At 38.5% G+C, this 49365-nt stretch carries 39 protein-coding genes and 1 other RNA gene (1 of these 40 cut by a window edge); 25 read left to right on the top strand and 15 right to left on the bottom strand.

What is annotated here, in order from left to right; translation table 11 throughout:
• Positions 1–1446 precede the first annotated feature (1446 nt).
• The 4 genes from H4O18_RS16085 (at position 1447) to H4O18_RS16070 (ending at position 8129) form a co-directional block, all read left to right on the top strand.
• Positions 1447–3693, top strand: a complete 2247-nt coding sequence (locus H4O18_RS16085; protein ID WP_187586411.1) for a ligand-binding sensor domain-containing protein — start codon at positions 1447–1449, stop codon at positions 3691–3693.
• A gap of 147 nt (positions 3694–3840) precedes the next feature.
• A complete protein-coding gene (locus H4O18_RS16080; protein WP_222942439.1) occupies positions 3841–5127 on the top strand; it encodes a DUF3748 domain-containing protein in 1287 nt (428 codons plus the stop codon).
• A gap of 10 nt (positions 5128–5137) precedes the next feature.
• On the top strand, positions 5138–7267 hold the full coding sequence (locus H4O18_RS16075) for a ligand-binding sensor domain-containing protein (protein ID WP_187586409.1): 2130 nt from the start codon (positions 5138–5140) through the stop codon (positions 7265–7267).
• Positions 7268–7313: 46 nt separating this feature from the next.
• Entirely contained in the window at positions 7314–8129 is an 816-nt protein-coding gene (locus H4O18_RS16070) for a glycerophosphodiester phosphodiesterase (RefSeq protein WP_187586407.1), read from the top strand.
• 790 nt (positions 8130–8919) lie between these two features.
• Here the strand turns inward: H4O18_RS16070 and H4O18_RS16065 are convergent.
• Together H4O18_RS16065 and H4O18_RS16060 are read right to left on the bottom strand one after the other, a co-directional pair.
• Entirely contained in the window at positions 8920–9915 is a 996-nt protein-coding gene (locus H4O18_RS16065) for a hypothetical protein (RefSeq protein ID WP_187586405.1), read from the bottom strand.
• 455 nt (positions 9916–10370) lie between these two features.
• Positions 10371–10829 carry a nuclear transport factor 2 family protein gene (locus tag H4O18_RS16060; RefSeq protein WP_187586403.1) on the bottom strand — a complete coding sequence of 153 codons (459 nt, stop codon included), beginning with the start codon at positions 10827–10829 and terminating at the stop codon, positions 10371–10373.
• A 109-nt stretch (positions 10830–10938) separates the two neighbouring features.
• On the opposite strand from H4O18_RS16060, the gene panB reads away from it, so the two are divergent.
• The 3 genes from panB (at position 10939) to H4O18_RS16045 (ending at position 13121) form a co-directional block, all read left to right on the top strand.
• On the top strand, positions 10939–11757 hold the full coding sequence (panB, locus tag H4O18_RS16055; protein ID WP_187586401.1) for a 3-methyl-2-oxobutanoate hydroxymethyltransferase: 819 nt from the start codon (positions 10939–10941) through the stop codon (positions 11755–11757).
• Between the two features lie 83 nt (positions 11758–11840).
• On the top strand, positions 11841–12539 hold the full coding sequence (locus H4O18_RS16050) for a pseudouridine synthase (protein ID WP_187586399.1): 699 nt from the start codon (positions 11841–11843) through the stop codon (positions 12537–12539).
• 57 nt (positions 12540–12596) lie between these two features.
• Positions 12597–13121, top strand: coding sequence for a DUF4252 domain-containing protein (locus tag H4O18_RS16045; protein WP_187586397.1), 525 nt, complete (start codon positions 12597–12599; stop codon positions 13119–13121).
• A 5-nt stretch (positions 13122–13126) separates the two neighbouring features.
• On the opposite strand, the gene H4O18_RS16040 is transcribed toward H4O18_RS16045, so the two are convergent.
• Positions 13127–13987, bottom strand: coding sequence for a DMT family transporter (locus H4O18_RS16040; protein ID WP_246474338.1), 861 nt, complete (start codon positions 13985–13987; stop codon positions 13127–13129).
• Positions 13988–13996: 9 nt separating this feature from the next.
• Positions 13997–15541, bottom strand: coding sequence for a hypothetical protein (locus H4O18_RS16035; RefSeq protein ID WP_187586395.1), 1545 nt, complete (start codon positions 15539–15541; stop codon positions 13997–13999).
• A gap of 147 nt (positions 15542–15688) precedes the next feature.
• Here H4O18_RS16035 and H4O18_RS16030 point away from each other — a divergent pair, with 147 nt between their 5' ends.
• Together H4O18_RS16030 and leuB are read left to right on the top strand one after the other, a co-directional pair.
• Positions 15689–16861, top strand: a complete 1173-nt coding sequence (locus H4O18_RS16030; RefSeq protein ID WP_187586393.1) for a 2-isopropylmalate synthase — start codon at positions 15689–15691, stop codon at positions 16859–16861.
• A gap of 1 nt (position 16862) precedes the next feature.
• On the top strand, positions 16863–17981 hold the full coding sequence (leuB, locus tag H4O18_RS16025) for a 3-isopropylmalate dehydrogenase (RefSeq protein ID WP_187586391.1): 1119 nt from the start codon (positions 16863–16865) through the stop codon (positions 17979–17981).
• 227 nt (positions 17982–18208) lie between these two features.
• On the opposite strand, the gene H4O18_RS16020 is transcribed toward leuB, so the two are convergent.
• The gene (locus tag H4O18_RS16020) at positions 18209–19432 is read right to left on the bottom strand and encodes a TlpA disulfide reductase family protein (protein ID WP_187586389.1); all 1224 of its coding nucleotides are present in this window, start codon (positions 19430–19432) and stop codon (positions 18209–18211) included.
• 217 nt (positions 19433–19649) lie between these two features.
• On the opposite strand from H4O18_RS16020, the gene pheT reads away from it, so the two are divergent.
• Positions 19650–22076, top strand: a complete 2427-nt coding sequence (gene pheT / locus H4O18_RS16015; RefSeq protein ID WP_187586387.1) for a phenylalanine--tRNA ligase subunit beta — start codon at positions 19650–19652, stop codon at positions 22074–22076.
• Here the strand turns inward: pheT and H4O18_RS16010 are convergent.
• A complete protein-coding gene (locus tag H4O18_RS16010; RefSeq protein ID WP_187586385.1) occupies positions 22068–22634 on the bottom strand; it encodes a fasciclin domain-containing protein in 567 nt (188 codons plus the stop codon). The two genes, pheT and H4O18_RS16010, sit on opposite strands and share 9 nt — an antisense overlap.
• A gap of 249 nt (positions 22635–22883) precedes the next feature.
• Between H4O18_RS16010 and H4O18_RS16005 the strand changes: the two genes are divergently transcribed.
• Positions 22884–23603 carry a hypothetical protein gene (locus H4O18_RS16005; RefSeq protein ID WP_187586383.1) on the top strand — a complete coding sequence of 240 codons (720 nt, stop codon included), beginning with the start codon at positions 22884–22886 and terminating at the stop codon, positions 23601–23603.
• Positions 23604–23631: 28 nt separating this feature from the next.
• Here H4O18_RS16005 and H4O18_RS16000 read toward each other — a convergent pair whose 3' ends face one another.
• Complete coding sequence (locus H4O18_RS16000; protein WP_187586381.1) at positions 23632–24759, bottom strand: hypothetical protein; 1128 nt, start codon at positions 24757–24759, stop codon at positions 23632–23634.
• A gap of 25 nt (positions 24760–24784) precedes the next feature.
• Complete coding sequence (locus H4O18_RS15995) at positions 24785–26413, bottom strand: ABC-F family ATP-binding cassette domain-containing protein (RefSeq protein WP_187586379.1); 1629 nt, start codon at positions 26411–26413, stop codon at positions 24785–24787.
• Between the two features lie 173 nt (positions 26414–26586).
• Between H4O18_RS15995 and H4O18_RS15990 the strand changes: the two genes are divergently transcribed.
• Entirely contained in the window at positions 26587–27975 is a 1389-nt protein-coding gene (locus H4O18_RS15990; protein ID WP_187586377.1) for a transaldolase, read from the top strand.
• 132 nt (positions 27976–28107) lie between these two features.
• On the opposite strand, the gene fsa is transcribed toward H4O18_RS15990, so the two are convergent.
• From fsa to ffs, 3 genes are all read right to left on the bottom strand, one after another.
• On the bottom strand, positions 28108–28761 hold the full coding sequence (fsa, locus tag H4O18_RS15985; protein ID WP_187586375.1) for a fructose-6-phosphate aldolase: 654 nt from the start codon (positions 28759–28761) through the stop codon (positions 28108–28110).
• Between the two features lie 72 nt (positions 28762–28833).
• Complete coding sequence (locus H4O18_RS15980) at positions 28834–29643, bottom strand: SDR family oxidoreductase (RefSeq protein ID WP_187586373.1); 810 nt, start codon at positions 29641–29643, stop codon at positions 28834–28836.
• A gap of 119 nt (positions 29644–29762) precedes the next feature.
• Positions 29763–29861, bottom strand: an RNA gene (ffs, locus tag H4O18_RS15975) — signal recognition particle sRNA small type.
• Positions 29862–30065: 204 nt separating this feature from the next.
• On the opposite strand from ffs, the gene H4O18_RS15970 reads away from it, so the two are divergent.
• From H4O18_RS15970 to H4O18_RS15935, 8 genes are all read left to right on the top strand, one after another.
• Positions 30066–31106 (top strand): glutaminyl-peptide cyclotransferase, encoded by a 1041-nt coding sequence (locus H4O18_RS15970; protein ID WP_187586371.1) that lies wholly within the window; start codon positions 30066–30068, stop codon positions 31104–31106.
• A gap of 2 nt (positions 31107–31108) precedes the next feature.
• Positions 31109–31507 carry an acyl-CoA thioesterase gene (locus tag H4O18_RS15965; protein WP_187586369.1) on the top strand — a complete coding sequence of 133 codons (399 nt, stop codon included), beginning with the start codon at positions 31109–31111 and terminating at the stop codon, positions 31505–31507.
• Between the two features lie 17 nt (positions 31508–31524).
• The gene (locus H4O18_RS15960; protein WP_187586367.1) at positions 31525–33048 is read left to right on the top strand and encodes a hypothetical protein; all 1524 of its coding nucleotides are present in this window, start codon (positions 31525–31527) and stop codon (positions 33046–33048) included.
• A 147-nt stretch (positions 33049–33195) separates the two neighbouring features.
• On the top strand, positions 33196–33927 hold the full coding sequence (locus tag H4O18_RS15955; protein ID WP_187586365.1) for a LytR/AlgR family response regulator transcription factor: 732 nt from the start codon (positions 33196–33198) through the stop codon (positions 33925–33927).
• 134 nt (positions 33928–34061) lie between these two features.
• Entirely contained in the window at positions 34062–34670 is a 609-nt protein-coding gene (locus H4O18_RS15950; protein ID WP_187586363.1) for a hypothetical protein, read from the top strand.
• A gap of 107 nt (positions 34671–34777) precedes the next feature.
• A complete protein-coding gene (locus H4O18_RS15945) occupies positions 34778–36850 on the top strand; it encodes a tetratricopeptide repeat-containing sensor histidine kinase (protein ID WP_187586361.1) in 2073 nt (690 codons plus the stop codon).
• Positions 36851–36872: 22 nt separating this feature from the next.
• Positions 36873–37541 (top strand): response regulator, encoded by a 669-nt coding sequence (locus tag H4O18_RS15940; RefSeq protein WP_187586359.1) that lies wholly within the window; start codon positions 36873–36875, stop codon positions 37539–37541.
• A 253-nt stretch (positions 37542–37794) separates the two neighbouring features.
• Entirely contained in the window at positions 37795–38466 is a 672-nt protein-coding gene (locus tag H4O18_RS15935; protein WP_187586357.1) for a hypothetical protein, read from the top strand.
• Positions 38467–38566: 100 nt separating this feature from the next.
• Here the strand turns inward: H4O18_RS15935 and glyA are convergent, their stop codons facing one another.
• Entirely contained in the window at positions 38567–39841 is a 1275-nt protein-coding gene (glyA, locus tag H4O18_RS15930; protein WP_187586355.1) for a serine hydroxymethyltransferase, read from the bottom strand.
• Positions 39842–39952: 111 nt separating this feature from the next.
• On the opposite strand from glyA, the gene fahA reads away from it, so the two are divergent.
• Positions 39953–41242 carry a fumarylacetoacetase gene (gene fahA / locus H4O18_RS15925; RefSeq protein WP_187586353.1) on the top strand — a complete coding sequence of 430 codons (1290 nt, stop codon included), beginning with the start codon at positions 39953–39955 and terminating at the stop codon, positions 41240–41242.
• Between the two features lie 114 nt (positions 41243–41356).
• Positions 41357–42544, top strand: a complete 1188-nt coding sequence (locus H4O18_RS15920) for a hypothetical protein (protein ID WP_187586351.1) — start codon at positions 41357–41359, stop codon at positions 42542–42544.
• A 77-nt stretch (positions 42545–42621) separates the two neighbouring features.
• Here H4O18_RS15920 and ytxJ read toward each other — a convergent pair whose 3' ends face one another.
• The gene (ytxJ, locus tag H4O18_RS15915; RefSeq protein ID WP_187586349.1) at positions 42622–43017 is read right to left on the bottom strand and encodes a bacillithiol system redox-active protein YtxJ; all 396 of its coding nucleotides are present in this window, start codon (positions 43015–43017) and stop codon (positions 42622–42624) included.
• Between the two features lie 164 nt (positions 43018–43181).
• Here ytxJ and clpB point away from each other — a divergent pair, with 164 nt between their 5' ends.
• Together clpB and H4O18_RS15905 are read left to right on the top strand one after the other, a co-directional pair.
• Positions 43182–45782 (top strand): ATP-dependent chaperone ClpB, encoded by a 2601-nt coding sequence (gene clpB, locus H4O18_RS15910; protein WP_187586347.1) that lies wholly within the window; start codon positions 43182–43184, stop codon positions 45780–45782.
• 115 nt (positions 45783–45897) lie between these two features.
• Entirely contained in the window at positions 45898–46494 is a 597-nt protein-coding gene (locus H4O18_RS15905) for a TetR/AcrR family transcriptional regulator (protein WP_187586346.1), read from the top strand.
• Between the two features lie 7 nt (positions 46495–46501).
• Here the strand turns inward: H4O18_RS15905 and H4O18_RS15900 are convergent, their stop codons facing one another.
• Positions 46502–48112 carry a PorP/SprF family type IX secretion system membrane protein gene (locus H4O18_RS15900; RefSeq protein WP_187586344.1) on the bottom strand — a complete coding sequence of 537 codons (1611 nt, stop codon included), beginning with the start codon at positions 48110–48112 and terminating at the stop codon, positions 46502–46504.
• A 96-nt stretch (positions 48113–48208) separates the two neighbouring features.
• Here H4O18_RS15900 and H4O18_RS15895 point away from each other — a divergent pair, with 96 nt between their 5' ends.
• On the top strand, positions 48209–48739 hold the full coding sequence (locus H4O18_RS15895) for a SixA phosphatase family protein (RefSeq protein WP_187586342.1): 531 nt from the start codon (positions 48209–48211) through the stop codon (positions 48737–48739).
• Here the strand turns inward: H4O18_RS15895 and H4O18_RS15890 are convergent.
• Positions 48736–49365, bottom strand: partial view of a DUF6503 family protein gene (locus tag H4O18_RS15890; protein WP_187586340.1) — the 3' portion only. 117 nt of this gene lie beyond the right edge of the window; only the last 630 of its 747 coding nucleotides appear in the window; the start codon falls outside the window, past its right edge; its stop codon occupies positions 48736–48738. The genes H4O18_RS15895 and H4O18_RS15890 overlap by 4 nt on opposite strands.

Below are 49365 nucleotides of genomic sequence, written 5' to 3'. Positions count from 1 at the left end.
AGAGCCTAGAATCTAGATGCTAGACTCATTGGAAAAAACAAAATCCCCTCTTGAGAGAGCCTGTCCCGCTTTTTAGCGGGAGGTTAGGGGTATGTTTCAACCCATACTCTATCAATTGTCTTACACCTAGGATCTGGGCTTTCAAAACCCTCCGTCTTCGCTTATGGCGAAGCCACCTCCCTTCGTCACAAGGGAGGAGCCCTTGCTGCTGTCATTGTGAGTTTAACTGCCGATAGAAAGACATGTCCAGCCGTCATGCACGCGCAGCATGGCAATCTGCTTCTTAAAGTGTACAATGCTTCTGTTTGAAGTAAAGCAGTATGGAGAATCTAGAGCCTAGAATCTAGATGCTAGACTCATTGGAAAAAACAAAATCCCCTCTTGAGAGAGCCTGTCCCGCTTTTTAGCGGGAGGTTAGGGGTATGTTTCAACCCATACTCTATCAATTGTCTTACACCAAGGATCTGGGCTTTCAAAACCCTCCGTCTTCGCTTATGGCGAAGCCACCTCCCTTCGTCACAAGGGAGGAGCCCTTGCTGTTGTCATTGTGAGTTTACCTGCCGATAGGGAGGCCTGCCCGGCCGTCAGACGGGCGCAGCGCGGCAATCTGCTTCTTACAGTGTACAATGCTTATGTTTGAAGTAAAGCAGTATTGAGAATCTAGAGCCTAGAATCTAGATGCTAGACTCATTGGCAAAAAACAAAATCCCCTCTTGAGAGAGCCTGTCCCTCTTTTTAGCGGGAGGTTAGGGGTGTGTTTCAACCCATACTCTATCTATAGTCCCCTCCCAAGGCCTAGTCTTTCAATCCCTTCCGTCTCCTCCGCTACTGGCGGAGAATCCACCTTTTCCTCCCGCGGAAAACGCGGGACAGGCTTAACCAAGGGAAGGAGCCCTTAATTTCGTCATTTTAAGGGCATCACGACAACTATCGGAAGAGACCTCATAATTTATAGAGAAAATTAATAATGCTTCATTCTACTTTCCACATTAACTCATTAGTACATTGGTTCATTTCCAAATTATCAAATTGACTCATTTTCAAATTAACCTCTCTTTTCTCTTTCCTCTTTTCTCTTTTCTCTTTTCTCTTTTCTCTAGAATATGTCTTTTTCATTTTCACTCTTTGCTATTGGCTCATGGCTCTTGGCTCTTGGCTCTTAAAAGATGTTTACTTCCGGGACACCAACTTCATCAATAAACAATTTCATCCCCATTTGAATAATCGGCCACCAAAAAAATTTCAATTATTCTAACACTTTATTTCAAAAATTAATTAGAAATGAATATTAAAGGCAATATATGATGTAAATCATGTAAAATATAGGAAGTTCTATCCCTTCAAATAAGGTTTATTTGTAGAGGGCTGTAGTACCTCATTGAAGGAATACCTATTAATGTTAATATTTAGAGACTGCCTATCTATTGCAACCATAATAATAATTACATGACAAAAAGTTTTCGAAATTTAATATGGGCCGTACTCTTGGTAACCATATCTTGTTCAGATGCCCCTAAAGGTGAAACAAAAACAGCATCCTTGCCCGTTTATAAGGATGTTCCATACCTGCAGGATTATAGCATAAAATACAACAAGCAAGGGGACAAACTTATGTTGTCTCAGGTATTTATGGACCGGAACGAGGTTATACAAGTGGCTTCATCCGAGGGCATATTGCGTACCCACGACGGCCAATTCCTATATCCTGGAGTCCTTTTACAGGATAAGACCTACCGTCCGCTTACCGATAAAAATATTACGGCGATTACCATATATAAAGATCAATTTGTATACCTGGATGATAAGGCCGTACTCAGCAATGCCTGGGCCGGCAGTCTATACTTAAAACACGATTTGCCAAAAGCCAATGTTTTTGCTGCAGGAAACGATTTCGAATTTTTGATCAGTGACGGTCCAATGCTTCAATATGTTTCCAAAAACAAGAAGAACTGGACGGGAGTGCTTGACAAGGACAAGGTAAAAGCCATTAAATTCAATAAGAAAAACAGTACGTTCTGGATATTGGGAGAAAAATCCATTGCCTCCTTCAACCCAAAGGGTCAGACCCTGAAAACGGTTTTCCAAAACGGTAATTTTACCTCCTTTGCCCTATTGCATAATAAATTGATACTTACCACCTTGGATGGCTATTTAGAAGTGGATGCCACAACTGGAAAACAAATCGGGGAAAAGAAAACCAAATTGCCTTGGACAGAAATCACCTATGTCGATGTAATTGATGGCCACCTTTGGTTCGGATCCACCAAAGGGGCATTTATGCTCAAGAAAGACGGAAAATTTGATTACTACTATGGAAAACGCTGGTTGCCTAGCAACAATGTAATACACATATCCAAAGGTACAGATGGTTCTATCCTAATATTGACCGATGCCGGCCTGGGACAAATAGTATATGAGGAAATGACCTTGTTCGACAAGGCCCAATACTATGAAAAACAAGTGCGCAACAGACATATCCGACTTGGTTTTAATGCAACCTTGGTGGATATGGACAATGGCAATTTTGATACAGGGCGACTTTCAGATTCCGATAACGACGGACTTTGGACTACCATGTACCTAGCGGGTGAGGTATTCCGTTATGCAGTGACCAAATCGGAAGATGCCCTTCAGAACTGTAGGGAAGCTATGGATGCCATGGAGAGATTGTTCAGCATTAACCCGGTACCGGGCTTTCCTTCCAGATCCTTTGAAAGAAGTGGTTATAAAGAGCGCTTGCATGACCCGGAAAGATGGCAACATTCCGATGACCCAGAATGGGATTGGAAATCTACCACCAGTAGTGATGAGGCCATTGGGCACATTTTTGCCTATGGTGCCATGGCCGAACTTATGGACAACGATCTTAAAGATCGCGCCATTGTTTTAATAGACACCCTTATGAGCCATATTGTAAGAAATGATCTGTATATGGTTGATTTTGATGGGAAACCTACCACATGGGGCCGATGGAATCCAGAATATGTAAATGCCCGACCAAAGATGGTAGGCGATAGAAAAATAAATGCTTCCAATATTATAGGAATGTTGCAAACGGCCTATCATTTTACCGGCAAGGAAAAATACAAGGAAAAAGCCTTCGATCTAATGGATAATCACGGCTATTTGGACAACCTGATGTGGCCTATGAAAGATGTGGCCAAAGCTCCGGATGATGCAGATGATTGGAGCAAGATGTTGTCCGAATCCTGGAACCATTCCGATGATGAAATGTACTTTATAGGGTACTGGGGCCTTTACAAATATGCCTTTAACGACACCCTGAAAACAAAATTTAAAGACGCTATAATTGATCATTGGGAAATAGAAAGGCCAGAAAAAGAAGGGGCATGGAATATTATGACGGCCCTTACCGGAACTCAGGAATTCGATTTGGAAGAGGCCGCCTGGTACCTTAGGGAACACCCCATGGATATGGTTTCCTGGAACATTATGAACAGCCATAGAAAAGATGTCACCTTCTTGGAACCTAATTTTAGGGAGCAGACCCTTAGTGAAGTGCTGCCTCCGGACGAAAGACCGGTTCAACGCCATAATGCCAATATGTTTAGATTGGACAGAAACTACGCAAAGGACGGTTCCGAAGAGTTTTCTGCCGGGGATATCTGGCTGTTACCCTATTGGATGGGACGATATTTGGGGGTTATCAGTGCTCCTGAAAAAAATAACTAAAGAATAGAATTTAAAATATTAACAACCTAAGTAAGTAGTATGGATTTTACAAAAAAGCCTATGAAGTTTAAATTTGAAAATAGACCTATGCTCCTATTATTCGTGACTCCCATACTATTTAGTGCTTGTGGACAAAATAATTTTAAAATGGAAAAGCAAAGAACCCAAGACCTAACTTATAACCATGATCTGGACAGCAATGATAACTTTTCTCCAGATGATGAATGGCTGGTCTATGATACACGAACTGAAAAAGGTGGCATTGGCGGCAATGGAAAAATAGAAAAGATACATCTTAAAACCGGCGAAAAAGTGGTTTTATATGAACTGGAACAAAACCAGGCCTATGGCCCGGGAGTTGGCGCGGTAAGTTATAGCCATGCCAATAATGAGGTAGTATTTATACATGGGCTAATGAATTGCTCCGAAGAGAAACCTTACGAGCAATGGCGTAGATCTGGAGTAATTATAAAGGATGACAAACCCGGAGAGCCCATTTTTATGGATGCCAGGGACATCTCCCCTCCGTTTACGGTAGGAGCTCTCAGAGGAGGAACCCACCGTCATGAATATAGCGGCGACGGTCAATGGATAGGCTTTACCTACAATGATGCCATTATGAAGAAATTGGAAGACTCTACCGGTGTAACACATAATCTAAGAACCATAGGGGTATCCAAAAATCATCAACCGGTAACTGTTGCCGAATCCCCCGACGGTGAAAATTTTTCCGGGGAATGGTTCAGTGCCCTCGTGGTAAAAGTAGTGCCAGACCCAAATCCGGGGTCCGATGAAATTAGCAAAGCGGCCGGAGATAGTTGGGTGGGACATTCCGGTTACCTGAAATCCGATGGCGGTACCCAAAGGGCAAGGGCCTTTATTGGGACAACCACCAACAAAGAAGGAGAGCAGGTAGATGAAGTTTATATCGTGGACATCCCGGAAGATATCACCATTCCTGGAGACGGTGCTTTGGAAGGAACGGAAACCACCATGCCAGCCCCTCCAAAAGGAACTCAGCAACGCAGGCTTACCTATACGACCAATAACAAGTATCCAGGGTGCGAAGGTATTGTCCGTTCCTCTTATGGAGGAAGTATGCTAGCTTATTTGGCCCAGGATGACCATAACATAAAACAAATATTCACCATCTCCCCTTGGGGAGGCGAACCCGTACAACGGACCTTTCATGACTCGGATGTACAAGGAGGGGTACGCTGGCACCCTAAAGAGCATCGCTTAATCTATGTTTGGCAAAATTCTTTGATGGGGTTAAATATCGAAGGCGGAAAAAATACTGTCTTAACGAAACCAACGCAAAATCCACCTAAAAACCCGGTTTGGTCGCACGATGGGCGTAAAATAGCCTATAACCGTATGGTTTCCAACAATGGAGAAACACCAACCATGCAGATTTTTGTCTTGGAACTATAACTTAACGAACATGAGATCAAAACTATTTCTAGTACTCTTTATAATTCATTTTTCCTTTGGTACTTATGCACAGGAAACCAAGTTTTATCAGGACATAGCCGTTATACATGGGAATGCTGAAGGGCTTCCCCAGGGAAACATCGATCTCATACAAATAATCAATAATACGCCAATTGCAACAACCTCCTCGGGACAATTTGAATGGAAGGATTCCAAATGGTCCTCCAAAAACATAGCTTCAAAATCTGTTGCCTCTCCTAGTTTTAAGGGGCTACCTGAAAATTCCGGTAAGGTCCTGAGCTGGGCAACTTATGGCAATACCACCTATGTGGGTTGTGAAAATGGACTATATCTAAAAACTGGAAAAAACAAATGGCAACAGGAACTCCCCTATGACGAGAATTATAGTTGGGCCCTGAAAGAGGTTGCCGCCTTGACGGTAGACTCCAATAACCGTCTGTGGTTTGGTTCCAAGGAAGGTATTGGTCGCTTGGATAAGGGCAACTGGAAACTGTATACCGGTAAAGAAGGAGTTCCCTACAATCATTTTACCTCTGCGGCTTCCGGCCAAAATGGGCAAGTCTGGTTTGGTACCAAAAATGGAGCCTTCAGGATAGAAAACGACAATTTTTTCTACCGATCCAGCCGTAGATGGTTACCGGATAACCATGTAAACGATATTGCCGTGGATTTGGAAGACACGGCTTGGATCGCCACCAAGAACGGCCTTGCCCAAATTATTTCAAAGGAAATGACCTATGCCGAAAAAGCGACCCATTTTACAAAACAGGTAGAGGAAAGACACAACAGGATGGGCTTTATTTGTCAGAACCATCTTTCGGAACAATTCAATATCAATACCAGCCAATTGGCCATCTCGGACAATGACGGACAGTACACTGCCATGTACGGCGCGGCCCAAGCATTTAGATACGCACTCACTAAAGATCCAGAGGCCCGCGAATTGGCCAATAGAAGTTTTTATGCCTTAAAATGGTTGGTAGACATCACCTATGAACCCGGATTTCCTGCCAGGGTCATCATACCTGTAGATTGGCATGAACCTGTTAATGAGCAATACAATAGGGAATACAATCGCCGAAATCAGGCAAAAGACCCCTTTTGGAAAGATATTTTTCCCCGTTTCCCCCTCAGTGATGACGGTAACTATAGATGGAAATGCGATACAAGCTCTGATGAGTTGGCGGGGCATTATTTTTATTATGGTATATACCACGATTTAATTGCGGAGACCAAAGAAGAGAAAGAGGCCGTTAAACAAGTGGTCGCCGATGTAACCGACCACCTTATTCGGCACGGTTTCAAATTGGTGGATTACGACAAAAAACCAACCCGTTGGGGGAGTTTTGATCCTGACTATTTTAATTCTATTTGGGGCTGGGATCAACGCGGACTAAATGCCATGATGATGCTTTCCTTTTTAAATGTCGCCTCCCATGTCACCGGAGACCCTATTTATGAAGAAGTGGCCGAAAAGCTGCGCGAAGAGGAAAATTATGATATCTACGCCATGCATGCCAAAGAATTTTTTCCACCTGAAAATGCTGTTCCTTGGGACAACAACCTGGGCCTAATGAGTCTATATGGCCTGATAAATTACGAACAGAATCCGGAAAGGTTACTTATGTACCGTATTGCCCTGGAAAATGCCTGGTTACATATAAGCAAACAGAAAAACGCCTTTTGGGACGGACTCTACGGTGCTATGGCCGGTTTTTTTAACCAAAAAGTGGATGAAGGTTTTTTTAAGCCCGAAGAGTTGTTTATTGAAAATCCATTATTTGCCAAAGCTACCATTGACAGGTATTACAAAAGTAGTTTGGATACCAAATACATGACGGAAACTTTACAGCGAATTCCCTTGGATCTAATAGGCTATGATATGGACAACACCCACCGATTGGATGTTTTACTGGATCCTACACCGGGACAGGCATCAGGTATGGGCTGGGGCAATGACACCTATGCCCTTCCAATAGATGAAAGGGGTCATGTAAGATTGGATAGGGATGCCTTTGTTCTTCACGATAACGAAGGTAATGGTTACGCGGAGCACGAAGGTACATTTTATCTCCTGCCCTATTACTTGGCCACATACCATAAGCTAATTGCACCTTAGCCTGCAATAAAGGAGTTGTACCGAATTACTTATTATGATATAGCAAATGCATAGGTATTTTAAAATAGTATTGTCCATCGTCCTTATAGCCTCTTTAAAGAGCTTTGCACAATACGGACTGCCAAAACCAAAAAATGGCAACACCTATGTTATAGCCCATAGAGGAGAACATAACGGGATTCCGGAAAATTCACTGGCGGCGTATCAAAAAGCCATAGATCTGGGATGTGATTTCGTTGAAATTGCTGTTAGGACCACCAAGGATGGTGAATTTGTAAGTGTCCACAATGCTACCATAGATGCCTATGTGATAGGGACATCTGGAAAGGTAAGCGATCTTACCTTGTCCCAATTACGCGCTCTGGATATAGGAATAAAATTGGACGAAAAATGGCGTAACACCAAAATACCCACCTTTGAGGAAATCTTGGCGCTATGCCAAGGAAAAATCGGTATATATCTAGACCTAAAGGAGGCAGACCCCAAGGCTTTGATATCAATAATAAAAAACTATGGCATGCAGGAAGCCATAGTTTGGTATATCTCCGCAAAGGACCATAAATCACTAACAGATATTGGAACTAATTGTCCAGAATGCTTAATAATGCCAGATCCGGGTAATAAAAGAAATATCCAAAGGGTACTTAACGCTTATGCACCTAAAATTATGGCATCCGATATGGGCCATATATCCAAATCCTTTGTGAAAAAACTACATGCAAATAATGTCAAGGTATTTGTGGACGATGACGGGGATAACGAACAGCAGTGGCAAATGCTTCTTGATCTTGGCGTCGATGGCATACAGACCGATTCACCGGAAAAGTTGATCAAATTTATATCAGCTACCAAAAGCCAATAACTACAATTAAACGTAGGATCAATCTCAAAAGTTGTATTTGAATTATTAAAAGATAGAATAAGCTATCCTAGAGTTCTTGTTTTGTTCCGTTAACCCTTATTTTCAATAAATCATTGTCGGTTACTGAATACCGTTGAACATTGTCTTCAAAGTGCCTTGTTAGGTCGATCTTCTTCCGTTGTGGAGATGGCATGGCCGTAAAGAATTATTGAAGCCTTGGAAATAATTTAGGCCATGGCATCGGTCCATGAAATCCCAAGATTTTATGGACCACCTAGCGAAGAAGGGTCTTTTCTCCTGCCTGCCGGCAGGCAGGTTTGTTTCGTTTTATTCATTGCCTGTTTATTTAGGAATAAGGTATTTATTAACCTCCTGCGTCGGTTTCATTGGACAGCAGAGAAATCGAAGATTCACGAAAACCGTTTAAAAACAATAAAAAACACTTAAGTAAAATGAAAGAAGGCGGTTATATCAACCTTCTGGGTCGGTTTCATTGGACAACAAAGAAACCGAAGGTTCATGACTACCTTGAAATAACTAGTAGAAATCAATGAACTAAATCGAAGATTCACGAAATCCGATAAAAAGCAATAAAAACCACTTGAGTAAGTTGAAAGAATAAGGTATTAATAAATTCTTCATTTACGATTGACAATAATTTTTGCATGAACACAACAATCGATCACGATGCGATCGTCGCCTTCTATCCTTCTGGCTATGCTCTTATTATTACAGTTTGCTTTCATTTTGCAAATGGCAATTTCTTTAAAATTACCCATGTAACTTTGGATCAATCCTTAATTACGGCCTTCGCCTTATCTTTTATCTTACCTATCAATGATTTTTTGGCCTTTATGCCTTCATCCGTACCTACATTATCCTGTTGCGGAGTAGTTGCGGTGTTAACCTCAGTAGTACTGTTTTCCGCTACAGCGGTTGTTGGCATGGGCGCAGTGTTGTTATTCTCCTTTGATGCAGAACTGTTTACGGACATCTTTGTTTTAACCGTGGCAATAATTTCACCATTGAGCCATTCCTTAACAAAAGCGGTAAAAACATCATTTACCTCCTTCCCTGCCCTGTAGCAAGCTTTCCATTGTAGACTTTTCTTTTCATAGGCCGGATTTACAAATTTTCGAATTTTATAATTATCCGGCTCAGTAAGTTTGGCGCTGAAATCCACTGTACCTGCCAATGCCAAGTATTCCTGCAATCTTCTTTTGACCAAAACTTCCGGATTCGCAGGAAAGGACTGTTCCCATAAATCCTTATTTGGAAATTGTTTCTTGGATTCCTCCATTATACCGTTGATACTGGCTTGGGTCTCGTCCCTTAGTTTTTTCTGCTCTGCAACGTAGGCCTTGTCATTAGGGTAATTCTCAATATTTGAATTTATGACCTTAAGATCCTTTTTCAAGGAGGTCAAACCAACACCATTCGAGTTGGTCAAAGGCATGGCATCTTCCCTAAGCTCATTATATGACGCCATAAATTCCTCACTGTTGATATAAGTTTTGATATAGACACATAACTCTTCCGCCGCCCCGGTTTTATCCCCGGAAATTATTGAAGGCAATAATTTGGCATAAGGTACTTTAAAGGAATTATTGCCAACTCCATTATTCATAGGACCTGAATCAAATCTCCCAACAAAATTGCCAAGAATACTATATTGTGCATATTTGGCATCCATTCCCAATTTCGCGACTATATCGTTTACTAAATTAATAGCAGATATAGACAATAATCCCAACACGGTAATTAGTAATACAATTTTTGTTTTCATTGTTTTTCATATTGGTTAAACACCTAATTTTCAATACTTATTTTTGGCAGCTATATAAGTTCCTTAATCTGACCACTGGATTTGCTACCTTATTCTATTTTCCGAAACTGACCTTTAAGTATGTTAAAAGTCCATATAAATTCCACTTCCCACAATCCCCTAAAAACAGGATTTTTTTATCACATTATATATATTTAAGGACGACATTTAATACGGGAGATTTCTGCCTGCATATCTTCCTGAACGAAAAGGGTATTTTCAAAAACTTGGGAAGAAGCCATTGACAATAATCAAAGCGAATATGGAAATTGGTCCAAGGAGTTGGGGCCAAGAAATATCTTCAAATTTTACAGGAAGGTATTTTAATTTTGACTTGGTATGGGTAAATAGGAATCCATAACCCATGGTTTATGAAATATTTAGGTTGAATAAATTTCAGTTCCCCATAGCAAGCTTTAATTGCAACCTACTTTCCTTCTGGTATCGATCAAATAAATAATTTTCCAGCTACCCTGTTGGTTGAAGAGTTGAAAGGAATTTACGCCGCAATGGCTTAAGCCATCATTCACCCAAAATTCGTAGGTCGTCCATGCATTCGCCATGGAGCCATCAATTTGAATATTATAATTCAGGATTCTTTCTTCAAATTTTGTCGTGGACGGAATGGACACTATCGATTTTAGAAAGTGCCCGAAATTTTCAGTTTTCACTTCCTCGGTACCCTCGGCATTTTTTCCAATGGTCTGCATCACAATATTCTTGGAAACCGTTTCCTTTATGGCCATTGAATCCTGTTCATGAAAGGCCTTAAAAAAAGCATCAATGGTGTTTTTCACCAACTCCTCTCCTCCATTCTGAGCATGCATAGCAGAGGCGAACATAAAGAACAAAATGATTGACCAAATTTTATTCATTTGAAATGCATTTAGAAGTCAATTAAAAATAATCAAAAAAAACAAAAGGTTGAAACAACTTTAATTTTTGGAACAAATCATTACTTTTATCCCACCAAAACCGAAATAAATGTCCACTGCCAAAAAAGAATACAAAAGAGTTACTGTAAAATCTCTCGTTGATATGAAAAAGAACGGAGAGAAAATATCCATGTTAACGGCTTATGATTATTCTATGGCCAAAATTGTCGACGCTGCCAACGTAGATGTAATATTAGTGGGCGATTCTGCCAGTAATGTGATGGCCGGACATGAAACTACCTTGCCTATTACCTTAGATCAAATGATTTACCACGCCTCTTCTGTAATTCGTGCAGTAAATCGTGCCCTGGTAGTTGTTGACATACCCTTTGGAAGTTATCAGAGTGATCCCAAAGAGGCCTTGCGGTCTGCCATACGGATCATGAAAGAAAGTGGCGCCCATGCTGTAAAAGTTGAAGGTGGACAGGAAATCAAGGAATCGGTCAAAAGAATTTTGAATGCAGGTATCCCGGTAATGGGCCATTTGGGCCTAACACCACAATCCATTTACAAATTTGGTACCTATACGGTCAGGGCAAAAGAGGAAGATGAAGCCAGTAAACTAATCGCAGATGCCAAACTTTTGGAGAAAATGGGCTGTTTTAGTATTGTCCTTGAAAAAATTCCCGCCAAGTTGGCCAAGGAAGTTGCAGAAAGCGTCTCTATTCCTATTATAGGTATTGGAGCAGGAAATGGTGTAGACGGTCAAGTGTTGGTGATACACGACCTATTGGGAATTACACAAGAATTTAATCCGAGATTCCTAAGGAGATACCTTAACTTATACGAAGAAATGGGCAATGCCATTTCAAAATATGTCGATGACGTAAAAACCAGGGATTTCCCAAGTGACGAGGAGCAATATTAAACGGGTTTAATAGTATCCCCTATAATTTATGCCATTTCTTTTAGCGATTTTGGCCTTTGAACTAGAAAATTAATTCAACCTAAGTGTCCACAAAAATAATTTCTACCCCAGAGAATCTTCAGGTCATATATGAAGACAATCACCTTATAGCCGTTAACAAAAGGGCAGGCGATATAGTACAAGGGGATAAAACAGTGGACACTCCACTGAGCGAGGTTGTAAAACAATATATTAAAACAAAGCACAACAAACCCGGTAACGTATATTTGGGGGTAGCCCACCGCTTGGATAGACCAACCACAGGTATCGTAGTCTTTGCCAAAACCTCAAAAGCCTTACCCAGACTAAACAAATTGTTTGCTGAAAAGGATGCCCAAAAAACCTACTGGGCCGTGGTCAATAAATTGCCCGAAAAGGAAAATGATACCTTGGTCCATTGGTTAAAGCGAAATACAAAACAAAACAAATCCTACGGCCATAAAAATGAAGTTCCTGATAGCAAAAAGGCCATTTTGGACTATAAGGTCATTAAGAGCCTGGATCGTTATTTTTTATTGGAAATTGATTTGAAAACGGGTAGGCACCATCAAATAAGAGCACAACTGGCAGCCATAGGGTGCGCCATTAAGGGTGATTTAAAATATGGATCGGACCGAAGCAATAAAGATGGAAGTATCCACTTGCACGCAAGAAGACTTTCCTTTGTTCACCCCGTAAAAAAAGAAATGCTACAACTTATCGCCCCTCCTCCAGAGGACAGTGTATGGAATGCATGTACGTAATTTTTTCACTACATTTACAAGTGGCACATTCCTAATGCCAACATAAAATTTATATCCATGGGCAAGACAACACTATTTATTCTGAGTATGATGTTATTGGTTTCTTGTGGAAGTTACAATTCCATAGATACCTTTTACGACGCCCATAAAAATGACAGCCAGGTTACCGCCATCCGTGTACCCCATTTTATGATATCGCTTTTAAGCAATATTTCCCCGGAAATAAATACATTGATAGGAGATACCAAAGATTTGAGGTATATGCAGTTTCCCGTAGAGACTCCTGCAAAGGCCGATTTCCTGAACAAACAAATGAACGATATTACTGGAAATTCCTTTATCGAGATTTTTCGTAAAAATGATGATTTAAAACGTTCCGTGGTTTCCGTAAGGGAGCGCAAAAATTCTGTCAAGGAAATTTTAATATTCAACAACAATAATAAAACCGGATCATTCCTGTATTTTAATGGTGATTTTGACCCAGTTAAAGTACGGGCAATGGCAAAAAACAATGAGTTTGAAAAACTTACCGAAAGCTTGGTAAAGGAATATAATCCAAATACTCCCTCTATAAATAACTAGTATATTTATTTGTAAGACCGCACGCTCTCTATCACCACAGAACTTAAAATTAGTATACCGCCCATAACCGTAGTCCAGCTAGGAATTTCCGATAGAAAAACTATACCGATCAATATCCCATATATAGGTTGTATACTACTTAAAATACTCACCGTAGTAATGCTAAAGTGTTTAAAACAATTTAGGAACAAGGTGTGCCCAATGGCTGTGGTGAACAAGGCCAAGGTTAACAGTGCCGGCCATTGATCACTTATGGCTTCAATATTATACATAAAAAATACAGGGGCCAAAATAAATCCCACTATGCCCGTTTGATAGGTCATCATCATGGAACCATTGTAATGTGCCGCTCTGGACTTTAATATAATATTCCTAAGAGCGTATGCCACAGCCGAAAAAACACCAAGGCCCACGGCAATAATATGGGAATTGCCCGAATCAAAATCCGGTGCCAACAAATAAATTCCGCCCAATACCAATAGCCCCAAAACAAAATGAATTCTTTGGAAAGACGTTTTTAATATCAACGGTTCCAATAAGGCCGTTATTATAGGATAGGTAAACATGGATAGCATACCTATGGCGACATTGGAAAACTGCAGGGCATAAAAATAGGTCAACCAGTGAACCCCCATCAAAATTCCACCTAAAAAAAGTACCGGCCTATCCCTTTTCTCGATATGGAACGATATTTTTTTCCATTTACAGTAGAGCATCAAAAACAAAAATGCCAATCCTGCCCTACTGGCTATGGTCACCGGTACCGGTAATTGAACATATCTTCCCAGAGCTCCGGAAGTACTAATAAATAACATGGCCAGATTAATCTCTAGCAGATGGTTTATGTGTAAGCTTTTACTTTTCAAGAATAAATTTTATCGGGTAACGGACAAGGCCTTTTCTTTTATAATCTGTGCTACAGGTTTATTTTGCAAATGACTTTCCAGCCAAGAGATTATATCCAGGTATAAAAAGGCACGTTTTTCATAGGGATGGTTTTCGTATTTCCTTAATTCATCATACAACTTCTGAAATTCATTGGGCAGCTCGTGTGGAAAGATATCGCCCAAACGTCTTAAAAATTTGATCATTTCCTTTTGTACGGCATGTAAATCGTTCATTTTTAACAAGAACTTATAGGTACTTTTCAATTGCACTTCCAAGTGATAGTCCATACCGGCTTCATAATGGGCTATTAGGCTTAAAACACGGGCAAAGCACATTAGGTCTTCACGCATTTTAAGGTTCTTATTATTAATGATTCGCTTTAAATATTGGATACAGGTCTTGTTGTCCCCGATTCCAAAATATAGACATGCAATCTTATAGTACAATACCATTACGTGATGCTGGTCTATCCTATCCTTATGTTTATTTATACCGTATTCTACAATTTTGACCAAATAAAGGCCCTTTTCAAAATTACCTTCCAAAAAATGAAGGTTCAGTTTGTTTAAATTGATATATAAAAATGCCAAGGACGCTATATTGTCATTGTCAGGAAATTCCTTACTCTCGACAATTTTTTCCAATTTCTCCAAAGTTTCCTTGAATTGGGAGCTATATTTTACATAAAATAAAGATTCCAACAAATAATGGTTACCCTTTAAAAAGAATACAGGGTTGAGATAGATCATTTCCTTATTTTCATAAAAAAGATCTACCCATTTACTGGAATATTTATAACAGGATAAAAAATCCTGGGTTAGAAAGCTGTACCAGAGATGTGCTTTGTAAAGCCAAAGTTTTTCCCTAAAGCCCAGGTCTTCTATTTTATATTTTGGAAGGTGTTTTTCAAAATATTTCTGCACTCTTTTAAAATCCTCATCACTCCGTACATAGCCTATTTTAAGCATTTGTCCATACAACTGCAGTGCTAGGTTGGATAATTTACTGGTAATTACGTTTTGGGCCGAAAGATGCTTGGCCTGTACGGCCAGTTCATCTGCCCTATCCGGGATACTACGGGTAATATACTGGGTCTCGATCAACTTTTCAAATTCCACAATTTCATAGGCCACGTTCTTCTCCTCATTCTCAATGGCGGTAGCCTTGGCCTTATCCAATATTTTAAGGCTTTGCTTATACAGCCCCTTTTGGTACAGAATGGTAGCAAAATCCAATTGTTCCCGTATCTGTACCCTAATATTTTGATTCACGGGGTTTAACCTTAGACTCACCAAAATTTGTTTGTACAAGTGGGCCTTAAGGTTAGACAGCTGTGCCTTCTTAACAATACCATTTTCCAGTATTAATTTTTCATCATATACTTTAATTTTGTCCATTAAATTAAAAAGAGCAAGAAATTTGGCATCGGTATTCACCCCCAAGCGCCCAACATACAATTTAAATTGTCGCTTCTCTGACTTGGATAATGATTTAACCAGAACGAATAATGCATCTTTATGCGCATTTGTCATCGTAATAAAAAAGGTTTATATAATTGATATTCAGTGATTTATATACTACAAAAAGTTATTTAACGTTGTAAATGCCATTTTGCGATTTGGACTAGGAAACTTACTAGTACTATATTCGTATAGCGCACATAAAATTACGTAAATATAATGAGCAAAGAAAAGGTACATATTTTTGACACAACACTTAGAGATGGAGAGCAAGTACCCGGATGTAAATTGGATACTGACCAAAAATTAATTATCGCCGAAAGATTGGATGTTTTGGGTGTGGATATTATAGAAGCTGGTTTTCCAATTTCTAGTCCCGGGGATTTTAATTCTGTACAAGAGATTTCAAAAATTGTAAAAAATGCAACGGTATGTGGTCTTACACGTGCTGTTAAAAGAGATATTGAAGTTGCAGCAGAGGCTTTAAAATATGCCAAAAGACCAAGAATACATACAGGTATCGGTACTTCGGAATCCCATATAAAGTTCAAGTTCAATTCCAATAAGGATGCCATCATAGAACGTGCAGTTGAGGCTGTTAGTTATGCCAAATCCTTTGTTGAGGATGTGGAGTTTTACGCTGAGGATGCCGGTAGAACGGATAACGAATTTTTGGCGAGAGTATGTGAGGCCGTTATAAAGGCCGGTGCAACGGTATTGAATATTCCGGACACAACAGGCTATTGTCTGCCTGATGAATACGGGGCCAAAATAAAATACCTGAAGGAAAACGTAACTGGTATACACAAAGCTATTTTATCCTGTCATTGTCATAATGACCTTGGATTGGCAACCGCTAACTCCATAGCTGGTGTAATAAATGGTGCCAGACAAATTGAATGTACTATCAATGGTATTGGAGAACGGGCCGGGAACACTGCCCTAGAGGAAGTGGTAATGATCTTAAGACAACATCCTACCCTGAACCTGGATACCAATATAAATAGTAAATTGTTATATGATACCAGTCAGATGGTCTCCCAAAAAATGGGCGTATATGTGCAACCCAATAAAGCTATTGTGGGCGCCAATGCTTTTGCCCATAGCTCGGGAATACATCAAGACGGGGTAATAAAAAATAGGGAAACTTATGAAATTATAGACCCGGCAGATGTAGGTGTCAACGAATCCTCCATTGTTCTTACCGCCAGAAGTGGTAGGGCGGCATTGGCTTATAGGGCTAAAAATGTTGGATACGAACTAACTAAGATTCAACTTGATGTAGTTTATCAGGAATTTTTGAAATTTGCGGATAAACAAAAAGAAATTTTTGACGAGGACATCCACGATATTATTGTTGCCAGTGGTATTAAAATAAAAAGCATAGCTTAAAATGAATCTAAAGATTGCTCTTTTAGGGGGAGATGGAATTGGTCCCGAGGTTTTGGCTCAGTCTGTAAAGTGTTTACAGGCCGTTGAAGAGACCTTCAACCATCATTTTACCTATACTGAAGGGTTAATTGGTGCTGTTGCGATGGATAAATATGGCTCCCCTTTACCTAAGGAGACCATTGACCTATGCAGGGCTTCGGATGCTATTCTTTTTGGCACCATAGGTACTTTAAAATATGATGACAACCCCAGTGCGAGAGTACGTCCCGAACAGGGGTTGCTTCAACTGAGACGGGAGTTGAACCTTTTCACGAATATTAGACCTGTGAAGGTTTTTCCAACATTGGTCAATAAATCCCCCTTAAAGAAGCATGTTATTTTTGGAACGGATTTCGTAATCTATCGTGAACTTACAGGAGGTATCTATTTCGGTGAAAAAAAACTGAGTGCAGACGGTACTGTTGCTTCCGACTTATGTGAGTACTCGGAAAAAGAGATCAGCAGAATTACCCATTTGGCGTTTAAGGCCGCCAAGAGTAGACGAAAAAAACTGACCTTGGTAGACAAAGCCAATGTATTGGAGACCTCTAGGCTTTGGCGTAAAGTGGTCACCAGAATTTCCGAAAGCTATCCGGAAGTACAGTTGGATTTTCTCTTTGTGGATAATGCCGCGATGCAAATGATGCTGAACCCCAACGAATTTGATGTTATTCTGACCGACAATATGTTCGGGGATATACTTTCTGACCAAGGAAGTGCCATTTGTGGGTCCAAGGGATTACTGCCTTCGGCCTCAATAGGTAATGAACATGCCATGTTTGAACCTTTTCACGGTTCTTACCCCCAGGCAGCAGGAAAAAATATTGCCAATCCAGTAGCCTCCATTCTTTCTACCGCCATGATGCTGAGCCATTTTGGCTTATATGAAGAGTCTAGGGCAGTTGTTGTAGCAGTGGACAAGTCTATGAGAAAACATGTGGTTACCAAGGATTTAAGTGCTACCACCAAATACGGTACTAGCCAGGTAGGCGATTTTATAGCTGGCAATATTATAGATTCTGATGACAATCTAAATTATAATTACGAAAACATAGGATTGGGAAAATCAACTATCATTTAATTTCCCTCAAGGGCAGTCGTCATTTCACCTCACCCAAGTACTTTCCAAAATAGTAGTTCTGATTACTTTACTTCGTCTGTGCTAAGCACTGGAATGAGAAATAGGGCACTCTGACCCAAAGGGCCATGGATGTTGGGATAGAAACCATATCCGCTTCAGGTTCCAACACCCCTTATTAGTTTTCATTATGTAATTTCAGAGGTGTCCTCGGTAATTTGGTTTGCACTTTAAACCTCGAGAAGCTGTGTTATAAAGCTGTGGAAATCCTTCTTAAAACTCTCGTAATTGCTCCCGGTTGCAGGACCGTTGAAACCAGTATATATTTTTCGCACATCACCATTTTTGTCAATAATTACTGTTGTAGGAAAGGAAAGTACATGATTTAACATAGGTAATTTCATTTGCGCCATCTTCTTGTCAATTGTTCCATATTGTGCCAATAGTATGGGGTATTTTATTCCAATTCTATCCTCAAGTCTGTCAATGGATTTAAATGCAGCCTCTTTGGTTTTTGCATACTCAAATGCAAGTGCAATAACAGCCACTTGATTATTTGAATGTTCTTTTAAATATTCTGCCAAAAATTTGGTTTCGTCCAAGCAATTAGGGCACCAGGTTCCCATAATTTGAACGATTACCACTTTATCCTTAAAATTGGCATCATCAAGGGAGACCATATTGCCTTCAGAATCCGGAAAGGAAAATTTTAGTTTGTCAAATCCCTTTTTCATGTAGGTCAATGACTCGGTATTGGGCAGCTCGTAATTTTCATTTCTTCTCGCTACAAAAGTTTCCTTGGCATGTTTTCCGGAGTAAAAAACTCCAACCATGGAACTGTCCGTTGCCCTGGCCTGAAATAAATAGGCACGCGCCCCATCAAAAGTGGAAAATTTTACAGAATCCCCGCTATGGATGCCCTCCAAATACCGATAATCCCCCGTCATGGTCCTGAAGGTACCGGAAACCCTATCATCTACCTGCTTAAAAATTCCTTTGGCCATATAGCTTTCCTCATCGACAGGTCTAAACTCCACCTCCCAGTCACCAGAAATATTGGTGCTGGGTATACTTAGCCTTTTAAAACGTTCCCTAATCCCATGAACAGCTTTAAACGGCAAAACTCTCTCTTCATTTTCTTTGACAAATTTTCCGTTTATTTCTTCAGCCGTATATTTTCCGGCCAAATATCCCTCAAAAACCGGCATTTTAATAATCACGGAATCTCCCATCACTTTTATTTCATCTATTATTATAGTCTCATCCGCATTGTACAATTCAATATTATATTTATCATTCCCTAGTTTTATAAGCTTAAAATTGAATGGCAGCCGTTGGTTGTCACCTACCTCCAGTTCGGCCAACCAAAACCCCTCCGCTAAACCAACAGGTTCCTCCTCCTTGCAGCTATGGCAAGCTATAAATAGAAAAAATATAAAGAATATTCGCTTCATGATCATCCATTGTAAAAATTATACTTCGGGGAAAATCTAAATTGGGGGTCCTTTAACTAAATTCTCATATTGGAATTGAGAACTAAAAGAAGGTTTTATGAAATAACTTAGCTTAAGTAACAAAAAATTTTGGATAATAAAAAATAAAACATTCAATCAAATACGTATTGAATGTCTTATTGCATTGTTTTATATTTGGGGTCTTTAAAAATACTCAATGAAAATATCTTACAACTGGCTGAAACAGTTTTTAAAAATTGACTGGGATTCACATAAGACAGCTGAATTATTAACTGACTTAGGTTTGGAGGTTGAGGGTATTACACCTTTTGAATCGGTCAAAGGCGGATTGAAGGGAATCGTTGTTGGAGAAGTCTTGACCTGCATTAAACATCCCAATGCGGATAAATTAAAATTGACCACTGTAAATACAGGTGGGGAAGCTCCGTTACAAATTGTTTGTGGAGCGCCCAATGTGGATGTTGGCCAAAAAGTAGCCGTAGCCACTATAGGAACAACCCTCTACACGGCCGAAGGAGAGGCTTGGGTAATAAAAAAAGGTAAAATTCGCGGCGAGGAAAGCCATGGTATGATCTGTGCCGAAGATGAGCTGGGACTAGGAGAAAGCCATGACGGAATTATGATTTTGCCCGACACTTTAAAAGTGGGGTCACTCTGTTCCGAAGTATTTGAAATTGAAGTGGATGAAGTATTCGAAATAGGGCTTACACCCAACAGGGCCGATGCCATGAGCCACTTTGGGGTTGCCAGGGATTTAAAGGCCGGATTTAAACAAAAAGACATCCTTAAGGAATTGATCACACCTCCGGTTACCAATTTTAATATTGTAAACCGATCTTTAAAAATAGATGTCGAAGTTGTTAAGAGCGAATTGGCACCAAGATATTGCGGTATCACCATTAGCAATCTTATTGTACAGCCATCTCCAGATTGGTTAAAAAATAGATTGAAATCTATTGGGATCACTCCTAAAAACAATGTAGTGGACGCCACCAATTATGTGTTGCACGAATTGGGTCAGCCTCTACATGCATTTGACGCGGCAAAGATAAAAGGACACAAAATAGTTGTAAAAACACTTCCCAAGGGAACTAAATTCACCACTTTGGATGGGGTTCAGCGCATCTTGAGCGAGGAGGATTTAATGATTTGTGATACCGAAAAACCTCTTTGTATCGCCGGGGTTCTTGGTGGTGAAAATTCCGGGGTTACAGAAAGTACAAGTAGTGTATTTTTGGAAAGTGCATTTTTCAATCCTGTATCCGTTAGAAAAACTGCCAAAAGACACGGTATAAATACAGATGCCTCCTTCCGTTTTGAAAGAGGTATAGACATAGACAATGTGGAATATTGCCTAAAACGCGCAGCATTGCTGATCCACGAGATAGCCGGTGGCGATATTACTTCGGACATTGTAGATATCTATCCCAAAAAGAAGGATGACTACCATGTATTTTTAACTTTCGATAAAATACACAAACTAATAGGCCAGGAAATACCCAAGGACACCATAAAATCCATTTTGGCATCGTTGGACATTAAGGTAAAAAACGTAACAGAATCCGGTCTTGGATTATCCATCCCGTTTTACCGGGTGGACGTACAAAGGGAGGTTGATGTTATTGAGGAAATTTTACGTGTTTTTGGATACAACAATGTAGAGTTCAAAGAGAAACTGAACGCTTCCATTGCTCCTACTTCCAAGTTTGAGGATTACAAGATCCAAAATATAATTGGTAATTTCTTGGCTTCAAAAGGATTCAATGAAATATTGGCCAATAGCCTTTCCTCCCCTGCCTATAACGAATTATCGGCGGATATTAAGGAAGAACACACTATTACCATGTTGAACCCTCTAAGTACCGATTTATCGGTGATGAGGCAATCTATGTTGTTTTCCGGTTTGGAAGCCATTGCGCATAATAGCAATAGGCAGATGCACAACCTTAAAATTTTTGAATTTGGGAAGACCTATCACCAATATCAGACCAACAGAGAGGAAAAAAAGCATCTAAGTATGCTTGTCACCGGAAACAGATTGGAAGATACCTGGACCTCCCCACCTAAAAAAACCGATTTCTTTTATCTAAAAGCCATAGTAGAAAATCTCCTTAATAGATTGGGCCTTACCGAGCTTAATTCCCAACCGACCTCCAGTGATATTTTATCGGAGGGGATTTCCTTGAAAATAGCGAAAAGGGAAGTTGTAGTACTCGGAGTGGTAAAAAAATCTGTATTAAAGGCGTTCGACATCAAAGAAGAGGTACTATATGCCGATTTTGATTGGGATTATATTTTAGAGGCAATTGTCTCCAACCAAATCATCTATAAGGAGATTCCAAAATACCCTGAGGTGAAAAGAGACTATGCACTTTTAGTGGACGAGAGTGTAACTTTTAAGCAAATACATGATATCGCTCAGCAGACCGAGAGGAAATATTTGACCAATGTAAACCTATTTGATGTTTATAACGGCAAAAATTTACCCGAAGGCAAAAAGTCATATGCCGTAAGTTATACCTTGCAGGATGAAAACGGTACCTTGACCGACAAACAGATAGATAAGATAATGAATAAGCTATTGCAGCGTTATGAAAGCGAATTAGGAGCCGAATTACGGTAAATTCGCAGTTGCAAGTGAATTGGGCAGAATTACACTGTCTATCTCGTGGATAACCCCGTTACATTGAGTGGAATCGGCACTGGTAATTTTAGCTTTATTGCCTGACTTGTCCGTAAGCACAATATCCAATCCGTCCATGGATGCGAAAATTTTATCGCCCTGTACTGTAGTAAAACTTGCTTTTCCATTCCCGTTGCACAAGGCCTTCAAAATTTTGGAAGCGGTTATATTACCGGCAACGATGTGATAGGTTAAAAGTGATAGTAGTTCCTTTTTGTTTTCCGGTAATAATAATTCTTTCAGGCTTACCTTGGAAAGTTTCTTAAAAGCCATGTCGGAAGGGGCAAAAACTGTAAACGGGCCATCCTCATTCAATATTTTCTCCAAATTAGCGGCCTTAACAACTTCCAATAATGTATAATGGTGACCAGAATCAGCAGTACTCTCTACGATGGAATTCTCAGTCTTTAAAAAGCTATTCTCTTTGAAGGAAGTTTGCCCATAACTTATGGAGGTGACAAAAATTATTAGAGCGCAAAGAGACACATAGCTTTTCATTTGTTCTGGGACTTGGGATTATAAAAAATCGATGAAAGGTTAATTTCGCCGACAATATACAACATTAGGTCAATAATTTTAAAAAAAGTTATTAACCAAATTTGAATTGATCCAATATTAACATATTGGTTGCGAATCCAATAAATTTATGAACTTATCATCGCCGATATCCAATTTTTAACGATCGGAATTTAAAATGAAATCCGTAATTCCTTAACTTTATGACAATTGCTATAAAAAAGATGTGAAATGTTTTTGAAAAGAACCAATATTCAGGAAAAGCTTATTCTGGCAAAACGAAGGGACGCATCTGCCGATCAACTACTAAATGAAGTTTATCTCCTACTAAACAAAGACGAAGATGCACTACAAAGAATTGACCTGAACATTCAAAGTAAGGAGGCTGTAGTGAACAATGACTTTAATATTGATTTACTGGAAACGGCTGGAATTTATCATATTCGACATATAAAAAAGATAGCCATAGACTATAGGCTTCGTTTTCTGGATTCCCATTATTTTAAAGGTGAAATTCCTTCTGAAGCAACTAACAAGATCAAAAGACTGGAAGAGGATCATGAATTGGAAATAAAGGGATTTAAGATTCTTGCTCCCTCAAAACTTTTTAAGTTGAAGGACAGGGACGATCCAATTTTATTCGCCCCAATAGGCAACGACTATTACTATTTGATTCATAAATGGGGGCGGGACCTACACCCATTGAGAAAATTATTGATGTGGCCTTTTAAGAGTATTGTAAATCTTATTGCCGTTGTAATGGCTATTAGTTATTTGGTAACGCTGCTGGTCCCTAACGGATTGTTCTCAAAGGAGAGCTCCAGCTTTCAATTTTGGGTAATTTTCTTTTTTATGTTTAAGTGCATAGCCTCCATTGTTATATTTTATGGCTTTGCCTTGGGCAAAAATTTCAATCCCTCCATTTGGAACTCCAAATACCTAAAAACATAAGGGAAAATTATTTCTTATCCTTTGGATTTCAATTGGGGAATAATTCCATGGGTATACCATCCAGATCAACATTATCCAAAAATTTTGGATCCGGTATTGGTTTAATCCTCATTAGCCCCCCTTTGCCACTATTCCCTTTTTTCTTATACCCGATCAGGATCAAATTGTTTTTGGAATCATAGGAAACCATAGTAGTGTCTTCTATTTCATATTTTAGGTTTCGCTCCTCCAGGGTGAGAAAATTTTCATAAATATAGAGAATCGAGATATTTTCTGTAAAATCATAAACCGCGGCAATGTGGGGATAAGCACTTTTTGAACCGGATTCCATGGGGTAATACAAAGTCTGTTCCCCGAAAAATTCCGAATTGGCATATCCAAACCTGGGTTCTTTTCCCAATAAATAATTGGTAGTAATACCCAAAATCAGGGTTTTCCCGTCAAAAAGGCTGTGCAAATTAGGATAACTTACCAGAATATTGCCCATTCCATCCTTTGAAATTTTTAAAACATCCGTTCCCAAGTTAACCTCATGGGCAATAGCCCCATTGTCGATATTTATTACGATCAATGCATACTTATCGGTAATATCGGTATCCCTGGCCAGTACAAATACCTGATTACCGGAAACTATTATTTGTTTTGTTTCCTTAGCCAATTCCACCTCCGTATAAGAATTTGGGCTTATTGATAAATCCAAAATCCTTAAATAATAGCTGTCATTTTTAGTACTGGAAGGCTTTACGTAAGTTACAAAAGCCTTATCTTTTGAAAAAGCCATGGACTTTACAAGAAAATCGCAATTTAAATCCTCTGTGAACACAGTGGTGTTGACATCCGTATTATCACCAAAATCATGGATTTTAATTGTCGCACTACAGTCTTCCCGCGAGTTATAAAAACCTATTTTAGAGCCATTCCGATAACTAAGTTCCGGTAATGGCACTACCTCAAAATCACTTTTGGAGGAATTAACGGTCATACCATCCGAATCGGCATTTAAATAAGCACTTTGTAAAACACCGTCTTTTTTCAACAAAACGGTATAGTCGGCTGTTAAGTTAAGAGATTCGATATCCTTGTCTCCTACTCCTTCCTCAGAACAGCCCATAACGAGACATGCAATAAACATGCATGTTATTAGGTAGGTTTTCATAAAGTAAGAATTTGGGCCGATAAAATTACACCGGGACGGCGTACATTTTATTCCGCTGCTCCTTTATAGTCTTATCGGACATATAATCATCAAACGTTAAATATCGATCAATATTACCTTTAGGTGTCAATTCTATAACCCTATTTGCCACAGTTTCAGCAAATTCATGATCATGGGTCGTAAAGAGAACAGTCCCTTTAAAATTCTTTAAGGAATTATTAAAGGTGGTTATACTCTCCAAATCCAAGTGGTTGGTGGGCTCATCCAACATAATAACATTGGCCCTCATCAACATCATTCTACTCAACATACAACGTACTTTTTCCCCTCCGGACAAAACCGTACATTTTTTCAAGGCTTCCTCACCGCTAAACAACATTTTCCCCAAGAATCCCCTAATACTTACTTCTTCCCTTTCTTCTTCTGTTTTTGCCCATTGTCTTAACCAATCCACGAGGTTGATGTTTTCCGTAAAGAATGATGCATTGTCTGCTGGCAAGTATGATTGATTGGTAGTTACACCCCACTGATAAGAACCGCTATCGGCCTTTCTGTTGTCATTTATTATTTCATAAAATGCCGTAGTGGCCCTTGAATCACGAGAAATTATTGCCACTTTATCTCCCTTCGCCAAATTAATATTGACATCCTGAAATAAAACCTCACCCTCTTCTGTTGAGGCCGATAGTTTTTCAACATTCAGAATCTGATCGCCGGCTTCCCTTTCGCGCTCAAAAATAATAGCAGGATATCGCCTGCTTGAAGGTTTTATATCCTCAATTTTCAATTTCGACAACATTTTCTTTCTGGAAGTGGCCTGTTTGCTCTTTGCAACGTTGGCACTGAACCGTTGAATAAACTCTTGTAGTTCTTTGGCCTTTTCCTCGGATTTTTTATTTTGCTGTGCCCGCTGTCTGGCCGCTAACTGACTACTTTCATACCAAAAAGTGTAATTTCCGGAGTAAAGGTTCATCTTTCCGAAATCTATATCCCCAATATGGGTACAGACTGAATCTAAAAAGTGCCTATCGTGAGATACCACTATAACGGTGTTCTCATAGTCTGCCAGGAAATTTTCCAACCAATTAATGGTTTCATAATCCAGGTCGTTGGTAGGCTCATCCATAATCAATACATCCGGATTACCAAACAAGGCCTGGGCCAATAATACCCTTACTTTAAGCTTGGAATCCAAATCGCCCATTAGGGTATAGTGAAACTCTTCGGTAATACCCAAGTTGGATAACAAGGCAGCGGCATCACTATCGGCATTCCAACCGTTCATTTCTTCAAATTGCACTTGCAACTCCCCTATTCTATCTGCATTCTCATCGCTATAATCGGCATAAAGGGCATCTATCTCCTTTTTGATCTTGAATAATGGTTTATTACCCATTACCACACTCTCCAAAACAGTATACTCGTCATAAGCGTTGTGATTTTGTTCCAAGATGGACATCCGTTTTCCTGGTTCCAAATGAACATGACCCGAAGTTGGATCTATTTGTCCTGAAAGAATCCTTAAGAATGTGGACTTTCCCGCTCCATTGGCACCAATAACACCATAACAATTACCTTGTGTAAAGGAAACATTTACTTCATCAAAAAGAACCCTTTTTCCAAATTGCACAGATAAATTTGATACTGACAGCATATATAATATTTTAAATTTTGTGCAAAAATAACAAAAATAAACCCGTTTAAGCAACTATATTACAACGCCTTTAGGTAGCATTTTAACTAAGACCCAATAGTTTTAACGCACAATTAACAGCCTGTATCTGTTGAGTTTATTAGATTTGTTTACTATAAAGTAGCTATTCTCATATGAATAAACCTTTACTATATTCTTTTCTTATCGCTTTGGTTGGTTGCGGTTCGATAGAAAAAAAATCCCCTAGTGTATCATTTGCTGGTGAAATCGTAAATCCCACAAGCGAATATGTCGTACTTTTTAAGGACGATATCGTCATCGATTCTGCTAAACTTGATGATGAAAATAGGTTCTCCATAAAATTGGATTCAGTTGCCGAAGGCTTGTACCATTTTGACCATAGTCCAGAATTACAGTATGTATATCTAGAAAGGGGAGATAGCTTAATGATCCGTCTCAATACTGAGGATTTTGATGAATCATTGATTTTTTCCGGTAAGGGTGAGGAGATAAATAATTTCCTATTAGATCTTTTTTTGACCACCGAAGCTGAGCCAGCCACCGTATACTCCTTTTCCCAACTTGGCCCTGAGGACTTCAACACTAAACTGGATTCCCTTAAAGCCATTAAAGTTAATTCCCTAAATGAACTTATTAAGGAAGTGAAGTTATCTGCCAATGCCATTGAAATGGCCAAGGCCAGTATAAATTACAACTACTACATCTACAAGGAAAAATATCCTTTTTGGAACAGAAGGAAAACTGGACTAAGCAGCATCCCAGAGTTACCGGTACAATTTTATGATTACCGGAAAGATTTGGATTACAATAACGAAAGTCTCGCCTACCACAGATATTACTACAATTTCATGAAAACCCATTTCAACAATTTATCCTATATGGGCTGTTATTCCAAATGTAAGGGTGAACATCATGAGATCATTAAAAATAAATTGCATTTTAATCAGCACAAACTGAAGCTGATAGATAGCTTGGTTACTGAAAAGGATTTACGTGACAACCTTTTTAGAAATGTAGCTATGGACTATCTGATTAACGTACATGACACCGATGCAAACAATAGAATTTTTATAGAGGAATTCCACAAACTCTCGGGAAACAACCGACATAGTGCAGAAATAGAGGCCATTTATCAAGGGGTCAACAATTTACAGCCTTCCAAAAAATTACCCAATATATCAGTTTTCAATACTGAGGGAACTTTGGTAACGCTCCAGGAAATTGCAGAAAAAGAAAAGAATACAGTATTCTATTTTTGGTCGGGCACCCAGAGATCCAACTTTGAGAATGTACTTACCCGTGTTGCACAATTAACGGAAAGGAAACCTGAGTATACTTTTGTTGGAATAAATTGCAATACAGACGCCTTAAGATGGCAGTCCTTACTAAGTAGCAATCAACTGGATATGGAAAAACAATTCCGTACCGACGATTTTGAAAATTTAAAAAACGCCCTGGTCATTGGAGGTCTTAATAAAGGTATAATAACCAAAGACGGGCTAATAGTGGATGCATTTGCTGACCTCTACAGCAGTTTCTAATATACTTCAATTTAAAGTTTGGGATCTGGATTTAGATTTAAAAATCACAACACCCATTAGATCATAAAATATTAAAGCCTCTTTAGCTAATATGCAAAAGAGGCTTTATGGTATTTAGGATTATTTTGAAATCTAGTTACCCTTTTGGTAGTCTTCCAAGAATTTTGCCAAACCACTATCTGTTAATGGGTGCTTAAGCAAACCTTCGATCGCAGACAAAGGTCCGGTCATAACATCTGCTCCCAACTTTGCACAATCAATTACGTGCATTGTATGTCTAACTGACGCGGCCAAAATTTGGGTTTCAAAATCATAATTGTCGTATATGTGCCTAATTTCAGAAATCAAATTCAATCCATCGGTAGAGATATCATCCAACCTACCAATAAAAGGCGAAACATAAGTAGCACCTGCCTTAGCGGCCAACAAAGCCTGTCCGCAGGAAAATACCAAGGTACAATTGGTTCTAATTCCCTTATCCGTAAAATATTTTATAGCCTTAATCCCATCTTTAATCATAGGAACTTTAACTACAATTTGCTCATGTAGTTCAGCCAATTCCTCACCTTCCTTGATCATTCCTTTTAAATCTGTGGAAATTACCTCTGCAGATACATCACCATCAACAATATTACAGATATCCACATAATGTTTAAGGATATTGTTTCTTCCGGTAATCCCTTCTTTGGCCATTAGGGAAGGATTTGTGGTTACCCCATCCAATACCCCTAATTCCTGGGCTTCTTTTATCTGTGCTAAATTAGCGGTGTCAATAAAGAACTTCATGTCAATTGCTTTTTTAAATTATTAATGTGAAAGATATGTCTTTTTGCAAGTCTACCTTTTGGTGATGCAAAATTACAATTTATAATGGTTCATCAAGAGTTTCTCATATACTTTGTCCGGTAATATTTTTTTAAGAAACAATGAAAACTTTTGCATAAACTCCCCTACCTGATAATGAACTTTAGGATTTTTGGTGTTTATGATTTTAAATACCGTGTATGCAACCAACATAGGATCTTGACCACTGTCCACATGTTCGTTCATAATTTTCAAAGTTTTCCCATAAGGAGAGCTATAAGGTGAATCGGGCAATATTGGGGCATGATATCGACCAGAGGCTATATTGGTGGCAAAATCTCCAGGGGCCAAGTTTGTGATGTTTATCCCAAAGCCTTTAATTTCCATTCTCAAAGCCTCCGTTACCAACTCCAATGCACCTTTGCTGGCAGAATAAATACCCCGATAAGGCAAGCCCATATAACCGGCAATGGAAGTAATATTGATTATAAGGCCCTTTTTCTGACTTCTCATGTGAGGCAGAACCGCTTTGCACATGTGTAATGGACCATTAAAATTAGTGTCGAACGCCTTTAAGATTTCAGCATGCGGTGTTTCCTCTATTGGGCCCGTAATGCCTATGCCGGCATTATTCACCAACACATCTACTCTGCCTTCCTTTGCAATCAACTCGGAAATTGCAGTTTGTATACTTTCTGGATTCCTCACATCCAATTCCAAAAGATCAAAATCTGTAAAATTAGGATAGTTGGCCACATTCCGGGTAGTTCCGTAAACTTTAAAACCCTTTGATTTTAAAAAAATCCCAATAGATTTTCCAATGCCCGAAGAACCTCCTGTAACCAGTACAACCTTATGCTCCATTAATAGAAATTAAGGTTGCAAATTAACGAATAAAACAGGAAATGAAGTTGATAAAGGAGTTATATATGTGTAATGTTACACAAAAAGATGTGAAGTTATTGTTCACTATAGGGCACAAAAAATGGCAAGCTACCTACATCGCACCGCTACAACCATATACCCTTGCTGCGTTCCCACCCTGGGGGATTCTACAGGAGCTGGTCGTGTAGGACTTGCCGATGCAAATATACAATCTTTTAATTTTTTTGCAATCGTTTTCAGGTCTTAATTTTATTAAATATCTTGCCTTAAAAAGTTGCCACATTTATTTATATGTAGCAAGTTGATTTTAAGACAAATAAATTGAATTCAAAGGCATTAATTGTGCAAAAAAAGCACTTTACCCACTAAAAAAATATATTAATTATACTCTGAATAACAAAATGAACTTCTTTAAATTAAATCTTTTTTTCATAATTCCCCTTTTCTTTTTGGCTTGTGACGGCACTACCAACCCTTCAAAGCTCTTTGAAATTCAATTGGAAGGGAACGTAACCGAATTTCAAAAAAATCAGGTTGTTGGTGTTGCGGTCAAAAACCTTAAGAATAAAGAAATTGAAAAGATTACCTATAAGATAGATGATGAGGAAATTACCGTTAATAACAACAAAATAACACTGGATCAATCGGAACTTGGTGCTAAAACATTAACGGCAAATATCAGTTTCGATGGCGAGACCGTTGAAGTATCCAAAGGGATAAAATTATTGGCGGAACATGCCCCTGAGATTTACACCTATGAAATCCTTAATGAATATCCCCATGATAAGGATGCCTATACACAGGGATTGGAGTTCCATAATGACATCCTATACGAAAGCACCGGTAAAAAAGGAAAATCATCTTTGAGGCAAGTGGATTTTAGAACTGGTGAAATCTTAAAGAAGATAGACTTGGACAACACCTATTTTGGTGAGGGCATAACTATCCTAAACGATAAAATTTATCAACTTACATGGCAAAGTGGAGTTGGATTTATTTATGATCTTAAGGATTTTACGAAAATTGACAGCTTTAAATACAACCAAAGTAAAGAAGGTTGGGGTTTGTGCAATGACGGCAGCAAATTATTCAAGAGTGACGGCACTGAAAAAATATGGTTTCTAAATCCAACAACCTTGGCGGAAGAGGGGCATTTTGAAACAGTGACCAATACCTCCATTTTTAATAAGGCCAATGAACTGGAATACGTAAACGGAAAAATTTATGCCAATGTATATCAAAAGGAAAGCATGATGATCATTGACGCTAAAAGTGGGGCTATTGAGGGTGTAATAAATTTTGGAGGCCTAAAGGAAAAGGTGACCCAACATCAAAATCTCGATGTACTCAACGGAGTGGCCTATCATCCACAAAGAAAGACTTTCTTCGTTACCGGAAAAAACTGGGATAAATTATTTGAGGTAAACATCCTTAAAAAGTAAGTATGGGAATTTTTGAAAAAACCATAAAGGTGGTAGAAGATGATCTGGATGACCTTGAGCATGTGAATAATGTACGGTATGTACAATGGATGCAAGATATTGCCAAGGAACATTGGCTAGCCAAAGCGCCCAAAGATTTGGTCAACAAAACGGTTTGGGTGGTCCTGACCCATCACATTACATACAAAAGCTCCGCTAAATTGGACGATATTATTTTAATGAAAACCTATATAGATAAGACCAAAGGCCCAGTAAGCGTGAGGGTTGTAGAAATGTACAACAAGGAAAGCAATCAATTGTTGGTCAAGTCCAAGACGGAATGGTGTTTGCTGAACTCCGAAACCTTTAAACCCATGCGGATTTCTTCGGAAATTGAAAATATTTTTATCACCCAAACCTAAATTATTGAACAAGTTACGTGCATAAATCCTTTTTTATATTTTCCGCCCTAATTCTACTCCTAATCTTTTCTTCCTGCAGGGTGGACTTCGATTATGCGCAAAGCAATGGTTCCTTGGAATTTTCCAAGGATACTGTTTTTTTGGATACCATTTTCAGCCATATAGGAAGCAGCACCTACACCTTAAAAGTATATAATCGGACTACTAATGATATAAGCATTCCCAGTATAGTACTTAAAAGCGGAGGCAACAGCAAGTATCGTTTAAATGTGGACGGCGAAGCTGGCCAGGAATTTAAAGATATACCATTATTCGCCAAGGATAGCCTATACATATTTATTGAGACCACTTTTGATATTGGCGATTCGGATGCCATGGAATTTTTATACACGGATGCCATACAATTTGATAAAGAAAACCACTTGCAAGAAGTACAATTGGTAACCTTGATAAAAGATGCTATATTTTACTTCCCAAAAAAATCGGTAAACGGACAACGTGAAACAATTATCCTTGATGTTAGTGAAACGGGGAAAGAAATAATAGTCGAGGGTTTTGAACTAAACGCCGATCAACTGCTGTTTACCAAGGACAAACCCTATGTAATCTATGGATATGCCTCGGTACCCGAAGGCAAAACCTTGAATATAGATAAGGGTTCACGGGTACATTTTCATAAGAATTCCGGAGTATTGATTAAAAAAGATGCCTCCATACATATTAATGGCAAACTAAGCCAGGACAAGGAATTACTGGAAAATGAAGTTATTTTTGAAGGCAACCGCTTGGAACCCTCCTATTCGGACATCCCGGGACAGTGGGGGTCAATATGGATATCTAAAGGCAGTATAAACAACAAAATAGAATACCTTACTATTAAAAATGCTACCGTTGGAATTCTCGTTCAGGGTGATAATACGGTTGAGGAAACCACATTGACCATAAAAAATTCTCAAATATATAATAGTGAAAATATTAATTTATGGGCAAAAACAGCGGTATTACGAAGTGAGAATTTGGTCCTTGGTAGTGCAGGAAATATATCCTTGTATTGTAACCAGGGAGGCGACTACAGCTTTATTCATGCCACCATTGCCAATTATTGGAAATATGGGTTTCGATCAAATGCTGCTTTACAAATAGACAACTCTGCCTTTATTGACGGTAATTCCTATGACCTGGCAAGAGCTGATTTTAAAAACTGTATTATTTACGGAAGTAATCCAATTGAATTAAACTTAAGCAAGGACCCTGATAAGGCATTTAATTTTAATTTTGAAAACTGCCTAATAAAATTCACTAACGATACAGAAGACAGCTTATATAATTTTAACGATGCATCCTTATATAAAAATACACTTCTCAATCTAGACCCAATCTTTGTATCACCCACAAAAAACAATTTTATGATTAAAGAAAATTCCAGTGCAATTGGAGCCGGAAATCCAGATGCAGCGCATTTAGTTCCACTAGATATTTTGGGTACCGACAGGACAAAAAATCCTGCCATTGGTGCATATGAAGTATTTTATACTGAGTGACATAATACTACTCTTTGAATTTTGAAAGAAAAATCTTCCAAATTTTGTTTATTTTGCCAATAAAATGAAAACCCTAGTTTTTCTAAGGTTGAAACACCACCCTATGCTACTAAGTATCACTAATTTGCCTTAAAATCATCTGAAATTATGGAATATACATATACCATTTTGGACTCTGATGCCCAATCCAATTTACAGCTACAGCACTATATGGAAGAATATAGTGAGTTTTATTGTGCCGGAGTAGCCACCGATAGCGTAGACGGACTGAATGGTATACTAAAGAAATCACCAGATGTTGTTTTCATTCATTTGAATGAAAAGGCCCATGAGTATTTTCACATGATTATAGAGATGCACCAATATCTGAAGGAAATCCCCATATTTATAGGTATCTCAAAAAGCAAACAATTCGCGTTTGAAGCAATAAAATGTCATTTCTTCGATTATTGGTTATTGCCTTATAACGAATTCGACATTAGAAAGACCTTACTCCGTTTAAAGTTAAAAACTCCAAAGGAACAAGAACCAAAAACGCTTTTACTTCAATCATATAAAGACTATCGTTATATAAATACACAAGAAATCATGTATTTACAGGCAGATAATAATGCTACCGATTTTTTTATGAAAGATGGAAGTACTATTAGCGCTTTTAAAACGTTAAAGACTTTTGAAAACAATTTGCCCACAAATTTTGTGAGGGTTCATCAGAGTTATATCATTAATATTAACTTTGTTTCTAGGATCAATTATGGAAAAGGCCTATGCACTTTAAAGCATGATAAACTACAATTGCCTTTTTCCAAATCTTACAAAAGCAATATTGAAAATCTAAAACAGGTATTGGCCAAAAATACCATTTCTACACTTAATTAGTCAAATTCTTACAAAAACAGTACGCTCACTAATAGAACTCGGACATCTGCTAAAGATAATTCCTACATAATTTTTTCAAGGTTCATCTGTATTAGTTTAGCTATACATTATTAACCCTCGAAAACCATCGAAAAATGAAAAAATTACTATCTATTTTTGCAGTAGTTCTGCTAAGTATGGGCTTATTTGCTATGGGAACCCAAGAAATGTTCCCTGCTGCGGATAATGCCATCGCCACTGATGGCGACAACATTCCAAAAGAAAGAAGAGATCCTCCCCCGGTAATGAGCGATTTCCATTACAATGACAATGCCGTTGCTACCGATGGCGACAACATTCCAAAGGAAAGAAGAGATCCTCCCCCGGTAATGAGCAATTTCCAGTATAATGACAACGCAGTTGCTACTGACGGTGACAACATTCCAAAGGAAAGAAGAGATCCTCCACCGGTAATGAGCGATTTCCAGTATAATGACAATGCAGTTGCCACTGACGGTGACAACATCCCAAAGGAAAGAAGAGATCCTCCACCGGTAATGAGCGATTTCCAGTATAATGACAATGCAGTTGCCACTGATGGTGACAACATCCCAAAGGAAAGAAGAGATCCTCCACCGGTAATGAGCGATTTCCAGTATAATGACAATGCAGTTGCTACCGATGGTGACAATATTCCAAAGGAAAGAAGAGATCCTCCACCGGTAATGTCGGAATTACAAAATTTAAACGATGCCATAGTGTAGGTTTAGCTAAACTAGATAATACATAGTATTGAAGTGGACCATACTTCATCAAAATATTAAGCTCTAAGCAAATTTGTTTAGGGCTTTTTTTTTATCTTTCCACCTCCATGAACAAAAATGTATTTAGCAGATTTATCATTTATTTAGTCATTTCATTTCAACTAATACTCTTTAGTTGTAATGACAGGAATGCTAGTATTAAACAATCGGAAACCTCAATTCAACACGACAGTATTCAATATTGGTTTTCCGAAGAAAACAGCACTTCTGCAGAAGATTACAAAAATAATCTTTTAAAAGGCTTTGAATTAGCCCTAAAGGAGGAAAACGATTCTCTAAAATCTAGATATTTTTCAAAATTTTCATATTACTATTCTATATTGGGGGATTCTTTGCAATTTAGACGCTCCAACAAAATTGCAATTAACCTTGCTAGAATAAGAAAAGACTCCAATGCCTTGGCTAACAATCATTGGGATTTAGGCACTTTTTTGGAGGACAATTCTTTACAGGATAGTGCCTATTACCATTTCTCACAGGCAGAGAAAATCTTTAGATCCTTAAAGGATGATTATGCTACCGCTCGCGTTTTGTACAATTTGGCCAGGGTACAGTCAAATATAAAGGATTATACCGCAAGTGAAGTCACGACCATAGAAGCCATTGAACTATTGAAACCTCTGGACAAATATTATCAACTGTTTCTATGTTATAATAATTTAGGGTCTGTGACCAACGCACTAAATGAATATGACAAGGCTTTGGAATATTACGATAAGGCATTGTTCTATTTGGACAAATCCAAAAGAGACCAATCGAATCGACTAAGAATGGTCGCATTTAACAATATTGGAATGGTCTATCAAGCAAAAGGGGAAGATAAAAAGGCCATTGAAAGCTTTGAAAAGATTATTAAAACAGACAGTATCTATCATAAGGACACTGAATCATACGCACTGGCACTTTCCAATTATGCTCAAAGTAAGACTAAACTAGGGGACACCGTGGGAGTATTGGCAGCCTTTAAAAAAGCGTTAAAAATAAAGGATAGCATTGGAGATTCTAGAGGTTTGGCTATTACCTATTTCGAATTGGCAGAATATTATTTACACCAAAAAGATTCTGCAAAAGCCGTACACAACGCTCAAATTGCTAAAAAAATTTCAGAACAGACCAGTAATAATAGAAGGTTACTTGAATCTTTGGAACTTTTAGCAAAACTTGACCCAGCAAATTCATCACGCTATAATCAGGAATATATAAAATTAAACGATAGTTTAATTCGTGAAGAACGTGCCACAAGAAATAAATTTACCAGGATACGCTTTGAAACGGATGAGTTTATTGAACAAAATGAACTGCTTACCAGGCAGCGCCAATTATGGATCGGTATTGCTGTGGCGGTACTTATCTTGGCAGTTTTTATACTTATCACTCTTGATCAACGCCGGAAAAATCAAAAATTAAGATTCGAAAAGGCCCAGCAAGAGGCGAATCAAGAAATTTTTAATCTTTTATTAGCGCAAAACAAAAAGGTTGAAGAAGGTAAACAACTGGAAAAGAGACGTATATCGGAAGAATTACACGACGGTATTTTGGGACAAATGTTAGGAATACGTTTAATTCTTACCGGCCTCAACAATAAAACCGATTCCGATTCCGTTCTAAAGCGGAGTGACCTACTAAAGAAATTACAACAATTGGAGGAGGAAATTCGTACAATTTCACATGAACTAAGCAGGGCATCGGAAGAAAAAATTCATAACTTTATTGTATCCATTGAGGAATTGGTGAAAACAATTCAGGATTCCTCCAAAATAAAATGTCATTTTGAGTACGACGATAAAATAGATTGGGATGAATTAAAAGGAGATATTAAAATTAATATTTACAGAATTGTACAGGAGAGTTTACAGAATTGTATAAAACACGCCAAGGCCTCGAAAGTGGACCTATTGTTTGAGTCTGATGAGAATAATGTGAGAATTGTAGTATTGGACAACGGAGTTGGTTTTGATCAAAAGAAAGGAAAACGAGGTATTGGACTTAAAAACATAAATTCTAGATTGGAGAAGTTAAATGGAACTTATGACATTCAAAGTAGCATAGGAAAAGGAACAAAAGTAATAGTTACCATCCCTTATGTCTTGGAAAAACAGATAGAACCCCAATCTGCATAATAGATTACTAATTGCAAATAGAATGAGAACTTTAAGGATTTTAACGATAGATGATCACGAAATGATCACTACTGGCTATAAATATCTTTTGGAGGCTGGAGAGTTCGAAGAATTCCAAGTCAAAGTTGAAACAGCCAATACTTTTGAAACGGGAAAGCAAAAAATAGAGGATTCCGCTAGATCTTTTAAATATGACCTTTTATTGTTGGACGTACAATTAACGGAAACCCATTTGGAGGAACCTTATTCCGGGGAAGACCTGGGAATATTTGCAAGAAAAGTTATTCCTGACACCAAAATAGTCTTTATGTCTTCCTTTAGCGACAATTATAGGATCAACAGTATTTTGAAAAACGTAAATCCCGATGGCTATATGGTAAAATCGGAAGTTGACGAAAAATCGCTCATTGCCATGGTCAAAGGTGTAATTTCCTCACCCCCCTATTATAGTCAAAAAGCATTGGTGGCCATAAGAAAGAAAGTATCCAATGACCTTTTATTGGATGATAATGATAAAAAAATACTGTATCACGTATCCATTGGGACAAGGACCAAGGATATGGTAGATTTTATAAACCTTTCGCTCGCCGGGATCGAAAATAGAAAAAGACAGCTTAAAGTTATTTTTGGCGTAGAAAAGCAAAACGATTTAGCTTTGGTCCATGAAGCTAGAAACAGAGGATTTCTATAATTGAATTTATAGCTTTCTACGAACTCAATGGGCTATTTTAACTCAGAATTCGGAAAATCCAAAAACCACCATCAAACACCTTTATTTCCCTTCATTCCCTATCACATTACACCCTTTTACCATTCATCGTCTACTTTTTCGACGAACACACCCTAAATGAATCGAAACCTTACTTTTTCTAAGGTTTTAATTTAATTAAGGACAAAGCATTAAGCTAATTTTGAAATTAGATTTTCAATAAATTTATTTCGAGATGTCTAAGTTAGGAAACGAATTTTTCAATAATTCAAACATTGGGGTTAAAAGCACCGACCATATTATAGGTTTGGAGTCTTTTAGAAAAAGTTTGGAAAAGAATTATTATGCAGAAGTTAGTATTGGTAACTACGGGCTGAAAAAAGAGTCAGCAAATTTGACCATAGATATTAAATGCAACTTCAGTTTGGACGAATCATTGTTTTATTTAAACAAGATAGCATCCGACCGTGGAACTCATAAAAAATCCAGTCATAAAAAGACCTTTTTGTTCCTACAGGCATATTTTGAACTAAAAAAACTGAACACTATATGCATAGACATAAGTGAGTTGACTATTTCCCTGACGGATACTACTATTCTAATAAGTAAAATATACGATCAAAGTATTGCCGACCAAGCAGAAACTATCTTTGCGGAACTCGTTAAACATAACCTATATTATACAAAAGGATTAAACGAGACCCCTTTTGAAATGTTTATACCTGTATTTGAGGAGGATACCCTAGAGGGCGATACCAAAATGAGGAATATTGTTTCCGACAACAATAACATAAATGACTATTTTGGATTTTGGGGCATGTATTATGACCAAACTGAAGAAGCGGCCATATACGACCTAAATACCAAAACTATTATATATGGAGATATACAAATCCTAAGCGAATAGGATAATTGATCTACAAAAAAAAGCTGTCCAAAAAGCATTAAGATCTTACAATGTGAGCAAGACTTTAATTAAACCTCATGGACAGCGATCTATAGCTTTATTAAGCGTTGAATAATTCTCTTGAATGCATTAGGGCATTTACATTTTCCCTAACTTCTTCAATAATCTTTTCATCCTCTGGATTCATAATTACCTGATCAATAAATCCGACAATTGTCTTCATTTGATCTTCCTTTAAACCTCTAGTAGTAACAGCCGCTGTACCAAAACGGATACCGGAAGTAACAAAAGGTGATTTATCATCAAAAGGAACCATATTCTTATTGGCGGTAATATCCGCTTTTACTAAGGCATTCTCGGCATCTTTACCTGTAATGTTCTTATTTCTAAGGTCGATAAGCATCATATGGTTATCCGTACCTCCAGAAATAATATTATATCCTTTTTCTACAAATGCACTGGCCATTGCTGCTGCATTTTTCTTAACCTGTAACATATAATGCAAGAATTCATCGGTCAAGGCTTCTCCGAAGGCTATTGCTTTTGCTGCAATGATGTGCTCCAAAGGACCACCCTGATTACCAGGAAAAACTGCCAAATCCAATAGAGCCGACATCTTTCTTAGCGTACCGTTCTTCAACTTAACCCCAAAAGGATTGTCAAAGTCCTCACCCATTAAAATAAGCCCTCCTCTTGGTCCGCGCAATGTCTTATGAGTCGTTGTGGTAACAATATGACAATGTGGTATTGGATCGTTCAAAATCCCCTTGGCTATAAGCCCAGCGGGGTGGGATATATCGGCCAATAATATGGCACCTACACTATCGGCAATTTCCCTAAATCTTTTAAAATCCATATCCCTGGAATAGGCAGAAGCCCCTGCAATAATGAGCTTAGGCTGTTCTTTGGTAGCTATGGCCTGTATTTTATCGTAGTTTAAAACACCTGTTTCCTGATCAACTCCATAAAATACGGGGTTATACAATCTACCTGAAAAATTTACTGGAGAGCCGTGGGTTAAATGACCACCATGGGACAAATCAAATCCAAGAATGGTATCTCCAGGCTTTAAACATGCGTGATAAACAGAAGCATTGGCTTGGGAACCTGAATGTGGCTGAACATTGGCATAAGCCGCTCCAAATAATTGCTTAGCTCTATCTATAGCCAATTGCTCTATTTGGTCTACTACTTCGCAACCGCCATAATAGCGCTTTCCAGGATACCCTTCGGCGTATTTGTTGGTCAATACCGATCCAGCAGCCTCCATAACTTGGGGACTGGTGAAATTTTCGGAAGCAATAAGTTCAATTCCATCAATTTGGCGTTCCTTTTCCGCCTCAATTAGTTCAAAAATTTGATTGTCGCGTTGCATACTGTATTATTCTATTAAATAATGTGCAAAAATACGAATTGCAGAGCGTTAATTGGAAGAAAATAATATATTTGATAAGATATTTATTAAACACAAGTTAACAATTCGAAGATGCCACTAAAAACTAATCATCCAGAAAAAAAAACATGGTTACCTGTACCCGTTAATTCTGATTTTCCCATTCAGAATATTCCTTTTGGAGTTTTCTTGACTAGGGATGACATAATCACCATTGGCTCTAGAATTGGTGATTACGCCATAGATTTGGGGGCATTACATCAACTGGGGTATTTTAAGGATATTCCCCTGACCGATGATATTTTTTTACAGGATACCCTTAACGATTTTATCTCCGACGGCAAAAAGACCTGGCGTTTGGTAAGGAACAGAATCAGCGAAATTTTCGATATCAATAACGACCAATTAAAGAATAATGAGGACCACAAGAGTATTGTTCTTTTTACCATGGACGAAATTGAAATGCAGCTGCCAGTACAAATTGGCGACTATACGGATTTTTATTCCAGTAAGGAACACGCTACCAATGTTGGTAAAATGTTCAGAGATCCAGAAAATGCCCTTCTTCCCAATTGGTTGCATATTCCAGTAGGATATCACGGGAGAAGTTCTTCTATTGTACCAAGTGGCACTTCTGTAAGAAGGCCAATGGGGCAAACCCTTCCTGCAGGGGCGGACCAACCTATTTTTGGACCTTCCAAATTAGTGGATTTTGAGTTGGAAATGGCTTTTATAACCACGGACGCCAACGTTTTGGGCGAGCCAATTCCAGTCGAAGAAGCTGAGAATTACATTTTTGGTATGGTACTTTTTAATGATTGGAGTGCTAGGGATATACAAAAATGGGAATACGTACCATTAGGCCCTTTCCTTGCCAAAAATTTTGCATCATCCATATCCCCTTGGATAGTTACCTTGGATGCTCTTGAACCATTTAGAGTGGGCAGTCCTGTACAAACCCCTAAACCCCTGCCCTATTTACAACAATCAGGAAAAAAAGGATTCGACATTAATTTAGAAGTTTCCATAAAACCAGAAGGGGGCAAAACCACCACAGTCACCAGGTCTAACTTTAAATATATGTATTGGACCATGGCGCAACAACTGGCCCATCATACCATAAATGGTTGCAAAGTAAATAGTGGCGACATGATGGGCAGTGGAACCATTTCTGGTCCAACCCCTGATACTTATGGTTCCATGTTGGAGCTTACTTGGCGCGGGGAAAAACCCTTGACCCTGGAAGACGGATCAACAAGAAAATTCATTGAAGACTATGATACCGTGACCATTTCAGGATACAGCCAAAAGGATAATGTGCGTATTGGTTTTGGGGAAGTTACCACCAAATTATTGCCTGTTTTTCAACAAAAGAAAAAATAGGATTTAAAAAAATTACCCCTGTTTGTACGATACCGTATAGTTTCACGTTTGGGTATAGAACTATTTTTGGCATAGCTATTGAACTATGTCCATAATATTTTTAAACCAAACGTTATGAAACAATCATTACTTGCATCACTTATGATGTTTATTTTTATCTCTTGCGGAGGGGTTAAAAAAACACAGGAAGCCCTAAATACGGGCAACTATGGCAATGCCATAAATAGTGCATTAAAAAACATTGCCGAAAATAAGACAAAGAAGTCCAACCAGCCCTACATTCAATTGCTGGAGGAGGCCTACAAAAAAAATACCGAACGTGAGCTTCAGGAGATTGCATTCTTAAAGAAGGATAACAATCCAGCAAACCATGAGGTGATTTTTAATAGCTATCAGAACCTAAAATCAATTCAGGAACGCATAAAACCTTTATTGCCTTTACAATTGTATGATGAAAATAGGAATGCCAGGTTTGCGTTTAAAGATTATGATGAGGAGATACTAAAGTCGAAACGCCAATTATCCGAATATCTATACAACAATGCCACCGCCCTATTAAACAATGGCAACTACAAAGAAGATTTTAGAAAAGCTTTTGAGCAATTTACCTATTTAAGTCAGTTAAGCCCTAATTACAAGGATACCGAACTTAAATTGGAAGAGGCCCACAACAAAGGCCTGGATTATGTTCAGGTAATTATGATCAACGATTCTGAACAAATAGTCCCAAATCGTTTGGAGGAGGAACTACTCAATTTTAATACTTACGGATTAAACGATCTATGGACCGTTTATCATACCAATGCCTTGAAAAATATTAAGTATGACTACGAGATGCAGGTGGCTTTTAGGAATATAAATATTAGTCCTGAACAGATTACTGAAAAACAAATCTCTAAGGAAAAACAGATCAAGGATGGTTACAAATACGCCACAAACCCTCAAGGAGAGGTTTTGAAGGACAGTTTGGGCAATAAAATAAAAGTTGATAAATTTAAAACCGTAAAATGTAATTTTTATCAATTTACCCAACAGAAGTCGGTTGAAGTGGTTGGAAATGTTAGTTTTTTGGATTTACAAAATCAACAACAAATTAATTCCTATCCTTTGGCCAGTCAATTTATCTTTAACCACGTTTACGCCAAACACAATGGCGATACAAGTGCTCTTGAAGAGGATATGGTTCCATTGCTACAATTATCGGCTGTTCCATTCCCCAGTAATGAACAAATGGTTTATGATGCAGGAGAGGATTTAAAAGCCAAATTAAAAGGCATAGTCACCAGACATAGATTCAATTAAACCTTTATAGGTCTTACTTATTTTTTAGCCCCAATTTGAAAAATACATTTGGTTTAAAGAAAGAATATTCTTTAATACTAGATGTATTTTTTTATATCCAACTGTGTAATGGCCCCATGGGATTCATGTGCTACTACCTCTCCGTTTTTAATCACAAGTAGCTGCGGTGATTCATGAATAACACCAAAAATACTACTGGCTTCATTGGAAACCGACCTGTAATTGTGCAGATCGAGGTAGTGTAGATCCAAACTGTTTGCAGGTATGTCATAAGCTTCATTGAACCTATTCATGACCATTCTACTAATTCCACAGGTTGTGGAGTGCTTAAATATAGCCTGAGGTTTCACTTTGGATTTTTCCTTTATTTCCTCTAACTGTTCTACTGAGGCCAATGGAATCCACGGCGCCACCTTGGCTTCTTTTTTTTCTCTATTATTTTCTTTCCCAAATAGCGTATTAAGAATTCCCATTTCGTAATTTTAATATTAAGTCGTACAAGGCTTCAAAAATTACATACTGCCTTATTGTCGCTCGTTTTTCGAAAATAAGCGACATTTTGTCCTGCTAAAAACAGTGGTAAGGTTGTTGCCTTTAATACTTCAAAAGTAAACAATAACGCAAAAAAAACAACTATATGAATTTCAATAACTTCACCATAAAATCTCAGGAGGCCATACAACATGCGCAGCAGATGGCGCAAGGGTTGGGTCATCAACAAATTGAGAACGAACATATTTTTAAGGCCATTTCCGAAGTTGAGGAAAATGTGCTCCCTTTTATACTCAAAAAACTCAATGTCAACACCACCTTATTAAACCAAATTTTGGAAAAAGAACTGGAAAGCTTCCCCAAGGTTTCCGGTGGAGAAATTATGCTTTCACGGGAGGCTAATAAAACATTGACCGAAGCCAGTATTATTGCAAAAAAAATGGAGGACGAATATGTTTCCATTGAACATTTATTATTGGCCATTTTCAAATCCAAAAGTAAAATAGCCCATATTCTTAAAGACCAAGGAGTTACCGAAAAGGACTTCAAAGCTGCTATTAACGAATTGAGAAAGGGCGGGAAGGTAACTTCACAGAGTGCAGAGGACACCTACAATTCTTTAAACAAATATGCCCGAAATCTCAATGAACTTGCCGATAGCGGAAAATTGGACCCTGTTATTGGTAGGGACGAGGAAATAAGAAGGGTATTACAAATTCTGTCCCGAAGAACAAAAAATAACCCCATGCTGGTAGGTGAACCAGGAGTGGGTAAAACAGCTATTGCAGAAGGTTTGGCCCACAGAATTGTTCAGGGCGACATTCCCGAGAACCTTAAGGATAAGGTAATATTTTCATTGGATATGGGCGCTCTTATTGCGGGTGCCAAATACAAAGGGGAATTTGAAGAACGCTTAAAAGCAGTTATCAAGGAAGTAACCTCTTCGGACGGAAATATTATCCTTTTTATTGATGAAATCCACACACTTGTAGGTGCTGGAGGAGGTCAGGGCGCCATGGATGCAGCCAACATATTAAAGCCAGCTTTGGCTCGTGGAGAGCTGCGTGCCATTGGAGCCACCACCCTGGACGAGTATCAAAAATATTTTGAGAAGGACAAGGCCTTGGAGCGAAGGTTTCAGAAAATTATAGTGGATGAACCGGATACCGAAAGTGCAATCTCCATTCTTAGAGGAATAAAAGAAAAGTACGAGGCACACCACAAGGTGAGAATTAAGGACGAAGCCGTAATTGCTGCGGTAGAATTATCGCAACGCTATATCACCAATAGGTTTTTGCCGGACAAGGCAATTGACCTAATGGACGAAGCCGCTTCCAAGCTTAGAATGGAAATTAATTCCAAGCCCGAAGAACTCGATGTTTTAGACCGCAAAATAATGCAGTTGGAGATTGAAATTGAAGCCATAAAACGAGAGAACGACACCTCTAAACTAAAAGCCTTGAACATTGACCTTGCCAATGTAAAGGAGGATCGAAATGAAATCTTTGCCAAATGGGAAAGTGAAAAAACTGTAGTGGACGATATTCAAAAAACAAAGAACGACATTGAAAACTTTAAGTTGGATGCCGAAAGGGCCGAACGTAACGGGGATTATGGAAAAGTCGCCGAGATTAGGTATGGCAAAATTAAGGAAGCCCAAGAGCGATTGGAAAAGCTTGAAAGCGAACTGGAAGAACAACAACTTGGTGAAACCTTGATCAAGGAAGAGGTCACCAATGAAGATATAGCCGAAGTGGTAGCCAAATGGACTGGTATCCCAGTCACCAAAATGCTCCAAAGTGAACGGGAAAAGCTATTACAACTGGAAGACGTGCTCCATAAAAGAGTAGTAGGTCAGGAAGAAGCAATACAGGCGGTTTCCGACGCCATACGAAGAAGCCGGGCCGGATTACAGGACAGCAAAAGACCCATTGGATCCTTCCTGTTCCTAGGAACTACCGGGGTAGGAAAAACAGAATTGGCCAAAACATTGGCCGCCTATCTTTTTGATGACGAAAATGCCATGACGCGAATAGACATGAGCGAATATCAAGAACGACATGCCGTAAGTAGATTGGTAGGCGCGCCTCCAGGATACGTAGGATATGACGAAGGCGGACAATTGACAGAAGCTGTGCGTAGAAGGCCTTATTCCGTGGTGCTACTTGATGAAATTGAAAAAGCACATCCAGATACCTTTAATATATTACTTCAGGTATTGGACGAAGGAAGATTAACAGACAATAAAGGCCGGGTAGCTGATTTTAAGAATACCATAATTATCATGACCAGTAATATGGGAAGCCATATTATACAGGAAAAATTTGAGAACAATAAAGACATCTATAGCGCCGCAGAAGCCGCAAGGGTGGAAGTGCTTGGGTTATTGCGTAAAACCATACGGCCAGAGTTCCTAAACCGTATAGACGACATTATCATGTTTACCCCTTTAAGTAAAAAAGACATAAGCAAGATAGTGGTCCTGCAACTCGATCAGTTGAAAAAATTGGTTGCCAAGCAGAATATTACAATCGATGCAACGGATGAGGCTATTGCATATTTGGCCAACAAAGGTTACGACCCCCAATATGGCGCACGCCCCATAAAAAGGGTGATTCAGAAAGAAGTATTGAACAATATTTCCAAAGAGTTGCTAAGCGGTAAAATTCAATCAGGTGGAATTATACTCATAGACTCCTTTGATGACCAGCTAGTTTTTAGAAATGAAAGTGAACTAGCAAAATAAATTAATCATTTACTATACCAGGGCATCCAATTCATAATTGGATGCCTTTTTTTTTTATTAACAATAAATACCATGCAGTATAATATTTTTTATATTAGCATAAAACTGTAAGGACATGTCTACAAAAGCTGAAAGAACCACTGCCTATATCATTGAAACTGTTGCGCCAATTTTTAACAAACTTGGATATGTAGGAACCAGCATGAGCGACCTTACAGAAGCTACCGGACTTACCAAAGGGGCGATTTATGGGAATTTCGAAAACAAGGATTCCTTGGCTCTTGCGGCATTTGAGTACAATAGCAAGAAACTTTTATCTGAAATTGACGAAAAATTAAATTCGAGCGGAACTTCCCTTCAGAAGCTTTTTGTGCTTACCAATTTTTATCGGCACTATGATACCTTTGTAGAGGAATTGGGAGGCTGCCCAATTTTAAATATTGGTGTTGACGCCAATCACAATAATTCGCAGTTACTGGCCGCAACTAGGGAAACAATAAAAACTATTGAAGGAAAAATTGCCCTTGTTCTGGAAAATGGGCTAAACAACAATGAACTAAGATTACCGGTAACCCCCCTTCAGTTTTCCAAACAACTATTTACAATGATACAAGGCGCAGTTGCCATGGCAACTATTACAGGTGATAGAAAATACCTGATTAACACAATAGCCTACTTGGACCAATTAATTGTACGCGAGATAAAAAAGTAACCAGGTACTACTCCCCTATTATCCTAAATATCCACGTTTTTTCTTTATAATTGCCTTTGAAGTCATTATCCCTTGCCGCTTCCGCATCACTTAGCGTATCAAACCTCTCCAGATACACATAGTCCCATTTGGTCTTCGCCAGGTAGAAAAACTTGGCATCAATACCTTTCTTTTTTAGATTTTGAACAAATATATCACGGTATCTGCTTGTACCGTAAACATTGCCTATAAGATAAAATCCGGCTTTCTGCCCCTCAATTCTATCTACTTCCTCGTAATGTCCTTGAGTAACAGACTTGCCCGCCTTCTTCCTAGCTGCAATTCTATCCAGATCTTCCTGAATTTTCTTAGCTAAGGCCAGCTCCATATTTTTTATGGAATCCAATCTTTTTTGTTCCTTCATTTGAATAGCCTTGGCCAAGGCCTCGGCCTCCTGCTTTTCCTTTAATCTTTTTGCCTCGGCTAATTCTTGGGCCAGCCTTAATTCTTCTGCCAAAGCTTTCTTTTTCTTACCCCTAACCCGTTTTTGTTTTTTGGATTTTTTATTTGCATTTTTCTCAGCCAAGGCCTCTGCTTTGGTCAGCTCTTCTTTCAATTTCAATTCCTCGGCTTTCTGATCCTCTTCTTCCTCCAATGGATCTTCTTTCTCCAATTGCACCAACGCTTCCTTTTCCTCATCCACTTCAAAACCTACTACCTTTTTACGATCATCAGGACTGCCAAAAGTATAGCCTGCTATCAGCTCAAAACTTGGATCTTGATTCTTGATCTCGGCATCCGTACCGTATTCAATTAAGGCACCCAACGATAAATGCTTAAAAAATCTACCGCCCAATCCACCGGAAATACCATAAAAACTATTATAACCACCTTGCACCCAAAATTTATTGGAGGACAACAAGGCGTTTAGACCCACTTGGGTATCGCCATAAGGTACCGACTTCACATATAACAAAGGCCTTAAAAAGGCATTATCCACACCACTGAAAAGTGTTATTGGAAATTGATAATCTACCATACCCAAGTAGATTTTTTCATCAGATTCTGAATAACTTGTATTAGTAGAAAAATTGTAATCAAAAAGATTCCCAGCTGTAAAACCTACGCTAAAACCATCCACTGAAAACCTAACCCCGGGCGCAAATTGCATAATAAAGGCATTGGACACTTCTAATTGCGGCAGTAAAATATCTGGATCCGGTGTATAGCGGTCATCGGCAATTTCACTACTGAAACCAAATACGTTCAACCCCACTGACAATTGCATATTATTGTCGAAATTAAAAGCATAAGCGTAATTGAGCACTCCGCCGGTATTTAAAAACACGCCCGTATTATTCTGGATAAAACCAACGCCAATAGACGATTGCTCGTTTATTTTTCTCGAATAATTTAAAAAAATAGAAGTTGGATCAGCATCTATGGTTTGCCATTGATACCTGGACCACCATGCAATGGACTGCGGATTGTTCCGATCCAGGGAAAAAACGGGGTTAAATAAACTGGAATTGAATTCATTTAAATTATGCTGCCTAAGATCGGTTGGAACTGCAACCTCTTGGGCGTGCGAAAAAAATATCGCAAACAAAATAGCATAAATAGCGTACTTTTTATCCATATACAAAAGAACAAAAAACTGCGGGCACTACATACTTTTTTAATGTAATTTTAGTTACATTACTAGAATAATCATTTACCAAAAATAGAATTGACCATGAAAAATATAAAACTGCTATTAATTCTAGCATTAACGTTTGGGAATATGGCCTGTAAGGACGAACCAAAGTTACCCTTGGAAAATGCAGAAGAATATATTTCCACCTTTTATTTCATAAGACATGCCGAAAAAGATCGTAGTGATCCGGAAAATATAGATCCAGAATTGAATCAAGATGGGTTGGGACGGGCCATCCGTTGGGCTGAGGTTTTTGACCCTGTAGCACTAGATGCCATTTATATCACGGATTTTGAAAGAACCGCAATGACTGCTGCACCCACATCCATAAAGAAAGAAATTACCCCACAATATTATGACCCCAAAGCAATCATAATAGAAGAATTTAAAAAAGAGAACCTAGGTAAAAACGTTCTTATCGTTGGCCACAGTAATACCACTCCGGAATTTGTAAATCTTATGTTGGGAGAAGAAAAATATGAACACATGGATGATTATGACAACAGTAGTCTTTTTATTGTGCGGATCATAAATGGAAAAGCTACCGATATAAGATTAAAAATGGATTAATCGGACGCCACAACAGAAATATCCTTCAACTCTATTTTTGACAATAGTTTTAATTGGCCCCGTCCATAAAGACTATCAACCTCATATATTGTTGCATCTTCGGGGGATGCTTCAAAGTTCTCATAATCAACAAAACGGATACCCCTTATATAGCGTTCATTATAAGCCGCTCTAAAACGGATTCCACCGCCATCCACATGAAATTCATAAGCCAGGTAATCGGGCTTAAAAGTCTCCTTGTTAAACCAATACAAATAAACATCATCATAATCATCCCCACCACCTTTCTGATCAAAGGTAACCTTTAGCTTATAGTACTCTTTGCCGTTTATAGCAACTTCCCCCAACAACTCCTTGTTAACTGCAGGATCATTCAATCCAAATGGTAAGTATGCAAAATAATGTACCGAATTCACCGAGTTTGCGTACACATTGGCTATCGAATCCTTTAATGGCACCAAACTATCATTAATGAATCGCTTTAAACCATGGGTACTTTTTACATCCAACACCTTTATAGAATCCGTGAGCTTAATACGTTTTAAGATTCTACTGCCCCCATTCCATTCAGAAGCATATTGAAAATCCCTGAATTTATAAGTAATATCACTGGTTCTATACAATTC

The organism is Arenibacter arenosicollis (genome assembly GCF_014397245.1).
In the GTDB taxonomy this organism is placed as follows: domain Bacteria; phylum Bacteroidota; class Bacteroidia; order Flavobacteriales; family Flavobacteriaceae; genus Arenibacter; species Arenibacter arenosicollis.
The sequence above is the reverse complement of the archived record's forward strand: the minus strand, read 5'-3'. Positions and strand labels throughout refer to the sequence as shown.

Coding starts and splice junctions, on each gene's coding strand:
- clpB (WP_187586347.1), top strand. CDS start 43,182: ATGAATTTCAATAACTTCACCATAAAATCTCAGGAGGCCATACAACAT.
- H4O18_RS15990 (WP_187586377.1), top strand. CDS start 26,587: ATGAATAAACCTTTACTATATTCTTTTCTTATCGCTTTGGTTGGTTGC.
- pheT (WP_187586387.1), top strand. CDS start 19,650: ATGAAAATATCTTACAACTGGCTGAAACAGTTTTTAAAAATTGACTGG.
- H4O18_RS16020 (WP_187586389.1), bottom strand. CDS start 19,432: ATGAAGCGAATATTCTTTATATTTTTTCTATTTATAGCTTGCCATAGC.
- H4O18_RS16085 (WP_187586411.1), top strand. CDS start 1,447: ATGACAAAAAGTTTTCGAAATTTAATATGGGCCGTACTCTTGGTAACC.
- H4O18_RS15895 (WP_187586342.1), top strand. CDS start 48,209: ATGAAAAATATAAAACTGCTATTAATTCTAGCATTAACGTTTGGGAAT.
- H4O18_RS16000 (WP_187586381.1), bottom strand. CDS start 24,759: ATGAAAACCTACCTAATAACATGCATGTTTATTGCATGTCTCGTTATG.
- H4O18_RS15935 (WP_187586357.1), top strand. CDS start 37,795: ATGTCTAAGTTAGGAAACGAATTTTTCAATAATTCAAACATTGGGGTT.
- fahA (WP_187586353.1), top strand. CDS start 39,953: ATGCCACTAAAAACTAATCATCCAGAAAAAAAAACATGGTTACCTGTA.
- H4O18_RS15900 (WP_187586344.1), bottom strand. CDS start 48,112: ATGGATAAAAAGTACGCTATTTATGCTATTTTGTTTGCGATATTTTTT.
- H4O18_RS15970 (WP_187586371.1), top strand. CDS start 30,066: ATGAACTTCTTTAAATTAAATCTTTTTTTCATAATTCCCCTTTTCTTT.
- H4O18_RS15950 (WP_187586363.1), top strand. CDS start 34,062: ATGAAAAAATTACTATCTATTTTTGCAGTAGTTCTGCTAAGTATGGGC.
- H4O18_RS16035 (WP_187586395.1), bottom strand. CDS start 15,541: ATGACAAATGCGCATAAAGATGCATTATTCGTTCTGGTTAAATCATTA.
- H4O18_RS16030 (WP_187586393.1), top strand. CDS start 15,689: ATGAGCAAAGAAAAGGTACATATTTTTGACACAACACTTAGAGATGGA.
- H4O18_RS15945 (WP_187586361.1), top strand. CDS start 34,778: ATGAACAAAAATGTATTTAGCAGATTTATCATTTATTTAGTCATTTCA.
- H4O18_RS16010 (WP_187586385.1), bottom strand. CDS start 22,634: ATGAAAAGCTATGTGTCTCTTTGCGCTCTAATAATTTTTGTCACCTCC.
- H4O18_RS15905 (WP_187586346.1), top strand. CDS start 45,898: ATGTCTACAAAAGCTGAAAGAACCACTGCCTATATCATTGAAACTGTT.
- fsa (WP_187586375.1), bottom strand. CDS start 28,761: ATGAAGTTCTTTATTGACACCGCTAATTTAGCACAGATAAAAGAAGCC.
- H4O18_RS15965 (WP_187586369.1), top strand. CDS start 31,109: ATGGGAATTTTTGAAAAAACCATAAAGGTGGTAGAAGATGATCTGGAT.
- glyA (WP_187586355.1), bottom strand. CDS start 39,841: ATGCAACGCGACAATCAAATTTTTGAACTAATTGAGGCGGAAAAGGAA.
- H4O18_RS15940 (WP_187586359.1), top strand. CDS start 36,873: ATGAGAACTTTAAGGATTTTAACGATAGATGATCACGAAATGATCACT.
- H4O18_RS15995 (WP_187586379.1), bottom strand. CDS start 26,413: ATGCTGTCAGTATCAAATTTATCTGTGCAATTTGGAAAAAGGGTTCTT.
- ytxJ (WP_187586349.1), bottom strand. CDS start 43,017: ATGGGAATTCTTAATACGCTATTTGGGAAAGAAAATAATAGAGAAAAA.
- leuB (WP_187586391.1), top strand. CDS start 16,863: ATGAATCTAAAGATTGCTCTTTTAGGGGGAGATGGAATTGGTCCCGAG.
- H4O18_RS15955 (WP_187586365.1), top strand. CDS start 33,196: ATGGAATATACATATACCATTTTGGACTCTGATGCCCAATCCAATTTA.
- H4O18_RS16070 (WP_187586407.1), top strand. CDS start 7,314: ATGCATAGGTATTTTAAAATAGTATTGTCCATCGTCCTTATAGCCTCT.
- H4O18_RS16065 (WP_187586405.1), bottom strand. CDS start 9,915: ATGAAAACAAAAATTGTATTACTAATTACCGTGTTGGGATTATTGTCT.
- H4O18_RS16060 (WP_187586403.1), bottom strand. CDS start 10,829: ATGAATAAAATTTGGTCAATCATTTTGTTCTTTATGTTCGCCTCTGCT.
- H4O18_RS15920 (WP_187586351.1), top strand. CDS start 41,357: ATGAAACAATCATTACTTGCATCACTTATGATGTTTATTTTTATCTCT.
- H4O18_RS15980 (WP_187586373.1), bottom strand. CDS start 29,643: ATGGAGCATAAGGTTGTACTGGTTACAGGAGGTTCTTCGGGCATTGGA.
- panB (WP_187586401.1), top strand. CDS start 10,939: ATGTCCACTGCCAAAAAAGAATACAAAAGAGTTACTGTAAAATCTCTC.
- H4O18_RS16045 (WP_187586397.1), top strand. CDS start 12,597: ATGGGCAAGACAACACTATTTATTCTGAGTATGATGTTATTGGTTTCT.
- H4O18_RS16080 (WP_222942439.1), top strand. CDS start 3,841: ATGGAAAAGCAAAGAACCCAAGACCTAACTTATAACCATGATCTGGAC.
- H4O18_RS16005 (WP_187586383.1), top strand. CDS start 22,884: ATGTTTTTGAAAAGAACCAATATTCAGGAAAAGCTTATTCTGGCAAAA.
- H4O18_RS16075 (WP_187586409.1), top strand. CDS start 5,138: ATGAGATCAAAACTATTTCTAGTACTCTTTATAATTCATTTTTCCTTT.